The sequence below is a fragment of the Rhizobium redzepovicii genome (assembly GCF_019793435.1).
In the GTDB taxonomy this organism is placed as follows: Bacteria; Pseudomonadota; Alphaproteobacteria; order Rhizobiales; family Rhizobiaceae; genus Rhizobium; species Rhizobium redzepovicii.
The window spans coordinates 57,672-114,256 of record NZ_JAILYH010000018.1 but is presented as its reverse complement, the minus strand read 5'-3'; the positions used below and the strand labels follow the sequence as shown (position 1 = coordinate 114,256).

The 56,585-nt window shown below is 59.5% G+C and carries 50 protein-coding genes and 10 pseudogenes (1 of these 60 only partly in view); 32 read left to right on the top strand and 28 right to left on the bottom strand.

Annotation, left to right across the window (positions count from 1 at the left end):
- Positions 1-174: 174 nt before the first annotated feature.
- The 5 genes from K6N12_RS26140 to K6N12_RS26120 are packed head-to-tail and all read right to left on the bottom strand — an operon-like array spanning position 175 to position 5,594.
- Entirely contained in the window at positions 175-684 is a 510-nt protein-coding gene (locus tag K6N12_RS26140; RefSeq protein ID WP_131711437.1) for a DUF995 domain-containing protein, read from the bottom strand.
- Between the two features lie 18 nt (positions 685-702).
- The gene (locus tag K6N12_RS26135; RefSeq protein WP_131711483.1) at positions 703-1,641 is read right to left on the bottom strand and encodes a glycoside hydrolase family 26 protein; all 939 of its coding nucleotides are present in this window, start codon (positions 1,639-1,641) and stop codon (positions 703-705) included.
- Between the two features lie 19 nt (positions 1,642-1,660).
- Positions 1,661-3,565 (bottom strand): glycosyltransferase family 2 protein, encoded by a 1,905-nt coding sequence (locus tag K6N12_RS26130; RefSeq protein ID WP_097630053.1) that lies wholly within the window; start codon positions 3,563-3,565, stop codon positions 1,661-1,663.
- Complete coding sequence (gene galE, locus K6N12_RS26125) at positions 3,562-4,548, bottom strand: UDP-glucose 4-epimerase GalE (RefSeq protein WP_131711436.1); 987 nt, start codon at positions 4,546-4,548, stop codon at positions 3,562-3,564. Before galE ends, K6N12_RS26130 begins: the two co-directional genes overlap by 4 nt.
- On the bottom strand, positions 4,548-5,594 hold the full coding sequence (locus K6N12_RS26120) for a UDP-glucuronic acid decarboxylase family protein (RefSeq protein ID WP_131711435.1): 1,047 nt from the start codon (positions 5,592-5,594) through the stop codon (positions 4,548-4,550). Before K6N12_RS26120 ends, galE begins: the two co-directional genes overlap by 1 nt.
- Positions 5,595-5,946: 352 nt before the next feature.
- On the opposite strand from K6N12_RS26120, the gene K6N12_RS26115 reads away from it, so the two are divergent.
- From K6N12_RS26115 to K6N12_RS26105, 3 genes and pseudogenes are all read left to right on the top strand, one after another.
- Entirely contained in the window at positions 5,947-7,092 is a 1,146-nt protein-coding gene (locus K6N12_RS26115) for a helix-turn-helix domain-containing protein (protein WP_131711482.1), read from the top strand.
- A gap of 337 nt (positions 7,093-7,429) precedes the next feature.
- Positions 7,430-7,591, top strand: a pseudogene (locus K6N12_RS26110) (IS5/IS1182 family transposase); the annotation flags it as partial.
- Between the two features lie 284 nt (positions 7,592-7,875).
- A complete protein-coding gene (locus K6N12_RS26105; protein ID WP_131711433.1) occupies positions 7,876-8,247 on the top strand; it encodes a COG4315 family predicted lipoprotein in 372 nt (123 codons plus the stop codon).
- A gap of 305 nt (positions 8,248-8,552) precedes the next feature.
- Here K6N12_RS26105 and K6N12_RS26100 read toward each other — a convergent pair.
- Positions 8,553-9,181 (bottom strand): annotated as a pseudogene (locus K6N12_RS26100) (IS6 family transposase).
- Here K6N12_RS26100 and K6N12_RS34825 point away from each other — a divergent pair.
- Positions 9,123-9,419: pseudogene (locus K6N12_RS34825) on the top strand (hypothetical protein); the annotation flags it as partial. The pseudogenes K6N12_RS26100 and K6N12_RS34825 overlap by 59 nt on opposite strands.
- Before the next feature lie 186 nt (positions 9,420-9,605).
- On the opposite strand, the gene K6N12_RS26090 reads toward K6N12_RS34825, so the two are convergent.
- On the bottom strand, positions 9,606-10,667 hold the full coding sequence (locus K6N12_RS26090; protein WP_131711432.1) for an ABC transporter ATP-binding protein: 1,062 nt from the start codon (positions 10,665-10,667) through the stop codon (positions 9,606-9,608).
- Between the two features lie 97 nt (positions 10,668-10,764).
- Between K6N12_RS26090 and K6N12_RS26085 the strand changes: the two genes are divergently transcribed.
- The 8 genes from K6N12_RS26085 to K6N12_RS26050 all read left to right on the top strand — a co-directional run bounded on the left by K6N12_RS26085 (position 10,765) and on the right by K6N12_RS26050 (position 17,801).
- Positions 10,765-11,442 (top strand): GntR family transcriptional regulator, encoded by a 678-nt coding sequence (locus K6N12_RS26085; protein ID WP_131711431.1) that lies wholly within the window; start codon positions 10,765-10,767, stop codon positions 11,440-11,442.
- A 23-nt stretch (positions 11,443-11,465) separates the two neighbouring features.
- Positions 11,466-12,419, top strand: coding sequence for an alpha/beta hydrolase (locus tag K6N12_RS26080; protein ID WP_343228885.1), 954 nt, complete (start codon positions 11,466-11,468; stop codon positions 12,417-12,419).
- Between the two features lie 30 nt (positions 12,420-12,449).
- The gene (locus K6N12_RS26075) at positions 12,450-13,652 is read left to right on the top strand and encodes an ABC transporter substrate-binding protein (RefSeq protein WP_222149009.1); all 1,203 of its coding nucleotides are present in this window, start codon (positions 12,450-12,452) and stop codon (positions 13,650-13,652) included.
- A 137-nt stretch (positions 13,653-13,789) separates the two neighbouring features.
- Entirely contained in the window at positions 13,790-14,647 is an 858-nt protein-coding gene (locus K6N12_RS26070) for a carbohydrate ABC transporter permease (protein ID WP_239620731.1), read from the top strand.
- Complete coding sequence (locus tag K6N12_RS26065) at positions 14,644-15,477, top strand: carbohydrate ABC transporter permease (RefSeq protein WP_131711430.1); 834 nt, start codon at positions 14,644-14,646, stop codon at positions 15,475-15,477. Before K6N12_RS26070 ends, K6N12_RS26065 begins: the two co-directional genes overlap by 4 nt.
- A gap of 52 nt (positions 15,478-15,529) precedes the next feature.
- A complete protein-coding gene (locus tag K6N12_RS26060) occupies positions 15,530-16,411 on the top strand; it encodes a sugar phosphate isomerase/epimerase family protein (RefSeq protein ID WP_131711429.1) in 882 nt (293 codons plus the stop codon).
- Positions 16,408-17,403: a Gfo/Idh/MocA family protein gene (locus K6N12_RS26055; protein WP_131711428.1), complete on the top strand. Its 996-nt coding sequence runs from the start codon at positions 16,408-16,410 to the stop codon at positions 17,401-17,403. The genes K6N12_RS26060 and K6N12_RS26055 overlap by 4 nt, the downstream gene beginning before the upstream one ends.
- Before the next feature lie 98 nt (positions 17,404-17,501).
- Complete coding sequence (locus K6N12_RS26050) at positions 17,502-17,801, top strand: I78 family peptidase inhibitor (RefSeq protein ID WP_082933888.1); 300 nt, start codon at positions 17,502-17,504, stop codon at positions 17,799-17,801.
- Positions 17,802-18,050: 249 nt separating this feature from the next.
- On the opposite strand, the gene K6N12_RS34255 is transcribed toward K6N12_RS26050, so the two are convergent.
- From K6N12_RS34255 to K6N12_RS26025, 6 genes are all read right to left on the bottom strand, one after another.
- Entirely contained in the window at positions 18,051-18,479 is a 429-nt protein-coding gene (locus tag K6N12_RS34255; RefSeq protein WP_239620662.1) for a GGDEF domain-containing protein, read from the bottom strand.
- 61 nt (positions 18,480-18,540) lie between these two features.
- On the bottom strand, positions 18,541-18,786 hold the full coding sequence (locus K6N12_RS34250) for a hypothetical protein (RefSeq protein WP_239620659.1): 246 nt from the start codon (positions 18,784-18,786) through the stop codon (positions 18,541-18,543).
- A 160-nt stretch (positions 18,787-18,946) separates the two neighbouring features.
- Positions 18,947-19,711: a glutamine amidotransferase gene (locus K6N12_RS26040; RefSeq protein ID WP_222135050.1), complete on the bottom strand. Its 765-nt coding sequence runs from the start codon at positions 19,709-19,711 to the stop codon at positions 18,947-18,949.
- Between the two features lie 65 nt (positions 19,712-19,776).
- The gene (locus K6N12_RS26035) at positions 19,777-20,781 is read right to left on the bottom strand and encodes a rhamnose ABC transporter substrate-binding protein (RefSeq protein ID WP_064649948.1); all 1,005 of its coding nucleotides are present in this window, start codon (positions 20,779-20,781) and stop codon (positions 19,777-19,779) included.
- Positions 20,782-20,832: 51 nt separating this feature from the next.
- Positions 20,833-21,843: an ABC transporter permease gene (locus K6N12_RS26030; protein WP_131711426.1), complete on the bottom strand. Its 1,011-nt coding sequence runs from the start codon at positions 21,841-21,843 to the stop codon at positions 20,833-20,835.
- Positions 21,843-24,428, bottom strand: coding sequence for an ATP-binding cassette domain-containing protein (locus tag K6N12_RS26025; protein ID WP_222135049.1), 2,586 nt, complete (start codon positions 24,426-24,428; stop codon positions 21,843-21,845). The genes K6N12_RS26030 and K6N12_RS26025 overlap by 1 nt, the downstream gene beginning before the upstream one ends.
- A gap of 295 nt (positions 24,429-24,723) precedes the next feature.
- Here K6N12_RS26025 and K6N12_RS26020 point away from each other — a divergent pair, with 295 nt between their 5' ends.
- Complete coding sequence (locus tag K6N12_RS26020; protein WP_222135048.1) at positions 24,724-25,956, top strand: ROK family transcriptional regulator; 1,233 nt, start codon at positions 24,724-24,726, stop codon at positions 25,954-25,956.
- Between the two features lie 102 nt (positions 25,957-26,058).
- Here K6N12_RS26020 and K6N12_RS26015 read toward each other — a convergent pair.
- Together K6N12_RS26015 and K6N12_RS26010 are read right to left on the bottom strand one after the other, a co-directional pair.
- A pseudogene (locus K6N12_RS26015) lies at positions 26,059-26,301 on the bottom strand (molecular chaperone HtpG); the annotation flags it as partial.
- Between the two features lie 581 nt (positions 26,302-26,882).
- A pseudogene (locus K6N12_RS26010) lies at positions 26,883-27,207 on the bottom strand (hypothetical protein); the annotation flags it as partial.
- Between the two features lie 523 nt (positions 27,208-27,730).
- On the opposite strand from K6N12_RS26010, the gene K6N12_RS26005 reads away from it, so the two are divergent.
- Positions 27,731-29,722 (top strand): AI-2E family transporter, encoded by a 1,992-nt coding sequence (locus K6N12_RS26005; RefSeq protein ID WP_222135069.1) that lies wholly within the window; start codon positions 27,731-27,733, stop codon positions 29,720-29,722.
- A 461-nt stretch (positions 29,723-30,183) separates the two neighbouring features.
- Here the strand turns inward: K6N12_RS26005 and K6N12_RS26000 are convergent, their stop codons facing one another.
- Positions 30,184-30,669 (bottom strand): LysR substrate-binding domain-containing protein, encoded by a 486-nt coding sequence (locus K6N12_RS26000; RefSeq protein WP_425517725.1) that lies wholly within the window; start codon positions 30,667-30,669, stop codon positions 30,184-30,186.
- A gap of 303 nt (positions 30,670-30,972) precedes the next feature.
- Positions 30,973-31,895: pseudogene (locus tag K6N12_RS25995) on the bottom strand (LysR family transcriptional regulator).
- Between the two features lie 95 nt (positions 31,896-31,990).
- Here K6N12_RS25995 and K6N12_RS25990 point away from each other — a divergent pair.
- On the top strand, positions 31,991-33,406 hold the full coding sequence (locus tag K6N12_RS25990; RefSeq protein ID WP_222149008.1) for an aldehyde dehydrogenase family protein: 1,416 nt from the start codon (positions 31,991-31,993) through the stop codon (positions 33,404-33,406).
- Positions 33,407-33,441: 35 nt separating this feature from the next.
- On the opposite strand, the gene K6N12_RS34245 is transcribed toward K6N12_RS25990, so the two are convergent.
- The gene (locus K6N12_RS34245; protein WP_246645622.1) at positions 33,442-34,044 is read right to left on the bottom strand and encodes a zinc-binding dehydrogenase; all 603 of its coding nucleotides are present in this window, start codon (positions 34,042-34,044) and stop codon (positions 33,442-33,444) included.
- Between the two features lie 28 nt (positions 34,045-34,072).
- Complete coding sequence (locus K6N12_RS34240; RefSeq protein ID WP_246645621.1) at positions 34,073-34,423, bottom strand: alcohol dehydrogenase catalytic domain-containing protein; 351 nt, start codon at positions 34,421-34,423, stop codon at positions 34,073-34,075.
- 106 nt (positions 34,424-34,529) lie between these two features.
- Here K6N12_RS34240 and K6N12_RS25980 point away from each other — a divergent pair, with 106 nt between their 5' ends.
- A complete protein-coding gene (locus tag K6N12_RS25980; protein ID WP_222135066.1) occupies positions 34,530-34,859 on the top strand; it encodes a winged helix-turn-helix transcriptional regulator in 330 nt (109 codons plus the stop codon).
- Between the two features lie 13 nt (positions 34,860-34,872).
- On the opposite strand, the gene K6N12_RS25975 is transcribed toward K6N12_RS25980, so the two are convergent.
- The gene (locus tag K6N12_RS25975; protein ID WP_222135046.1) at positions 34,873-35,757 is read right to left on the bottom strand and encodes a LysR family transcriptional regulator; all 885 of its coding nucleotides are present in this window, start codon (positions 35,755-35,757) and stop codon (positions 34,873-34,875) included.
- A 139-nt stretch (positions 35,758-35,896) separates the two neighbouring features.
- Between K6N12_RS25975 and K6N12_RS25970 the strand changes: the two genes are divergently transcribed.
- The 3 genes from K6N12_RS25970 (at position 35,897) to K6N12_RS25965 (ending at position 37,284) form a co-directional block, all read left to right on the top strand.
- Positions 35,897-36,472 carry an isochorismatase family protein gene (locus tag K6N12_RS25970; RefSeq protein ID WP_222135045.1) on the top strand — a complete coding sequence of 192 codons (576 nt, stop codon included), beginning with the start codon at positions 35,897-35,899 and terminating at the stop codon, positions 36,470-36,472.
- A gap of 63 nt (positions 36,473-36,535) precedes the next feature.
- On the top strand, positions 36,536-36,730 hold the full coding sequence (locus K6N12_RS34235; RefSeq protein WP_246645620.1) for a hypothetical protein: 195 nt from the start codon (positions 36,536-36,538) through the stop codon (positions 36,728-36,730).
- A gap of 20 nt (positions 36,731-36,750) precedes the next feature.
- On the top strand, positions 36,751-37,284 hold the full coding sequence (locus K6N12_RS25965) for a pirin family protein (RefSeq protein ID WP_246645619.1): 534 nt from the start codon (positions 36,751-36,753) through the stop codon (positions 37,282-37,284).
- A gap of 126 nt (positions 37,285-37,410) precedes the next feature.
- On the opposite strand, the gene K6N12_RS34230 is transcribed toward K6N12_RS25965, so the two are convergent.
- The 3 genes from K6N12_RS34230 to K6N12_RS25950 all read right to left on the bottom strand — a co-directional run bounded on the left by K6N12_RS34230 (position 37,411) and on the right by K6N12_RS25950 (position 40,469).
- Positions 37,411-37,578, bottom strand: coding sequence for a type 2 periplasmic-binding domain-containing protein (locus K6N12_RS34230; RefSeq protein WP_246645618.1), 168 nt, complete (start codon positions 37,576-37,578; stop codon positions 37,411-37,413).
- 297 nt (positions 37,579-37,875) lie between these two features.
- Positions 37,876-39,486, bottom strand: a complete 1,611-nt coding sequence (locus K6N12_RS25955) for a GMC family oxidoreductase (RefSeq protein WP_222135044.1) — start codon at positions 39,484-39,486, stop codon at positions 37,876-37,878.
- A gap of 188 nt (positions 39,487-39,674) precedes the next feature.
- Positions 39,675-40,469 (bottom strand): alpha/beta fold hydrolase, encoded by a 795-nt coding sequence (locus K6N12_RS25950; protein ID WP_222135043.1) that lies wholly within the window; start codon positions 40,467-40,469, stop codon positions 39,675-39,677.
- Positions 40,470-40,609: 140 nt separating this feature from the next.
- Between K6N12_RS25950 and K6N12_RS25945 the strand changes: the two genes are divergently transcribed.
- Complete coding sequence (locus K6N12_RS25945) at positions 40,610-41,077, top strand: MarR family winged helix-turn-helix transcriptional regulator (protein WP_222135042.1); 468 nt, start codon at positions 40,610-40,612, stop codon at positions 41,075-41,077.
- 25 nt (positions 41,078-41,102) lie between these two features.
- On the opposite strand, the gene K6N12_RS25940 is transcribed toward K6N12_RS25945, so the two are convergent.
- Positions 41,103-41,882 carry an SDR family oxidoreductase gene (locus tag K6N12_RS25940; protein ID WP_222149007.1) on the bottom strand — a complete coding sequence of 260 codons (780 nt, stop codon included), beginning with the start codon at positions 41,880-41,882 and terminating at the stop codon, positions 41,103-41,105.
- Positions 41,879-42,208: a nuclear transport factor 2 family protein gene (locus tag K6N12_RS25935; protein ID WP_131711419.1), complete on the bottom strand. Its 330-nt coding sequence runs from the start codon at positions 42,206-42,208 to the stop codon at positions 41,879-41,881. The genes K6N12_RS25940 and K6N12_RS25935 overlap by 4 nt, the downstream gene beginning before the upstream one ends.
- 131 nt (positions 42,209-42,339) lie before the next feature.
- Here K6N12_RS25935 and K6N12_RS25930 point away from each other — a divergent pair, with 131 nt between their 5' ends.
- The 7 genes and pseudogenes from K6N12_RS25930 to K6N12_RS34225 all read left to right on the top strand — a co-directional run.
- On the top strand, positions 42,340-43,236 hold the full coding sequence (locus K6N12_RS25930; protein WP_131711418.1) for a LysR family transcriptional regulator: 897 nt from the start codon (positions 42,340-42,342) through the stop codon (positions 43,234-43,236).
- 172 nt (positions 43,237-43,408) lie between these two features.
- Positions 43,409-43,946: pseudogene (locus tag K6N12_RS25925) on the top strand (hypothetical protein).
- Positions 43,947-44,486: 540 nt separating this feature from the next.
- Positions 44,487-44,938: pseudogene (locus K6N12_RS25920) on the top strand (IS66 family transposase); the annotation flags it as partial.
- A gap of 358 nt (positions 44,939-45,296) precedes the next feature.
- Entirely contained in the window at positions 45,297-46,445 is a 1,149-nt protein-coding gene (locus tag K6N12_RS25915) for a site-specific integrase (RefSeq protein WP_222149006.1), read from the top strand.
- Between the two features lie 247 nt (positions 46,446-46,692).
- Positions 46,693-47,859, top strand: coding sequence for an ATP-binding protein (locus tag K6N12_RS25910; RefSeq protein ID WP_222135065.1), 1,167 nt, complete (start codon positions 46,693-46,695; stop codon positions 47,857-47,859).
- Between the two features lie 90 nt (positions 47,860-47,949).
- A pseudogene (locus tag K6N12_RS25905) lies at positions 47,950-48,334 on the top strand (transposase); the annotation flags it as partial.
- 295 nt (positions 48,335-48,629) lie between these two features.
- A pseudogene (locus tag K6N12_RS34225) lies at positions 48,630-48,710 on the top strand (Fic family protein); the annotation flags it as partial.
- A gap of 1,055 nt (positions 48,711-49,765) precedes the next feature.
- Here K6N12_RS34225 and repC read toward each other — a convergent pair.
- The 3 genes from repC to repA form a co-directional block, all read right to left on the bottom strand.
- On the bottom strand, positions 49,766-51,031 hold the full coding sequence (gene repC, locus K6N12_RS25900; protein ID WP_222135039.1) for a plasmid replication protein RepC: 1,266 nt from the start codon (positions 51,029-51,031) through the stop codon (positions 49,766-49,768).
- A 237-nt stretch (positions 51,032-51,268) separates the two neighbouring features.
- The gene (gene repB, locus K6N12_RS25895; protein WP_131711415.1) at positions 51,269-52,309 is read right to left on the bottom strand and encodes a plasmid partitioning protein RepB; all 1,041 of its coding nucleotides are present in this window, start codon (positions 52,307-52,309) and stop codon (positions 51,269-51,271) included.
- Positions 52,294-53,511 carry a plasmid partitioning protein RepA gene (gene repA, locus K6N12_RS25890; RefSeq protein WP_097629540.1) on the bottom strand — a complete coding sequence of 406 codons (1,218 nt, stop codon included), beginning with the start codon at positions 53,509-53,511 and terminating at the stop codon, positions 52,294-52,296. Before repA ends, repB begins: the two co-directional genes overlap by 16 nt.
- Positions 53,512-53,875: 364 nt before the next feature.
- Here repA and traI point away from each other — a divergent pair, with 364 nt between their 5' ends.
- The 5 genes in view from traI to K6N12_RS25865 are tightly spaced (at most 13 nt apart) and all read left to right on the top strand, a layout consistent with a single transcriptional unit that may run on beyond the window.
- Positions 53,876-54,499 (top strand): acyl-homoserine-lactone synthase, encoded by a 624-nt coding sequence (gene traI, locus K6N12_RS25885; RefSeq protein ID WP_064649789.1) that lies wholly within the window; start codon positions 53,876-53,878, stop codon positions 54,497-54,499.
- Between the two features lie 13 nt (positions 54,500-54,512).
- On the top strand, positions 54,513-55,478 hold the full coding sequence (gene trbB / locus K6N12_RS25880; protein WP_222149005.1) for a P-type conjugative transfer ATPase TrbB: 966 nt from the start codon (positions 54,513-54,515) through the stop codon (positions 55,476-55,478).
- On the top strand, positions 55,468-55,848 hold the full coding sequence (locus K6N12_RS25875) for a TrbC/VirB2 family protein (RefSeq protein ID WP_097629539.1): 381 nt from the start codon (positions 55,468-55,470) through the stop codon (positions 55,846-55,848). Before trbB ends, K6N12_RS25875 begins: the two co-directional genes overlap by 11 nt.
- The gene (locus K6N12_RS25870) at positions 55,838-56,137 is read left to right on the top strand and encodes a conjugal transfer protein TrbD (RefSeq protein ID WP_064649791.1); all 300 of its coding nucleotides are present in this window, start codon (positions 55,838-55,840) and stop codon (positions 56,135-56,137) included. Before K6N12_RS25875 ends, K6N12_RS25870 begins: the two co-directional genes overlap by 11 nt.
- A gap of 9 nt (positions 56,138-56,146) precedes the next feature.
- Positions 56,147-56,585, top strand: partial view of a conjugal transfer protein TrbE gene (locus tag K6N12_RS25865; RefSeq protein WP_222149004.1) — the beginning only. Its footprint extends 2,009 nt past the window's final position; only the first 439 of its 2,448 coding nucleotides appear in the window; its start codon is at positions 56,147-56,149; the stop codon falls past the right edge of the window.

The window sequence follows — 56,585 nt, the reverse complement described above, 5'->3', positions numbered from 1 at the left end:
TGAACACTATCGCGATATTAATCGGAACAGTCGACGGGACACCCGAGTGTCCGTTCGCCGCCTCTTTGATTTTGAAGGCGCTTCGCGATCTTTTATGAAAGGGTTGCGCGCAGGCATCGGCTCCTACAAGGACACAGATGGCGCCTCGGCCGCGCGCAACCCCCTGCTTCGCCTTTACTTGGCCCTACTGACGCTCGCCTCAATCCTCCCCAATTGAGAGCTCGCGTAGTCGCCGTGGCGAAGCTTTGCGAATTCGTCGGTGGCTTGTGCCGGTGCGCTCTTGAAAACGTACCATTCACCGTCCGGTTCGCGTTTCTGATAGATCAGGCCGCCCTTCTTGCGGTGGCTGAAGCAGGTGATTGCAGTCGCCGTTCCGGTCTTGGCGTGCCAGTCGGCGTTGAAGCAGAGTTTACCCGTTTCCGTGATGAACCAACGGCCCGTGCCGAAAGACGGCGAGCCGCTTTCCCGCGACCAGGCGGTAAAGCGGCGCGCCTTTGTGGAGAAGTAGCCGGCACCGGCTTTCCACATCCAGGATTTCTGGTTGTAGAGCTGATAGATTTCCGCGCTGCTCATCGGCTTTGCGGTCTCGCTCCCCGCGGGCTCATTGGTTCCGGCAGCGGACGCGGCCGTGGCGATACTGCTGGTCAGGGCCACGGCCAGGAGCATTTTTTGAAGTTTGGACATGTTGAGGTTCCTTGTTGTTCAATTGATGCTTTCGCGGACGACCCGCCAGTCGGGGCGGCCATAGCCGTCCGGCCACGGATAGACTTCGCGGTCGTTGAAGTAGATAACGGCGCTCAGGGCCGGGAACTGGGGATAGCGTTTTGTTACGCTCTCAGCCCAGTTTCGCACGAAGGAATCGCCGCCTTCGTAGCCGAGTTCGGCAACCATGATGGGCTTGCCGTAACCGGCGACACGGGCGTATCCGGGCGCAAGGTGTTCGGCAAACGTCTGGTCACGGCCAGTCTTGTACCTGTCGTATTGTTCCAGACCAAAGACCGAGAGCCCGATGAGATCGACGACATCATTGCCGGGATAAAAGGCTTGAAGCCCCTCATTGCCCTTCGGTGACCACATGTATTTGGCCGTCTTCAGGTGGACCTTGCAGACCTCCACCATCCGCCGATAGGCCTTGACATAATCGGCGCCCTGCCAATGCGACCATGAGAACTGGCTGTCGGTTTCGTCCATTTCCTGTCCCCAGCGAATGATGACCGGGCTTTTCAGCTCGGCAGCAGTCGAGCAGACGGCAGCCATGTTCGCATCGCGCGAACCGTCCAGGATGCTGTGCAGCAGTTCCTGCGAGGTTTGGCGCCAATCGGGTGACCAGGTCCAGGGCTCGACCGAGATCAGCAGCGTGCGGCCACGCGCCTGCGCATAATTGTCGGCGACCGCGAGCGTGCCCAGATCGACATCTTCCCAGGGCAGGAAGAGGTGTTCGATCTTCGAATCGGGCGAGGCGCCTAGATCTCCATGCGGATCATAGGCGCCGAACGTGATCGACTCCTTGGTGACGACCGGCATTTTGGCCGGCGGCGCGATCGACGATGTCGTCACTGTAAGCGGCTGCCCTTCGGCAAAGCTGCCCAGAGCGGTCGGCAGGACCGTGACTCCCGACAGCAACAGGCCGGTTAACGACAACAGGGCTATTTTGGATGGGCTATGCATTGTGTGTTTCCTCCACGCTCGGCCGCACATCCGGGTGAGCGGCATCGGTTCTCAGTTGGATCTCCTCCGGATCGGAAATCCATCGTGGTTTGAAAAAGATCGTGCGCAGGGCGCTCCCGCCCCGGCCTGCACCCGAGACGGCATAGCGCTCTTCGAACAGCTGAAGGCGACCGCTGCCCCAGGCGAGTGCCTCGGTCGCATCCTTGCCGCGCATGGTGGTTGCAACCCCCGGCAGCGCGACGAGCGCAAGAAGCACGGTCGCCATCGCCGGACGGTAGAAACGCGGGGCCGCCGCAACCATATTTTCCTTCGAATGACGCCCGACGATGACCAAGAGCAGCGCGCAGTAGATTGCCGCGTTCAGGATGGTAAAGAAGTAAGCCCCCTTGGAGGCGCCGGCATCGCCGATTGCCAGGGCGGGCAGCACCGCCATGAGCGCCAGCAAAGCGTAGGGCGCCAGGACACGCACCGGCAGCAGATCGACTTCGGACCGCCCTTTCGGAGTGACGCGGAAATCGACGAAGGAGCCCGTTACAAAATCGTGCATCGCAGCCAGCGTGCCGGCGAGCGCCCAGGGCCAGCGCGCGAAGAGAAATAGCATGCATTCCCAGCTCAGGATCTTGGCGTCGTAAGGGCGAAACGAGCTGCTGGCGCGCCAGCGATAAGCCATCACCACGAGAGCGATAGAAAGCGGTGCGAAATGCGCCAGGAAATCTGGGTAGGTCACCGTCACGAACTGGCCGCGCACGAGCGCGATGATCGGCAACGCAAACATGAGCAACATAAAGAACGCAAAAAGCGGATACCAGAGTTGCGAAAAGAGGAACTGGAACTTGAGCCGGGGCGGCAGCCGGCCGACGAGGCTCGGCGAGTACCGCAACAGCACCATGACCAGGCTGCGCGACCACTGGAATTCCTGCGTCACGAGATCGCTGAAGGTTCTGGGGCCGTCACCATGGGCGATGGCATCCAGCGCATGCACACCCCGCCAGCCGCCGGCATTCATCATCAGTGTCGTCGAATGGTCTTCAGCCAACTCCGGACCGAGGCCGCCGATCTGTTTGAGGGCGACGGTACGTACCGCGTAATGCGACCCTATGCACATCGGCGCCAGGCCGCCATTGTAGCCGGCTTGGAGCGAGCCATGCATGCTGGCCTCGGCATAGAGCCTTCCACGTGCCGACCAGCTTTCGGAAGCGTTCTTGTCGCAAATGCTGGGGGCCGAAACATAGCCGACCTTTGGATCGGCGAACGGACGCAACATGTGGAAGAGATAGTCGGGCGCGGGAACATGATCCGCATCGAGTTGCGCCACGAAATCGTAGCGGCTGTAGCCGTAGTGGTCGTAGAAGAAGGCGAGGTTGCCTTCCTTGCACCGCATGCGTCGGGGCCACGACGTCCGATGATAATCGGATCGCCCCTTGCGGGTCGAGACGAGGACCCCGTGCCGGGAGCACCAGTTAAGAGTCTCGGGGGAAGGGTCTTCATCGGCAAGCCAGGTGTCGTGTTCCACCTCCTGGGCCAGCATTGCCAGCAGGGTTTCACTGACGACCGAGAAGGGTTCGGCCGGCGCCTTGGTCACGACCATGGCCACTCGACTGCCCGCCGGCAGGCGCAAGGGACCGTTCGGTCTTGCCGCCCGATAGAAGACGACGATGAAATAGGCCGGCAGAGCGGTAACCCAGGCAAGAACGAGGCTCACTGTAATCGTGCCGAAAGCATCGACGTGATGGCGCGGCTCCAACCACCAGATCCAGAAATAGGCGAAGGCCCAGGCCCATACGGCCGCCGAGAACAGATATTCGGCCCGCCGATGTCCGGTCAGAACCGGGACAAGAAGCGGCTCGTGAGAGGGTTCCGGAGCACGCGTCGCTTGGGTAATCGCAAGTTCGGTCACGCGCGCGCCTCCAGTCCGAAGAACGGAGCTGCCGTTCGCACGATGGTTTCGAGGTCGGAATATCGAGGTTGGAAGCAGAGCGTCTCGCGGGCCAAGCTGGCGTCGGCGTAGAGGCTGGGCGGATCGCCCGGCCGGCGTGGATGAATGACGACCGGGACTTCGCACCCGGTCGTTTCCTGGATCGAGCGCAGGACTTCCCTGATGGAAAAACCCCGCCCGGTGCCGAGGTTGACGGCGAGGTTTGCTCCGCCTTTGGCGAGATGGGTGAAGGCCTGAACATGGGCGCGCGCGAGATCTGCGACGTGAATATAGTCCCTTATGCAGGTGCCGTCAGGGGTGTCGTAATCATCGCCGAATATTTCCAGGTGCGGAATCCGGCCGGCCGCGGCCAGCAGCGCCCGCGGAATGAGATGGGTTTCCGGAACGTGCCATTCGCCAAGCTCGCCGTCCGGATCGGCTCCACAGGCATTGAAGTAACGCAGGGCAACATACCGCAGGCCGTAGGCCGCCGCATAATCGGCGAGCATATGCTCGAAGATCAGCTTGGTCTTGCCGTAGGGATTGATCGGAGCCTTCGGCAACGTCTCATCGATCGGCAGCACGGAGGGGACGCCGTAGACGGCACAGCTCGATGAGAAGATGACGTTCTGAAGCCCCGTCTGCCGGCAGGCATCGATAAGCGACAACGCACCGCAGACATTGTTGTTGTAATATTTCGCCGGGTTTTGCACGGACTCGCCCACGTAGGCAGAGGCAGCAAAGTGGATGACGGCATCGGGAGCATATTTCTCGATGGCCTCGATCAGACATGGCGAGTCGAGGACGTCACCTTCGACGAAAGGGCCCCAGCGCACGGACGAACGGTTTCCGGTCGTAAGATTGTCGTAGACGACAGGCTCAATCCCCTCCGAGCGGAGGAGCTTGGCAGTGTGGCTGCCGATATAGCCGGCACCGCCGGTGACAAGGACCCGGGGCGCATCCATCAGACCGCCTCCAATTCGCGTGCCGGACGGGTGAGAAGACCATCGAAATAGTCGATCGTCTGACGCAGGCCGCTCGACAAGTCGATCTTCGGCCGCCAGTCCAGTTCCTGCATGGCGAGCGAAATGTCTGGGCGACGCTGACGAGGGTCGTCAACCGGCAGAGGGCGATGGATGATTTGCGACCGGGAGCCGGTCAATTTGATCACCTGTTCGGCCAGCTCCCGGATCGTGAATTCGCCCGGATTGCCGAGATTGACGGGCCCCGTCAGCGACGACGGTGAGGCCATCATGCGGACCATGCCGCCGATGAGATCATCGACGAAACAGAACGAGCGGGTCTGCGAACCGTCGCCATATATCGTGATGTCTTGCCCTGTCAGGGCCTGAACGATAAAATTCGAGACGACGCGGCCGTCGTCCGGACGCATCCGCGGGCCGTAGGTGTTGAAGATGCGGATGATCTTGATCTCGACGCCGTGCGTGTTGTGGAAGTCGAAAAACAGGGTCTCGGCGCATCGCTTGCCCTCGTCATAGCAGGAGCGCGGGCCGAACGAATTGACGTTGCCCCAGTAGCTTTCGACTTGCGGGTGGACGTTCGGGTCGCCGTAGACTTCGGAGGTGGATGCCTGGAGGATGCGTGCGCCGGTGCGCGCGGCCAGCTCCAGAAGGTTGAGGGAGCCCAACACGCAGGTCTTCGTGGTATGGACCGGATCGGCCTGATAATGCGGGGGCGATGCCGGGCAGGCGAGATTATAGATCTCGTCGACTTCCAGATCGAGTGGCTGGACGATATCGTGGGCGACGACATTGAAGCGCTCGACGCCCTTCAGATGGGCGATATTGCGCCGCATGCCGGTGGAAAAGTTGTCGAGGCAGATCACCTGGTGTCCGGCGGCCAAAAGCCTCTCGCACAGATGTGATCCGAGGAAACCTGCGCCGCCGGTGACAAGAACTCTCTTGGGCGCACGAGAGTTTTCGGATGAATAACTTTCATCATGAGACGAAGTCTTCGCAGTGCGCGCACGAATCCTACTAAGGTAGTTCATGACTATCCCCCGTGTTTTTCAGATTTTGCTGTGTTCTTTTCGATCTGTACTTCGCCATACCGCGAAGCTAAGTCGTTCGATCATGCGAATATTTTATTCGCCCGGTTTTTCTTTTGGAAAGAACCGATGTTTATTTAGATACAGCTAAGGGAAGCAATTGTCGTTATCCCTAGATCCTGGAAATTATCGCTCCGTACATTTCAGAGCGAAAGGAGTATGATAACAACTTATGGATGAGACTCTTCCGGCACTTCCGCTTTCTCAGACGGGGTTCTGCGGAGATTTCAGCCGGAAAAACAATCGCTTTTCTGAATTTCCATGGCTTGGGTCGGGTTATGCGCTGGAGGAGTTAATGGCTATAGGGTCTGAATCCGACGATGATCCTGTCGGGGAACAGCGGCCGGCGCATATGGAGCGGCGACGCTGGGCGCGTGAACCGGCCATGGGCAAGGAACGACCACCCAATGCCTCCCCTGCACTCGTGCCGCTGCGATTCTCGACGCAGGACCTGCCACCGACAGAACAGTTCCCGGCCTGGCGTGCACATATGGCGCCGCTCGTGGATGTTCATTTGCCGGAGGGAAAATCACCGGATGACGGGTTCATCGCGGAGCAGATCGGCTGGCATCTCGGCGATATCCTCGTCGTACAGCAGCGCGTGCATGCCCACAGATATGTCCGCGATCAGGCCATGCTCCGATCGAGCCCCATCGACCACTGGAATGTCGGCCTGCAGCGCAGCGGCCAGGCCTGGACCGAGGTCAACCGTCGTGTCACCGAGACAGGTGCAGGCGAGATATTGTTCATGTCTCTCGGCAGCCCCTATCGCGGACGGATGACAGATAACGAAGCTTTGCTCGTGTTCCTGCCGTATGAGCTGCTGGCGCGCGATGCGAGCCTTCTCCAGAGCGCCGGCAACGCGGTTCTTTCGGGCAGCCACGCCGAGTTGCTCACGGGCTATCTCACAGGCCTCGAAACGAACCTCGGCAATCTGACGATCGAGGAAGTGCCCCGGATCATCCAAACCATCGGCGATATGGTCGTTGCGGCCGCCGCATCATCCGCAAGGACTGATACCGGTCAAAACCAAACCAACATGGGACTGATGGAGCGGGCGCACCGCTACATTCACGTCAATCTCCATTCGGCGAACTTGACACCGGACATGATGTGCCGCGCGTTAGGGATTTCGCGTACGCGGCTTTACCAGCTGTTTGAGGCGAGCGGAGGTGTGCTCAACTATATTCGCAAGCGACGATTGCTGCAGGCCTATGCGGATCTCAGCAATTCGGCCGACCACAGGCCGATTTCAGAAATCGCAGAAGCTGCCGGTTTCGAGGTCGCTGCCAATTTTACGCGCGCCTTCATCCACGAATTCGGGCTGAGCCCGCGTGAAATCCGAAGGACTGTGACAACCCAACAGCGGCCAGCTCCGGCCATCAGCTCCACGCGGCGCTACGGAAAAACGATCGGAGATTGGCTGGCCCCGAGGGGTTGATCCGGGTCGGGCTGAAATCCAGACTCGAATCACGTTAAGCGGCGGCCGACGCGCTTGCCGAAGGCACCGCGGGCTCACTCCAGACCGATGGCCAATCGCCTGTTGCGGTCTACGATGCCTGCTGCTCATCATCTTCGCAAATGTGCAGCGACTCCCCCTCCTGCCCGGGCCAGTCCGCAGCGGATGGCTCCCGCGCTCGCCACCTCGTCCAGCATGCCTTTGTGTGCCGATTCCAATAAAGCCGCGCCTTCATTCCAAGACGATTGCGCCCCCGGATTCCGGGATGACCTCGCCCCTCGTCGCCCGGGCGATTGGTGCCACGCCAGAATATGAGCAGTCCCGGCATCGTCACAAGAAGGTCGAGATGCTCCTTGCACACTTGAAACGCATTCTACGGATGCCCCGTTTGAGGCTGCGAGGTCCGTGCGGCGCGCCAGATGAATTCCTGCTTGCGGCAACCGCCCCAAACCTCAGGAGACTGGCCAAACGGACATTATAAAGGTCGCTGCACGGCGGCATCGCTGTATAAGAGTGGCATAAATCGATACCTTGCGCACAGGCGCAGGGCAAATAACAACTCCCCGCCCAACAGGCCTAAACGACGGGTTAAGCGACTAATCCATAGAGTTTTTTAACGATATCGGCGCGCCGCGGAGCTATAACCTTTACGGGCCTGTCGTGTTCGTCCCCCGTGGACGGAACTGCTTTCATAGTTGGGCGTTTGTGTCAGTTAGATCGGGTGCTGCTGGCATTCCGCGGGCACTGCCGAATGGGAGAAAAATCATGAGAACGATATTGATCGCCTTAGGTGCGTTAACTGCTTTAACTGGGTCTGCTTTTGCGGCCGAGCCTGCCAAGATGGTGGATACGAAAATGGGCAAGGTCCTGGCTACTGAAAAAGGCATGGTCCTTTACACCTTCGACAAAGATACAAAAGGAAAATCCAATTGCGATGAGGATTGCCTGAAGAAGTGGCCGGCGTTCCACGCTGGAGCCAAGGCCAAGGCAGAAGGCGAATGGACTCTAGTCAAGGCTGCGGATGGCAAGGAGATGTGGGCCTACGAGGGCAAGCCGCTATACACCTATGTCGAGGATAAGAAAGCCGGTGAAGCCAACGGCGATGGCGTTGGGGGAGTTTGGCACGCGGCCAAATAGCTGAACCGACGGCCGTTTGAACGGACAGTCGTTGGATCGCCGTGAACCGAAAGACCGACCTCTGAAACTATATATCCCTTCTCTACGGCTTTCGCCGACAAAACCGGCCTGGCTCGAGCGAGAAAGCTGGCCTTGGCGTCGAGAACGTCTTCAGCGTCGACGTCCTAGATGTGAGCTTTCCGGAGGTTGTCCATTCGGAGCGGATTTAGGAGACTGGAGTTACCACACCTCAGTTTTCCGGGATCACTCTGAATGGTATCGCCAAGTTGTTTGAAGCAAGTTGCGCGCGATCAGCTGGACTAAGCTCAGGCGGTCATTTCCGCGGTATAGTCATGCCAGAGGGCAAACGCATCCGCCCTGGCGTGACGGCAAGACGCGGCGTGATTTTGTGGCGGTGGGGCCGGAAGATCAGATTGACCCGGCGGTGGGCAGCGAGAAACCTCTGTGCTTGCCGCGGTGACTTGAACCTGCCGAATATCTTCTCCCGCTTTCGTGTCGGCCTGTGCGAGACTTCGACCGCACTATTGAGTCCTTTGTGCGCCCGATGCTCGGCCGCGAGGGGTTCGGATCGGCTTGATGTAGCTGCGGAGTTTGTCCGTAACGACAACCCTTGGCATGCCGAACCGAGCAACCAAACCGCGCAGGAAACGCCTTGCGGCCTTCGCATCCCGACGTGGCTGAACCAGAATGTCGAGCACACATTTATCGCGAGGCGCAGGTCGATCTCGCCGGACACAGACTGCAAAATGCCGCCCGAAGCGATTGACCCAAAGCCGGATTGCTTCCCGCTGACAACGACACCGCGTTCGGCAAGCAGGTCTTCCACGTCGGCGGTGCTCAGCGCGAAGCGATGATAAGCCCATACCGCATAGGCGATGATTTCACGGGCAAAGCGAAAGCCTTTCAGGCGCGGCATTTGGCACGGGATATTCATCCGGGCTCGAATAGCCGACGCAGACAAGTCAAACAACTTGGCAATACCGCTCAATGTTCATGGCCAGGTGACGGATGTCATGCAGATCGGCTGGCTCGCAGCTGAACTCGGCATCCCGGTCAGCCTCGGCAACGCTTTCCTGGAAGCCGGCGTCCACATGGCTGTCGCACTTCCGGAGGTCGAGTGGCTCGAATGTTCATTCCAGAATTTCGATCATCTCGTAGAGCAGCCAATAGACGTCCGCGATGGTTTCGCCCATGCGCCGACCCGCCCGGGACATGGCCTCGTTTTGAGCGAGCCAGCCCGGCAAGACTGGGCGCGTCTAAAGCGGTGGATCGATCAGCCCTTGGAAGGTTGGCGGGCGCAGCGATGTCGCCTGCGGCTGCACAAGTGGGTCACATTCGACGAACGTCAGGCATTGCAGCTAGTTCAGACGTCGCCCTGTCGATTTGTCGAAGAGATGGATTGCTCCGGCATAACCCTTCAGATGGATCTTTTCTCCGACGGCGATGTCCGTTTCGCGGGGCAGTTCCACCGTCAGCATGCGAGCGTCTCCGATCTCGACATACGCGTAGGTGTGACTTCCGAGACGTTCTGCAACAGACACCTCTCCCGAAAACCATGCCTCCTCGGGTGAACAACGGGTGAGATCTTCCGGTCGAATGCCAAATACGATCGATGCCGCACGACCACCATGTTCCGCGATCTCGATCTGGTGTCCGAGCACGGTGATCGAATTACCGTCTGCAGGCGCTGCGTCGATTGTGTTCATCGTCGGGCTGCCGATGAAGCGCGCCACGAAAAGACTTGCTGGTTTGCGATAGAGATCCAGGGGCTTGCCGATCTGCTCGACCACGCCAGCGTTCATCACCGCGATCCTGTCAGCCAAGGTCATGGCCTCGACCTGGTCATGGGTGACGTAGACCGTGGTTGCCTTCATGCGATTGTGAAGCTTGGCGATCTCCAGACGCATTTCAACGCGCAGGGAGGCATCGAGATTGGAGAGCGGTTCGTCGAACAGAAACGCCGCCGGCTCTCGAACGATCGCGCGGCCCATGGCGACACGCTGGCGTTGGCCGCCAGACAATTGGGCAGGACGGCGCTTGAGGAAATCCTTGATCTTGAGGACGTTGGCAGCGTTTTCGACCCGCCTGTCGATTTCGTCCGATGCCGCACCACGCATCTTGAGGCCAAACGACATGTTGTCTTCAACCGTCATGTGCGGATAGAGCGCATAGTCCTGAAATACCATGGCGATGTTGCGCTCGGCGGGCGATAACGTGTTGACCGTGGCGCCGCCGATAGCAAGTTCGCCTCCCGTTATATCTTCGAGCCCAGCGATCATCCGCAGCAGAGTGGACTTGCCGCAGCCGGAAGGCCCGACCAGCACGAGAAATTCGCCGCTGGCGATATCGATGTCGATATCGTGGATAACCTGCAGTTCCCCGTAGGATTTGCTGATCTTGTTGAGCGTGATGCCGGTCACGACGTTCCTCCATGTCTTTTCGCCTTGACGGCCATTATCGATATCATTATTGATAACGATAAGACAAGCGAGATGCAATCGGCAACAGGTTCGATCAATGGCATATTTTTCCCCCAGGCCCACGGTCACCAAGCCGCCCAAGGCTTCGCTCGCCTTCAATGCGCTGAAGCGCGACATCATGCTGGGGAACCTTGCGGCCGGAACCGGTCTGACGGAACTCGACCTCGCAGCGCATTTTCAATGCAGCCAGGGAACTGTTCGCGAAGCGCTGCTGCAGCTTCAGGAGGAAGGCCTCGTTCGGCGCCAGGGTCATCGCGGGACCCAGGTTTCCGAATGCACCGCGGATGAGGCGGTGGAGATGTTCCGCTTGCGCACCCACATCGAGTGCAGTGGTCTTCCTCGGACGATGCGGTCGCTCGGCAAGGCGTTGATCGCAGATTTGAACGCAATGCTCGACGATATGGTGGCCGCGGCCGAGGGCGACGATGAACTTCATCTCGCGGCAATCGACCGGGATTTCCATCGGCGCATTCTCGAAGCCGCCAATCTTCCGGCCCTCGATCCGATCTTGCACCGGTGCCTCGTACACAACCACCGCTTCAAGATATCGAGGAGCCGCTCGGCGCGCGACCTTCGCGCGACGGCGTTGCGCCATCGCAGCATCATAGACGCCATCGAAAGCGGCGACATTGCTAATGCCACCGCTGTCATGCGTCACCATATCGCGACGATCGTCGACTTAGGTCCCGATGTTTTTCCGGATGCGAACCAGTGAGTGCGGTCGCGGCAGATCCCGGAGTGCTGTCGGCCGAGATGCAGGCCCTGTGGGCGAGGGTTGCGGCCGACACGGGTCCGCAGACCGATCCGACACTCCTGCCAGCTGCCGAGGGCCGTGCGCAGTCGGCACGCAACAACGAGCGCTGGAACGTCAACCTGCCGCCGATGGCGGTAGACCGGCAGGTGTGGATCGCTGCCGACAGTGGACTTGGTTCTCACCCCTGCCGCATGCGTATCCTATCGCCGGCGGATGCCGAAGGCGGCGTCATATTTTTCGTGCATGGCGGCGGTTTTGCCTTTTGCAGCCCAGAAACACATGAACGTTTAGCACGCGTCTTGGCCGCGGAAGCGCGGATGACCATTGTCATGCCGGATTATCGGTTGGCGCCGGAAAACCCCTTCCCGGCCGGGTTGCTTGATACGGTCGCATGTCTTCGGGCCGTGCTGGACGGCAAAATCGAAGGTGTCGATTGCCGGCCTCTTCTTATCGCGGGCGATTCCGCTGGCGCCAATCTGGCGCTTGCCGCAATCCTGCATGAATTGCGCGACGACCGCGCCCTTCCTGACGGCGGACTGCTATTTTACGGCTGTTATCGGTGCGATCTCTCCGGCGAGTCCTATCAGCGCTTCGAAACCGGACCCGGCCTGACGACGGAGCGGATGCGCCGCTATTGGAATTGGTATGCAGGTGAGCAGGCAATCGCTTCTGATGAACTTGCCTGTCCACTGGTGGCAACGGATGACGCGTTGTCGAGGTTGCCACCGCTCTATCTGATGGCTGCGGGGGTCGATCCGCTCTTTTCAGATACGATGGCGCTTCATGCGCGCCTCAGGGAACTGCATCGCAATGACCCTATCCACATCGTTGCTGGGGTCACGCACGGCTTTCTGCAAAACACCAATGAGCTTGAGGCAGCGCGGGAGGCGTTGCGCTCGGCCGGTGCAGCGGCGAGGGCTTTGAAGAACAGAACGTGAGAATTGCTGAAACTGGAGGAGATAAAGGCAATGAAACTCTTGAGGAAACTGGCCTTGGGCGCGGCGATGGCTGCCTCCCTTGCGCTCAATCCAGCACGGGCCGCAGAGACAGTCCGCTTCTGGTACCACTTCGACAACCCCGCAAACCCGATGTCCGATCTGGTAGCCAAATTCGAAAAAGCCAATCCCGACATCAAGATCGAGGCCGAAAACGTTCCCTGGAACAGTTACTACGACAATCTCTACACGGCCCTTGTCGGCGGCAACGCACCCGATGCGGCCATGGTCAAACTTTTCGCGCAGCCGCGCCTTCTTGAAATGGGCGCGCTGGAGCCGATCGGCGACCGCATCAACGCGTGGCAGGGCAAGGCAGATCTTCTCGACAATCTGCTCGAACTGAACAAGGGCGCCGATGGCCAGCAATATTACCTGCCGATCCAGTATGTGGTGCTCTACCTCTATTACCGCGCCGATCTGTTTGAAGCGGCCGGTCTCAAGCCGCCGACGACTTGCGAGGATTTCCGCGAGGCGGCGATCAAGCTGACCAAGGCGCCCGACACCTACGGCTTCGGCCTGCGTGGGGGCAAGGGTGGCTGGGATCAGTGGGGCGCTTTCGTATTTTCGAAAGGCGCCGAACTGAAGCCCGGCGGCCTGACGACGCCAGAAGCCGTGGCCGCCAATCAATGGCTGATCGACTTGTTCCAGAAAGACAAGGTCATTCCGCCATCGGCGCCGAATGACGGTTTCCAGGAAATCATCGCGGCCTTCAAAACCGGCAAGACGGCGATGACGATCCATCATATCGGCTCGTCCAAGGATCTGGTTGCCGCTCTGGGCGACAAGGTTTCGGCGGTACCGGTGCCGAAATGCGGCGGCAAGCAGTGGACGTCCTATGGCGACGAGTCGCTTGCCGTCTTCTCGTCGTCCTCGGTCAAGGATGCATCCTGGAAATGGATCTCGTTCCTGGCGGAAGGCGAAAACAATTTCGCCTTCAACACCGCGACCGGCCAGATGACCGTGACGAAAAGCGGGGCAGCCGATTGGAAGCTTCACGAACGCCGCTTCGTCGACGCTACTGTCCAGTCCCTGCCCTTCGCCCACGTCCTGCCCCAGAGTTCCGGGACGTCCGAATTCGTGAACACGGCCTGGCAGACGGCGATGCAGCAGGCCCTGACCGGCCAAACCACGTCGCAGCAGATGATGGAGCAGCTCAACACGCTCTTTGCGGAGTAAATGCCCGTGGCTCCGGTGGACCATCCACCGGAGCCACCCCATCGCGTAAATTTGAAAGTCAGGATTTTCGCATGTCGACGATCGTTTCCACGCCCAGGGAACAGAAGGTAAAACCGTTCTGGCAACGCCAGCATTTTATGCCCTATTGGCTGCTGGCACCGGCTGTTTGCGTCACCGCTGTGATCGTCTTCCTGCCGATGATCCAGGCCGTTTTCACAAGCTTCTACGATCTCGTCCTGTTCAAGCCGAATGCAAGCCGCTTCGTCGGATTCGGCAATTACGTCAAATTGTTCAACGACCCTGTGTTCTGGAGCGCCCTGTGGAACACAGTGATCTGGATCGGCCTGACGGTGCCGCTGCAAATGGGCCTTGGCCTCCTCACAGCGCTGCTTCTCAACCGCGAATTTCCCTGGCGCGGGCTGGCGCGCGCCCTTGTCATCATCCCCTGGGCGCTGCCAAGCGTCGTCATCGCACTGATGTGGCGCTGGATCTATGATCCGAACACCGGTGTCCTCAACGATATCCTGCTCTACCTGCACGTCGTCCAGACGGCGGTTCCATGGCTCGCCGATCCGGGCGTCGCGCTTTACGCCATCATCGCAACGCTGACGTGGCAGGGTTTCCCCTTCTTCGCGGTGATGATCCTTGCCGGGCTTCAGGGAATTCCGAAAAGCCAGTATGAAGCCGCCTCGATCGATGGCGCATCCGCCTGGCGGCAATTCGTGCACATCACCTTGCCGGGTATCGGCCCGGTTCTGGCGACGGCCGGCCTGCTGCGGGTAATCTGGGTCGCCAATTCGATGGACGTGATTTTCGTCATGACCGGCGGCGGGCCAGGCTATGCCACCCATACGCTGCCGCTCTACGCCTTCATCAAGGCGCGTCAGAATCTCGACTTCGGCTACGGCACCACCATCGCCGTCACCTTCACCCTTTTGCTCGGCGCTTTTGTCGCCGTCTATCTTGCCCGCACCATGCGCGATGTTGAACGATGAACAAATCCAGCACCTTACGCCGCATCCTGACGACCGACCTGCCGGTTCTCCTAATCGTGATCTTCGCCATGGCACCCTTTGCATGGATGATCTTGACATCGCTGACTCCAACGGCAGTTCTCAGTGCCACAGGCGTTTCCATTTCGCCCTCGGGCTGGAGCTTTGACAATTACGTCCGCCTGATCGAACAGACGTCATTTCTGAAGAACATGCTGGACAGCCTGATCATCGCCGTAGGCACCGTCGTTGTCGGACTGCTGGTTTCCGTCACGGCAGCTTACGCCTTCTCTCGCTTCAGGTTCGCAGGACGCAAAGCGTTCATGCTGCAGTTTCTGTTGATCAACATGTTCCCGATCGTGCTTCTGATCCTGCCGCTTTTCGTGCTGTTTCGAAAGCTCAACATCCTCGACACGCATTTCGCGCTGATCCTCGCCAATGCGACGGCGGCCATTCCCTTTGCCGTCTGGATGCTGACCAGCTATGTCGGCGCAATCCCCAGGAGCCTCGACGAAGCGGCGATGACGGACGGGTGCACGCGGCTGACGGCATTGCGCCGCGTCGTGTTGCCTCTGATGATGCCCGGCATCATCTCCACCGGAATTTACATCTTCATCACCGCCTGGAACGAATATCTCTATGCTCTGACGCTCGGCGGCAAGAACGTTCGCCCCGTGACCGTCGCGATCCAGACGCTGATCGGCGAATACCAGATCGAATGGGGCTTGCTTGCCGCCGGCGCCGTCGTGGGAGCCTTGCCGGCGACGCTGCTTTTCCTTCTCGTGCAACGCCGCCTGATCGGCGGGCTGACCCAGGGTGCCGTAAAAGGTTGACCACCATACCGCTCCGCGAATGCCGGGCCGGTCGATGAAAGAGGATACACACATGAACCCGATCGGGTTGATCTCCATGCAATATGCAAGGCCTTTCACGGCCGAGCATTTCCCGCTCTTTACGCGCATGCGCCAGCACGGCTACGATTTCGTCGAGCTGCTGGTTCCCGAAGTCGGCGAGATCGACATGAAAGAGGCGCGCAAGGCTCTGGACGATGCCGGGCTCGGCGTCGTGCTGGCCGCACGCGTCAATCTGCAGCGCAATCTCTCTTCGGCTGAGGGAGACGCCCATCGCGCCGGCATAGACTACCTGAAATACACGGTCGATTGTGCCAAGGCGCTTGGCGCGCAAATCGTCGGAGGCCCGCTGACGGGCAATCCCCTGGTCTTTGCCGGCCGCCCGCCCCAGCCCGTGGCGGAAGAAGAACGCCTTGCCCGCAAGCGGCGCTGCGTGGCGGGTCTGCGCGAGGTCGGCGACTATGCCAAGGCCGCCGGCATTCTGCTGGCCGTCGAGCCCCTTAACCGTTTCGAGAGCGACGTGCTGTGCACGACGCAGCAGGCCATCGAACTGCTCGATGCCGTTGACCACCCCGCGATCCAACTGATGCTCGATACCTTCCATATGCACATGGAGGAAAGCTCGATAGCCGAGGCCATTCTTCTTGGCGGCACCCGGATCGTGCATTTCCAGGCGAACGAGAACCATCGGGGCTTTCCGGGAACCGGAGCAACGGACTGGGTCTCGGTCTGCCGCGCCCTGCATGCGGTTGGCTATAAAGGGCCGATATCACTTGAGCCCTTCCGCCGCACCGACGATCGGTTCGGTGTTCCCTTCGCGCAATGGCGCCCACCTCATGAGGATGAAAGCGATCGTCTCAGCGCCTCCAGCGCCTTCATCAAGTCTCATCTCACACTGACGGAATATCGCCGATGACATTGAAAATTGGTTGGATCGGGTGCGGCGTCCACGCTACCCAGATGCTTCTTCCGCAACTTGTCCGCCATGACGTCCAGATCGCGGCGCTCTGTGATATAGACGGAAAACGGCTTGCCGATGCGGGCCGGCAGTTCGGCGTCCAGGTATTGGCCAGCGATGTCGAATCGCTGCTTCGCACCCCCGGCCTCGATGCCGTCGGCATGGCCGTCGGTCCAGATCAGCATCTCGCTTTCGGCAAGGCGGCTCTCGAGCGTGGTCTCGGCGTGTTCATGGAGAAACCGCCTTCGGGCTCGGCGGCCGGCGCACGAGAGCTTCTTGCTGCATCCGAAAAGGCCAAAAAGCCGCTCCTTGTCGGCTTTATGAAGCGCTATTCGATCGGCAACAAAATCGCCGCCAATATCGTCAAATCGGGCCGTTTCGGCGACGTTCTAGGCCTGACCGGCTATTACATGACGGCGCCCGGCTACTTCGCAGGCAACGTCGATTATACCGGCTTCTTCCTGCATCATTGCGTGCATTACATGGACCTCGTCTCCTTCCTCGTCTCGCCCGTGCGTTCGATGTCCGCGCGCAAGGTGGAAAAAACGCCGGGCCGCGTTCTCTTCCATATCGGCTTCGAATTCGAGTGCGGCGCCATCGGTAACATCGCCATGGGTACCATTCAGTCTCGGGGCACGCCTGTCGAACGCATCGAACTGATGGGCGACCATCAGCGTATCGAGGTCGAGAATGTCATCGAGGTCCGCTGGCATCGCAACCCGCCCTTCAAGACAGATGATCCGGCCGCGACACTTGCTGACCACGTCGATACCCTGACCTGGAAGCCGAACTTCACGGCTGCCGCGAATGAAGACCCAAAGGGTTATTATTCGCTGCTCGCCGACGTCGTCCCGGCGCTTGGCGGGGCTCAAACCGCGGCACCGACCATTGCCGACGGCGTCATCGCCATGGAGCGGCTGGAGACCATGCGGCGCGAGCTAAGCCTGTGACAGGACTGCCTGGTCAAGATTTCAACATACTCCCCAGCACCAGTAGGTCCGGTCCGCGCACTGCTGGACTAACCGTCGGTAGGAAGAGAGGAAAATCAATGCTGCATGCAGTCCGTGTTCTAACTGGTCTGGTATTCGTGAGCGCAGTTCCGCCTTTGGTGGCGTGTTCAGCTGGTACAACGTCCGAAGTTAAAAGTGGCCGATGCGATGCCGCGGCCGCGCAAACACTCATTGGAAAGCCCAAGCCGACCGACGAGGAGGCCAGGCGGACAACCGGAGCAACCATTGCGCGTCAGATCGCACCCGACCAGCCCGTTACACATGATTACAGAGCTGACCGAATTACCATCGAGACCGATCCCGCCTCCGGCCGGGTGCTGAGAGCCACCTGCGGATGATATTGACGCAAAATGCTGTGAGTGCATTGCACTTGGTCGAAACGGGAATGCGGCTAGCTGTGAGCCTTGGGACCAATAGCCGCGCAATGCTGGCTCACGGTCCGACGTCGCGAGGTGCTGCCAAACTCGCGCGGAATCGCCTGCTGTGGCCAAGTGTCCAGGCGGTGCCTGAATATCCTGCCGTCGCTCTCCAGCACTACCTGCGAGAGTGGAGAAGTCTTTCTAGATCATCGGACACACGCTCGAGAGCTACCCGATGACCATGTTTCTACCCGAGACTTTGGCCTGATAAAGGTTTTCGTCCGCGGCTTTCAAACAAGAGTGGGGATGGAACCCCGGCTGGCAATGAAACACGCCGACACTCGCCGACATTCGCACTTTCGAACCTGACGGAGATCGCAGATCGATACGCGCGATCTCTTCCCGAATTTCCTCGCAACGCATAAGCATCTCGGCAGCCGTCAAATTGCCTTGAAACAGACCGAACTCTTCGCCCCCGAGGCGTCCCGCGAAATCTGACTGTCCTTGGTAGCGGGCGAGGACACGACCGGTGCAGCGAAGAGCTTCATCTCCGGTCGCATGACCATATCGGTCGTTGATCGACTTGAAATAGTCCAGGTCCAGAAACAGCAAGGCGCCGGATATGCCGCGCTGACTGGTCGCGTCTAGATCTTCCATGAAGGCGCTGCGAGTGAGAATCCCCGTCAGGCCATCCCTGCGAGATTGGACGCGAAGGGCGTCATAAGCCTCGGCGATTGTTCAATGCCTCTTTTGTCGCAGCTTCAGCGCGTCGGACTTTTTCCGACTGAGTAAAATGCAGCGCCGAAGCCGGGATCGATATCGCCAGGGGGCAAAAAATCGTCATGAATAGCCCAGCGCCTGCCACTTGCCCGCCCAACAACGGAACAATGATCAACGTAAGAGCCAGGGAGGCGAACACTGAAAGCAGTCCAGTTAAAATAGCCTTTTCGACAATACGACGCATCAATACCACCGTGACGAAGTGAAATCGCTATGGGCTCATGAATTTAAAATGCGTTGAAACACATCGATAAAAATTGATTTATGCGTCCATTTCGTCGAGATTTCGCCGCGAATGGCCAAAATCCTCTCTTGGCTACCACATCGTTGCGACGCAGGGCGTCCTAAATTTCTCGAGCGAGCCAGCGGATCATATTGGCCATCAGCAGATCATAGCCGGGCCATCGCATGAACTCCTGCGACAGCCAGTGCGGGCCGATATCGGTCGTCCAAGCCAGGGTTCGGCCGGCGCCATAATCGCGAACCGATAGGAGCGGCATTTGTCCTGTGCGATGGCGGCAATGGATCAGTGTTTTCGTCTCCGTACCGCCGCGGGCGGCAACGCGGTTCATGCCAAGGAGATAAGGTATAGGCGATGGCACTCCCGCCAGTATCGAATGACCGATTTCATGAATGACCGGGTCCAAGCCCTCTGGCGCCTCTAAGCCATCCGGTCCGGGAAAACACTCGATAGGCAGGCATTCCTCGACAGCGGTGCCACGAAACATGGCAAGACCATCGATGCCTTGAAAGCTGCAATATCCGCCCGCCATCATCAGCGCCCCGCCTTTTTCCACCCAGTCCCTAAGAAGCTCGAGGCGATTGACGGAGCGGCGGCCCGCCCTCGTCTGCGGGGTATAGAGAAGCGACAGCGCACCCACATCGGAGAGCAGGACGACGGAATAGGCCGTAAGGCCTTCCAGTGTCGTCGGGAATTCGCTTTCGCAGCGCTCGCCGCCGATCTGGACGACCGCGATGTCCTGCGCCGCGAGGCCTTGAATATAGCGCTCGGCACCGTTGGAATAGCGTGACGATGCTCCAACCTCATATCCCTTGGCGGCAAAGGACGTGACGTGAAACGTCTCGCCGGCGAGCAACACTGGCTTCATGGTGGCCTCCCGATGTCAATTGGAACGGGTGGAGCCATGCGGCGCCACCCTTCAGCTCGAGGATTTCAGAACTTGAATTCTTCGACGTTTGCCGGCGTCACGATGTCAGCTGGTCCGAGAAGAACTTCGCCTTTTGCGCCAACCTTGTAGGAACCCAGCCTGCCGGCTTCGAAGGTCTCGCCCTCCTTGCCGGTCAATTTGCACTGCGCGACGGCCTGGGCCGCATAGTAGGTGAGATAGCCAAGATCCTTGACGTTCCACCAAATGTCCTGGACCGAGCCGTTCTGGATGTATTTCTTGATGAGGGTGGCTGGAGCAAGACCGGTCAGCTTGATCTTACCGAGAAGACCCGCCTGGTCCATGGCACGGGCAGCCGCGGGCAAGCCGATGCCTGCCGGAATGATGATGCCCTTGAGGTTCGGAAATGCCTGTGCCAGGGCCAGAGCCTGCTGCTGATTGACCTGTTCGCTCTCCTGGCCATAGGCGACTTGAACGAGCTTCATCTTGGCGTATTTCTTGTCGGCCGCCATGGTCTTCTTCATGAAGTCGATCCAGGCATTCTGGTTCGTCGCCGTCGGCGTCGACGACAGGATCGCAAACTCACCGTCGTAGTTGATCATCTGTCCCATCGATTCCAGCATCATTTCGGCCAGGCTGTCGCCGGCCGCCTGGTTGAGGAAGACGGAACGGGCGGCAGTCGACACGTCGGAATCATAGGATACGACTTTCACACCCTGCTTGGCTGCGCGGCGCAAAGCGGGGGCTACGGCATTGGCGTCGTTGGCGGAGATCGCGATGACACCGACTTTTTGCGAAACCAGATTGTTGATGAAATCGATCTGCGCCTCGGCGGTCGCCTGCGACGGAGCCTGCTTGATCGCCTTGCCGCCGATTTCCTTTGCAGCTTCTTCCGCACCTGTTTGCGCGACCTGGAAATAGGGGTCGGTGTCCAGTTTCGGCAGGAAGCCGACCGTGACCGGTTCCTTGGCGCATTCCTGCGCGTTTGCCGCCGCGATGCTTGCGATCACGCTGCCCGCGACCAGCAGGCTTCTAATAAGATGCGATGTCATGACGTTCCTCCTCAAGATATCCGGTTGAATGAAGCAGGCTAGCCCCGGAAACTACTCGCCTGCTTTGACTTTGAAATATCGCGTTCGAACGCTGGCAAAGACGCGCTCCGCCGCATTGCTGGCCAGCAGTGAAACGATGAGCAGAAGGCCGATGACCGTCCCCTGCGCGTCGCCGCCGATCTGCAGCAGACCAAGGACGTTGCGGATGGTGGCGACCAGAAGCAATGCCCACAGCACGCCGGTCAGCCGGCCACGCCCGCCGAAGACGCTGATCCCGCCCAGAAGCGCGATGGTGATGACGTCGAGTTCGATGCCGACCGCATTGTTGGCGCGGGCATTCGCCAGCCGGGCCGCGTAGACCATGCCGGCTGCCGCGCAAATCACACCAGATGTGACGAACAGGCCGAACACGGTGCGAGCCAGGCGAATGCCGGAATAACGCGCGGCGTCAGGGCTCCCTCCGATCGCATAGATGCGCCGGCCGAGCGGCATCTTTTGAAGCGATATGGCGAAAATCGGGGCAAGCAGCAGGAAGGGAAGAATAGTCCGCGGCACCGGCGATGTGCCGACAGTATCGATGCCGAAATCGAGGAAGCTGTCGGGAAAATCGTTGATGGAGTCCGAGCCGAGCAGAATATAGGCAACGCCGCGAAACAGGGCCATCGTTCCGAGCGTCACGACAAGCGAGGGAAGACCGAGCTTGGTCACCAGCACGCCGTTGAAGCCACCGCAAATTCCGCCGGCGACAAGTGTTACCGGAATGGCCAGAAGGAGTGGCGCGCCCTGCTGGATGAGCAAACCGAAGATCACGCTGGTGAGCGCCAATATGCTGCCGACGGACAGGTCGATTTCGCGCGCGATAATCAGCAGCACCATCGGCAACACGATGAGCGCCCTTTCCGAAATGCCGGCAACGGCCTGCGAAATATTGAAGACGGAAGCGAAGTTCGGCACGCCCAGGAGAGCGTAGGCGATAACGGCGATCGTCAGCGCCGCCAGGAAATTATCCCAGTTGGCAAAGCGGGTGACGAAGTCGGAATTGCGCTCGGAATTTGTGTCCATCAATGTGCTCCCTTGCGCTTGCCGGCGGCGCGGCGGGCGACGAGTGCGTCGATGCCGATGGCGGCGAGAATGACGAGGCCATAGACCCCCTGCAGCCAAAGTGGATCGACACGTACGAGTGTCAGCCCGTTGTTGATGATGAGCAGCATCAAGGCGCCGGCGGCGACGCCGAGCACCGTGCCGGAGCCGCCACGCACGGCAATGCCGCCGACGACGACAGCCGCAATCACCGTCAACTCGAAACCGTAGGCAACGCGTGCATCGACTGTGGCATAGCGCGAAGCCCAGAGCGCACCGTCGAACCCGGCCAGAAGCCCGGCTGCCGAAAACGCCATGAGGATGCGCGCCCGCGAGGGAATGCCGATGAGGCTCGCTCCGCCGGGATTGGAACCGATGGCGAACATTTCTCGACCGATCGAGGTATTTCGCAGGATGTAGGCGACGACGAGCAGCGTGGCGATGGCGATCAGGAGGACAGCCGGAACCCCGAGAATATTTGCCGCTGTCATATCCAGCCAGGCTTGCGGCACCTGGTCGGCACTCACTTGCGTTCCGCCGGCCCAGAGGCTGTTGATGCCCCGGAAGATGGACATGGTGCCGAGCGTGACGACGATGGCCGGTACGCGGCCGTAGGTCACGATGAGCCCATTCAGGAAGCCTGCGGCGAGCCCGATCGCACAAGCCAATACGACCCCACCCATCACGCCGATCTCGGGATGCAGATGGATCGTCGAGGCCGCTCCATAGGCTGCAAGGCCTATGATCGCAGCCACGGAAAGATCAATGCTTCGGGTGATGACAACAAGCATTTGGGCGACTGCGACGATCATCAGAAGGCCGGCATCCATTGCCAGGGCGGATAGATTTGCGCCGCTGAGCATACGTATGTTCAATATTGAAATCGGAATGACGACAGCTGCAATGGCCGCAAACAGGCCCAATTCCCGGCGGGCGAGAACCCGCCGCCATGTGCCCTGCGCCGCTCTTTCCGGGAGCTCCAATTTTTCCTCTTGATGCGGGACCGGCTTGGCGACAATCTCGCCGTCCACCTTCTTGACGATCGCGTCTGTCGCAGCACCGATCACCTTTTCTTGCGTGGCCTCGTCGTGGAGGAATTCGGCCGTAACCAAACCTTCTCTCAGCACGATCATCCGGTCGGCCATGCCTAGCAGTTCTGGCAGCTCGGATGAGATCAGGATGATCGCCATGCCTTTGCCGGCGAGATCAGCCATCATCGCATGCACATCGGCCTTGGTCTGAACGTCGATGCCTTGCGTCGGCTCGTCGAGGATAAGGATGCGAGGATTGGTCGCCAGCCATTTTGCCAGAACGACCTTTTGCTGGTTGCCGCCGGACAACGCGCCGACCGGCTGATCGAAGGATTTGAAACGCAGCCGAAGGCGATCGAGAAACGGCTTTGCAAGGTCAAGCTCCCTCTCGCGCGACATCAACCCACCTCGGGTCGCCTTGTCGAGCACGGTCAACGACGCATTGTTCAAAATGGAGAAATCCATCACCAGGCTCTGCCCGATCCGGTCTTCGGAAACATAGGCGACGCCATTGTCCATGGCATCTTTAGGAGAGGCGAAGCGCAGTGCCTTGCCATCGATCCTGATTGTTCCCGCAGTCGGCTGATCGATCCCGAACAACACCCGGGCAATGTCGGTACGGCCACTGCCGACCAATCCGCCGAACCCCAGAATCTCGCCCGCTCTCAACTGAAACGACACATCCTTGAACGAGCCATCGCAGGACAACCCCTTAACATCGAGAACTACCCCGCCCGGGGAGGCGCTGTTGCGAGGATAGAGCCCGTCCAGCGCGCGCCCGACCATCATCTGAACGGCACGTTCCCGAGACAGATCAGCCGCGACTTCCGTTCCGACATGTCGCCCGTCGCGCAGGACGGCGATACGATCGGCGACGCGATAGATCTCGTCCATGCGATGGCCGACGAACATCATCGCCACCCCTTGGGACCGGAGATTGTCCACGACTGTGAACAACCGCTCCACCTCTCTTTGGGACAGGGCCGCGGTCGGTTCGTCCATGATCAGAACGCGCGCGTCGAGCGAAAGCGCACGGGCAATTTCGACCAATTGCTGCTCTGATGTCCGAAGCCCCCCCAAGGGCGCCGTGACATCCACCTCGAGGCCGACGAGCGTAAGGAGGCGCGCCGCTTCGGAGCGCATATACAGGTGGTCAAGTTTCCAACGCAGCCCGGTCTGTCCGATGAAGAGATTTTCAGCAATGCTGAGATCGGGAAAGAGACCCGGATGCTGATGCATAACCGCGACGCCGGCATGCTGGGCTTCCAGCGGGGACGCGAATGTGACGGCTTTCCCCAGAATGGAGACCTGGCCGCCATCTGGGCGATGCACGCCGGCGAGCAGCTTGACGCAGGTACTTTTGCCCGCCCCATTCTCCCCAAGCAGGGCCAGCACTTCGCCTGCGCGCAGTTGGATAGACACATCCGCAACGGCGACGGTGCCGCCAAAAACCTTCGTGACGCCTTCGAGCGACGCGACGACCTGGCCGGCCTCCATCGTTGGCGCCGCGGTTTGACGGCCTGAAATTTCAAGCATTCCGAGCGTCCGACATAACCGGAATCGCTAACCCTGCACAGCACGTCATCTGTTCGATGCCTCCTCATGACCGAGAGCGTATCTCTCGCCCCAACTCCCATCGGGCATTTATTAAAGCAATTTACTATAATAATGGTTGAATGTCGTCAAGCCTCGTCTTAATGATTATCTAGGGAGACGGTTTTTGCTTCCGGCGCAACGAGTTGCGTTCATTCAGCGGTCGCGCTAGGTGTGGCGCACCGGCATGCGCTTAAAGCAAAGTGCTTTTGACTATGGTTTTCAACGGTGGAATCGGATGGCAGGAAAAGGCAGCAATTCCGTCCAGCTCCGTCACTACAACGAGCGCGTTGTCCTGGATGCCGTTCGGCGTTTCGGCCAAGCGTCGAAGGCAGAGATCGCGCGGTTCGCGCATCTTACGCCACCAGCTGTCGCTGCGATCGTCGAGGCTCTCGTCGCCGGCGGCTACCTGGTCGAAAACGGCAAACGCTTCGGCGGCAAGGGCCAGCCATCTGCCATGTACGGACTTGCCAGCAGCGGAGCCTATTCGATCGGCTTTCATATCGGCCGCAGGGCCATGGATGCCATCCTGATCGATTTTGCCGGGCAAACCTGCGCATTCGAGACCCATGACTACGACCATCCGGATCCTGAGAGCATAAGGCGTCTCGGTGACGGGGCGATCGGGCGGTTCAGGACCCAGCTCGGGAGCGACGAAAGTTCGCGCCTGATCGGCATCGGGATATCAGCCCCTTATTTCATCGGCGGGTGGGACGAGGAGCTGGGCTTTCCCGGTGATGTCCAGCTCGCCTGGCGGTCCTTTGACCTGAAAGCCCATTTCTCAGACACGCACAATCTTCCCGTCATGATCGAGAACGACGCGTCAGCAGCCGCCGTCGCCGAACTGGTCTACGGATTGGGCAAGAAGTTTTCCGATTTCCTGCATATTTCGCTCAGCACATTCGTCGGCGGAGGGCTTGTCGTCGACGGAACGTTGCAGACCGGTCCGAACGGCAATACGGCCGCGTTCGGGCCTTTCCCGGTCACACATTCAACTTTAAGCTCCGCTCCAAAGCCGACTGGAAAATTCGAAGTCCTGCTGCATCGGGCGTCGATCTACACGCTCGTCCATCATCTTAAAACAAACGGGATAGACATAAAACGTGTCCGGGATCTCGACCCGATGCCGGCCGCCGCGCGGACCCTGGTCTCGGAATGGCAGGATGACTGCGCGGATGCCCTTGCCCAGGCAATCATCGGAAGCATTTCTGTCATCGATGTCGAAGCCATTGTCATCGATGGGCTTCTCCCCGCCCCACTGCTGATGGAGACCGTTGCCCGCGTCCGGCAATGTTTTTCGGAGATGGTGCCCCCCGGCCTGATCGCACCCACGATCGCCGCCGGCGCTCTGGGAGCCCGGGGTTCTGCGCTCGGAGCAAGCATTCTTCCGCTTTACCTGATGTTCGGGCCAGATACCGGCGTCCTTATGAAAAAGGGCAACGATAAGAAGCCGCTCTTGATTGGCTCGTAGGAAGTTGACCGTGCCCTTGGTTTTCACCAAGGCGATTGAGGTTTCAGCCACAGCCCTGTCCATTAACGGGATATATCCATGTGATTAACCATGTTGCTTAGCCTTTGATTCATCCTCACGGAGCAGTTTGCGGCCGGGATGTATAGAAACCAGCGCGATCGGGAGTCGGGGCTGGGAAATCGAGTCGTAACGTAGCTTTTCGCAGGCATCTGCGGCATTCGAGATCAATTCCCGGAGGAAGACATCTTTGTCGGAGTAAGCCGAGTGCACCATCATGTGGAGCAGCCGACTGACATCCGCTTCGAACGCATGTTGCTCAGGCTGCCGCTCTTCTACTGTCGTCATCGACAATCCCCATTTTGCAGAAGTCACGCGTCAGATGGTTTTCCGCTGACGGATTTCAAGCGCCCCACCTTAGCGGTTGATAGCTCGGCTCCGAATGTCCGGGAACGTTAAGTGGCTTTTAGAGAGCGAGAAGTTTTGCGCAACGTTGCAGACGAGTTGCCCTGCACTTACCGGTCGAAAGATCCCATTGATTGCTCAAGTCGATCCTCCCTTGTCGAGACGTGGTGTTTCAGGCGTCGCGGCGATCAACATGTACCGCGGCTAGCCGGTCGCATACTTGCGCCGCCGTGACTGCCATCGCAGGCGCGCCTCCTTCAAACAATGAGCATATCAAGGCAAAGGCGCTTCCGCGCCGGCGCCAGTTCGCGCACGGCTTGACCGGTTCAAAGGTCAGCCGCAGGAGGGTTAGCAAAGCGCCGCTCGCAACGAGCGGAACCCGGGTCCGAAGCTTTGCGGGAGGAGTGCATTGCTTCGCTGACTTAAGATATCAGAGGGTGCCCCGACCGCCAGCGCTCAGGTCGCAGTGCAGCCATGCGCTTGCTGCAATGCAACAGAAATCTCCGCTTATTTTTCCACCATTGTGGTCGGGAGGCAGCGTTCTCAGGTACTGGGCTCGAAACCGACAACGAACTCGATCACCTTGGCAGTGGACATTTCGCACGGCTTTAGGATCGACCCCGGTCCAGCCAATCGATAGAGGTTGAAGCTGACGATATTTGTTCCGCTAAGCTCCTCTCCGTATAGCCAGATCCGTTTGCCATCCTGCGACCGCTTGACGGTCACGCCCCATGATCGCTGATCAAAATGTCCGTCGAGATAACCGTCGGGCAATTTCGCAAGCGCGTCTTCGAACGTCGCCAGAAGAGGTGAAGGTGTTTCTCTGCAAGCCGTCATGGTGTCAGGCATTCGTCGCAGATTCCGCAGCTATCGTCATTCATGATCGATGCCGGTCGTATCTTTCGACAGCAGGGACATGTCGTTGAGTCCGCCGTAAACGTTTCGCGCTCCGGCGGAAAAATTTCGATCCAAACTTTCGCTGCCAGCATATTGGGTGCTCATCGATCCATGGCGATGCTCCGGGTTTGGGCTTACACCAGAGATAGTATGCCTCGACGGCTGCACAAGCCGGCAGATCGCTGTCAGGCCGATCCCACTTCACCAGGGCCACAATCAGGTGCCATTTGACAATTTTCTCCCGTGATAATCAGACCTTCCGCGATTGCGGCCGCCACCGCAGGCTTGCTGGGAAGTGATGGTAGATATCGGCGGCCGACATTTGTTGCGGATTTTTGCTGGCTGTCTCTCTGCCCATGCGGTCACCTCCGCACACGATGCCCTAAAGGCCGTCAAGGGAGGTGGGGTCCCAACCATTGCCGTGGCCACACAGCGCCCTAATTGCAAGGACTTGGCGAGAGCGACCGACATGTCGATGTCTTCGAGCAACGCCAAGTTCACGGAGGCGGAATTGGAAAAAGACCTCGTCCCCCGACGTGTATATTCGACCTCGCCATCCTCCCCATCACGAATGCCTGCCTTCGCGAGTGTACTCGCTGTTATTGCTATTCTGTATTTCGGCAAGGAAGTACTTCTACCTCTAGCAATCGCAGTCCTGTTGACGTTCGCCTTGGCTCCCATTTCCTCCCGTCTTCGAAAGCTTGGCCTGCCTCGTATTCCGGCGGTCATTATCACTGTCGTGCTCGCTTTTCTTGTCCTTGTCCTGTTCGGGCTTGTCGTAGCGGGACACATTGCCGAAGTTGCGCAGAACCTTCCGGCCTACCAGGGCAATATCATAGCGAAAATCCGCTCTCTGCAGGAAAGTGGAACGGATAGTGGCATTGTGCGGCGCCTGACGTCAGTCGTTGAAAGCGTCGGTCGTGAGCTCAGCAATGCGGAGGAGCGCCCAGTTGCTCCCGGTACCGCATCGAGACCAAGGGAGCCTGTGCTCGTCGAGATATTCGCGCCGAGTAGACCAATTGAAACGCTCACTAGCCTGATTGGTCCTCTGCTTGGTCCCATCGCCTCATTGGGTTTGATCATCGTCGTGGTAATATTCATGCTGTTGGAACGGGAAGAGCTTCGCGATCGCTTTATCCGGCTCGTTGGCTATGGCGATCTGCATCGCACAACAGAAGCCATCCAGGAGGCGGGAAGCCGCGTCGCACGGTATCTTCTTATGCAGTTGGTGGTGAACTGCGCTTATGGCGTTCCATTGGCTCTTGGACTGTGGGCGGTTGGCATTCCAAATCCAGCGCTCTGGGGGATGCTGGCCATCGTCCTTCGATTTGTCCCCTATATCGGGCCTGTCATCGCTACAGTTCTGCCGCTGTTCCTGGCCTTTGCAGTAGACCCTGGCTGGAGCCTTGTTCTCTGGGTTTCGGCCATTTTCGTCGTGCTGGAACTGACCAGCAATAACGTCATCGAGCCCTGGCTCTATGGTTCTCGTACCGGCCTCTCTCCGCTGGCAATCATCGTCGCGGCGATTTTTTGGGCATGGCTGTGGGGACCAGTCGGTCTTGTGCTGTCCACGCCCCTGACCGTGTGTCTTGCAGTGTTGGGCCGGTATGTCCCGCAGTTCGAGTTCCTTGAGGTCGTTTTTGGTAGTGACCCGGTGCTCGATCCCAAGGAGCGGCTGTACCAGCGGCTTCTTGCCGGCGATCCCGATGAGGCGACCGACTACGCTGAGGAGTTCCTCGAGGAGGATTATCTGGAGGATTACTATGGCAAGGTTGCCATTCCCGCCCTTCTACTCGCGGAGAAGGACAGGCGTCGAGGCGTCTTGACCGCGGAGCAGATGGAACAGGTGTTCGGGACCGCCATCACACTGGTCTCGAACCTCGGGGAAATCGCGGAGGAAGAAGAGCAGGAAGAGGAAGACGAACAGAAGGAGACGGAAGCGGCAGGTCGGCCCACCACCCCCCTCAAGGAAGGAAATGGGGATGAAAGCGAACTACCTGATGGACGGGGCAAGACCGTCTTTTGCGTCGGAGGCAGGGGCCCGCTCGACGACGCGTCGGCTGCGATGCTTGCCCAGATTCTTCAGGTACAGGGAGCCGAGGTGGTCGCAGCGAGGCATTCTGACATCCCCAATCGCCGTGCCATGAGCCTCGTTCCGAAACAATCGAACGCCGTCGTGGTTTGCTTCCTCAACGAGGACTCCGCAAGGCACGCCACCATACTTGTTCGTCGGTTCAAGCGCATATACCCGGCCATTCGGGTCGGCGCGGTCCTTTGGGTGGAAAATCAGGAGGAAGAGCAACCGCCTGCGCTTCGGGAGGCGGATTTCGTTGCCACCACCTTGACCTCAGCTGCCCGCGAGGCACTCGCCGATGCACCAGCATCATTGGTGACGCCCGCGCGCAAAATTCGAACGAGGCGATCCTCGAAAAAGACAGGCATACCCCCCGCACAGTCCAGAATTTAGCGGCAAGTCTTGCCCGGATATGCCGGAACTAGATGTGATGGGACCAGAAGTCCTACGTCGTATTCGTCAACGCTCCAATGCGTCTCGGAGCGGCCGAACGCCAGGAGCTGCGCGTCATTCGTCCGTTCTCGGCCGACATTGATTCCACGAGGTAATGACACGGTGCTCGACCAATTAGGGTTAGGCCGATGTGCCCGTAATCCAAGAGGATGTTCTGCCCTTGCGTTCCACCGCGGGCTCCTGCTGGTCGGCGACCGTTCCCAGGACGCTCGATTTCACCGCCTCATTCACGACAATTTCCCCATCGGCTGGCGGGTTGGCTGCGGCCCCCCCGACTGACGGATGCCGCTGAACGGCTGATCAAATGACATCGATCTCCCGCCGTTGACATGAGCCTCCGGCCCCGCCGGAGTATCCGGCGCACATTGGGTCGATTACGAGGTTTACGGTGCGTATTTTCGTTAAGTGGAAGCGGCGCCGAGAATCCAATCTCTAAGGGCAGAAACTTTCAGATTGCTGTGCTTCTCTTCGGGATAGACCAGGTAATAGGCGAACGTCTCCATATGGGTCGGTTTCGCGAGCTTGACGAGGCGCCCTTCGTTCACATCGAGCGCCACCATCGCGGCCGGGAGCAGGCCTGCACCTTGGCCGGCGATCACAGCGCTGAGGAGTAGGCTGGAGTCGTTAAAGGAGGGGCCGCGAGGGACCTCGATCTCGTCGATGCCTTGCGCTTGAAACCAGAGGCTCCAGCCCTTCCGGTCGGCGTCGTGAACTTGCGGCCACCGCGTCAGTTCGTCAGACAGTTCCGGCATACCCAAGTGCTCAACAAGTGACGGCGCCGCAACTGGCACCATCTCGACGGAAACGACGCGATAGCTCCGCAAGCCAGGATAGCGACCGACGCCGTGGCGCACGGCAAGATCAACGCCGTCACGCGAAAAATCCACCAGTGCGCCGTTGGTAAGTATCTGAAGGTCGGAGCCGGGCGCGATGGGCGTGGCCCGACAGCGGATGGTGATAAAGTTTCATGTGATCGCTCCTGATTGAAGGCCGGGTCCGTTCCCGATCCATGCGAACAGGATGCAACGGGCGATCAGCGGCCTGAATACTCATGTTTGACAGTGCACCGTTACGCTGTACGCAATAGTGCTTGGAACCGCCCCGCGCGGTGAGCTCATTCCGCAAAGCAACGCATAGTCGGATGGGCCTGCTGAAGTCTCCGGGTTACCGGAGCCCTGGCGAGAAATTCTTCAGTCCTGAGGCGGGCTCTCAATGTGGCTGCTATGCCGAACGTCCTTGATGAGATCGACGAACCGCCGCAGTTTGGCGGGGATATTCCGTCTTCCGGGATAATAGAGGCAGAGCCCCGGATAGGGCGGGTCCAGTCGGCAAGAACCTGCTCCAGCCTTCCAGCGGCGACGTCGTCTGATACCTGCCGTTCGTTGAGATAGGCAAGTCCGGCTCCTTCTCGGGCCGCCCGGAGCATCAGGTCGCTGTCGTCGAGCGTGAGCTTGCCGGGAACGTCAAGCGTGAAGCTCTCTCCTCGCTTTTCGAACTCCCAGCGATAGAGCGTACCGCTCGCCATCCGGGCGCGGATGCACATGTGGTTCTGAAGGTCGGCCGGAACATGAGGCCTGCCATGGCGGCGAAGATAGTCGACCGAACCGACTATGGCCGGACCGACAGTGTCGCCGATCGGAACGACGACCATGTCATGGGGAACAGCCTCTCGGATTCTGATCCCGGCGTCAAAGCCCTTGGCATTGACGTCGACCAGCGCGCCCTCCGTGACAATCTCCACCGCCATCTGCGGGTTTCTGCGCATGTATTCCAGGATCAGTGGCGTCAGAATCATGCGGGTCGCACCCACCGACGTGTTGATGCGCAAGATACCCGTGGCTTCCGCACGATGCTCGTCGACATGCTCGACGGCGCTGCGAATTGCCTCCAGCGCCGGACCGACGCTCGCCACGAACTGTTCGCCCGCGGCTGACAGGACCACGCTCCGCGTCGAGCGGTTGAACAGTCTAACGCCCATACGCGCCTCCAGCGCGGCGATCTGCTGGCTCAGCGAGGACGACGGGATTCCAAGCTCGCGCGCTGCGGCCCGAAAACCACCTTGGGAAGACACAGCGAGAACTGCTTCGAGTTCGGCGAGCGAGCCACGCATCATTGTCCGTAATTCCCTATCAGGCTGAGCAATTTTAGCCAGCTTATCAGGACAATGGAGAAATGCCAGATAGGCCTGACAGTCGAAAGGAGTTAGACATGCGCAACCTCGACAACATCTATATCGACGGTGAGTTCGTCACGCCAAAGGGCACCGAAACGGGCGATCTTCATAATCCGTCCACGGAAGAGAAGATCGGAACGGTCCGGCTTGCCGGCGTCGAAGACGCGCGGGACGCCGTCGCCGCGGCGAAGCGCGCCTTCCCCGCATTCTCACGCACGTCGAAGGCCGAGCGCATCGACATGCTGAACCGATTGAACGCCGCCGCCGCCGGGCGCGTTACCGATCTTACCCAAGCAATGGCGCTCGAATATGGCGCTCCGCAAAACTTCACACGGTTCGCCATCCCCCATGCTGCTTCGAGTTTTCTGACCATGGCATCCGTTCTGGAGGACTATGAATTCGAACGCTATAGGGGCCGCGCGCGGGTGGTCATGCAGCCGTCTGGCGTCGCCGCGGCCATCACTCCCTGGAACAGCAACATCGGTTTCATCACCTCGAAGCTCGCAACCGCCATCGCCGCCGGTTCGACGATCGTCATCAAGCCAAGCGAGATGAGCGCGACCCAGACGCAGATCCTGACCGAGTGCCTGCATGAAGCGGGCCTGCCGAAGGGCGTATTCAACATTGTCAACGGGTATGGCAATGTCGTCGGCGCGGAACTCAGCCGGCATCCTGATATCGCGAAGGTGACCTTCACCGGCTCCACCGCGGTCGGACGGGAGATCCTCCGCAACGCGGCCGACACCTTCAAGCGCGTCACGTTGGAGCTTGGCGGCAAGGGTCCAAACATCATTCTCGACGACGCAGATCTCGATCTGGTCATCCCCGCCGCATTGCGGATGGGCTTCATCAACAGCGGCCAGGCCTGCATTGCCGGCACCCGTGTTCTGGTTCCGAACCATCGTCTTGACGAAGTCCTGGCCAGGCTGAAGCAGGAGATCGAGACGTTCAAGGTCGGCGCCCCCAACGATCCCGACGCGATGATCGGGCCGATGGTGAGCCGCAAGCATTATGATCGCGTCCAGTCCTATATCGAACTGGGAACGAAGGAAGGCGCCCGCCTCCTGACGGGCGGCCCGGGGCGGCCCACCGGTCTGGATCGCGGCTGGTTTACGAAGCCGACGATCTTTTTCGGGGGGGACAACCAGATGCGCATCGCGCGCGAAGAGATCTTCGGGCCGGTCCTGTCGGTCATCGCCTACCGCGACGAGGAGGAAGCGGTCTCCATCGCAAACGACACCCCGTACGGCCTTCAGGCCTATCTGCATGGCACCGACGCCGCACGCATGCAGGCGCTCGCGGATCGACTTGACAGCGGGCGGGTGGTCATCAACGGAGCGCCGCATGAACCGCTCGCTCCATTTGGCGGGTTCAAGCAGTCGGGGATTGGTCGCGAATACGGCGTGTGCGGCCTCGAAGCATTTCTTGAGCCGAAAGCCGTCATCACTTAACGACGATGCTCCGAGCGGCGATCGAACCGATCGGCTCAGGAATTCTGCAGCTCGATCAGGACCTTTCCGACGGCCTTGCCGCTCTTCTGAAACTCATGCGCTTCGGCAATTGCGTTGAGGGGATATGTCTTTACAATCTGCGGAACGTATGACCCTGACGTGGCGCAGGCCGAAATCTCTTCGGCCGCCTGCCGCATCGCCGCTTCCGGCATGGTGTAGACATAGACGAAACGGAATGAGAAGCCTCCTAGCAGCGCCGGGAAGAACGGTATTGTAAGCTTGGCCTGCGGTGATTCCGTCGAGTAGGCCGAGACGACGCCGTCGCGGGCGAGACAGACGATCGCCACGTCGATATTGGCGGCGATGTCGACGTCCACGATACGATCGACGCCGCGGCCTTCGGTTGCCAATTTGACTGCCGACCCGATGTCCTCCTCGTGCCTGTTGATGGCGAGATCGGCCCCGGCCGCTCGCGCCACCTCCGCCTGCTCCTTGCGGCTCACCGTCGCCGCCACCCATGCCCCGGCCCATTTCGCAAGAAGGATCGCCGCATTGCCGACCGCGCCGGCACCACCCTGCACCAGAACCCGCTTGCCGCGCAGGTCTCCATTGGCGAACAGGCAGCGATGTGCGGTCATTGCCGGAACGCCGAGCGACGCCCCGATCTCAAAGGCCACGTTGTGGGGCCTGCAGGGAGGGCACGACGACGAATTCCGCTGCCGTGCCGAAAGCGTTGCCCCATTGTGCCATGTAGATCCACACCCTCTCGCCGAGACGCGTCTCAGGCACGCCGGGGCCGACGGCGTCGATGACGCCCGACCCGTCCTGATGCGGAACGATCCGTGGAAATGGCATCGCTTTGCCGCCGAATCCGGTTCTCGTCTTGATGTCGGAAGGATTGAGGCCGGCGACCACCTTCACCCGGACCTCTCCGGCTCCCGGGTGCGGGTCGGGCAGGTCACCGACAACCAGCACTTCCCTCGCAGATCCTTGTTTGTCGTAGAACGCAGCTCGCATGGCGCACCTCCAATCAACTGGTTCCAACTAGGCGGGTTACAGGCGATCTTGCAAGTAGGCAACAGTTCTGCCTATAGGGATAGAAAGTACACCATTGGAGACCATGATGGGCCTCGGCCAGAAGTGTCCCGTCGAGACCACCGTCGACGTCACCGGCGGCAAGTGGAAGCCGATGATCATCTACCGGCTGCTGGACGGCCCGCGCCGGTTTGGCGAGCTGCGCCGCCTGGTCGGCGACCCGAGCCAGCGATCCCTGACGATGCAGCTCCGAGAGCTTGAAGCCGACGGGATCATCGCCCGCGAAGTCTTTGCCGAGGTTCCGCCGCGCGTGGAGTACTCGCTCACCCCGTTCGGGCAGACGCTCGCACCCGTGCTCATGGCCATGCGCGACTGGGGCGTTGCGTTTCAGGAGCGGCGTGCGGCGACACGGTCCTAAATTCTCTTCTGCGCTACCCAGCCGCAGCGTTCGCGGAGAACCTCTCGACAAAGAAGTCGATCAGAACCCGGACCTTCCGGGACACGTGCGATCCCGGCGGCCGCACGATGTAGACGCCGATCTCCGGCAGGGTGTATTCGGACATGATCGGCGCGAGCGTGCCCGCCGTCACGTAGCTTTGCGCGATTACGACAGGGAGGGCCGCGACGCCCAGCCCGGCCGCCGTCCCTTCGGCGATACCCACAGCGCTATCGGCCTTGAACCGTCCCTGCCCATTGATGACGACCGTTCGGCTGCCGTCCGACACCTTCCAGCTTTCTGTCCCTTGTAGGATGGCCTGGTGCTCGAGCAGGTCCGAGGGCTTCTTCGGCACGCCGTGGGCACTCAAATAGTCCGGATTGGCAAACAGCCCGGCCGCGAAAGCGCCGATCTTGCGCGCCGTCAGGTTCGAGTCCTGCAGGTAGCCGACGCGTATCCCGCAGTCGAAGCCTTCTGACACCAGATCAACGTAACGGTCGCTGTAGTGCGCATGGAGCTGCAGGAGCGGATGGAGACGAGCGAGCTCAGCCAGCGCCGGCGCGAAATGTCCGGGACCGAAGGACGATGGAACCGCGACGCGCAGGCGCCCCCGCAGCTCACCGGTCGGCAGCATTTCCTCGCGCGCCACGTCCATTTCCAGGCACATGCGGGCAGCGTGCTCGCGGAAGGAGGCGCCAGCTTCCGTGAGTGATGCCCCTCTGGTCGTGCGCGCCAGAAGCTGGACGCCAAGTTCGGTCTCGAGGCGGACGAGACGACGGCTGACGATCGATTTCGGCAGTCCGAGACGACGGGCGGCAACCGTGATGCCGCCGCCGTTTGCAACCTCAACGAAGGTCTGCATGTCCTCGAAGCAGATCATTTTTGTGTTCCATTTTCCGTTCCACAGAGTGGCAAATCATTGAGCTACCGTGCCATCAATCGCAACGCTAAATTCAAGTCATCGAGCGGATAAAAACGAATTTCACCAACCTCCGCCGACAAGGAAAAGGAACACGACAATGCACAAGCAAGTATTCACCCCCGAAAATTCCGCAATGCTGCTGATCGATCATCAGATCGGCACGATGGCGTGGACGCACTCGCACGATATCAACCTGGTCAAGCAGAACGCGCTGAAGCTCGCCCGCATCGCCAAGGCCGCCAACATCCCGACCATCCTGACATCCAGCATGGAAGACCAGATCCAGGGACCGCTACTCCCGGAACTCGAGGAAATCCTGCCCGAAGCCTTCGAAGCCCGCATCAAGCGCCCCGGCATCGTCAACGCCATGCACCACGATGGCTTCAACCAGGCGGTCGAAGCGACCGGCCGGAAAAAGCTGTTCGTCGCAGGCGTCACGACGGAGATCTGCGTCACCTTCCCGGTCCTGCAGATGCTGGATGAAGGCTACGAAGTCCAGGTCTCAGCCGACGCTTCCGCCTCCTATACCAAGTACGGCGACGACATCGCGCTACGCCGCATGGAAAAGGCCGGAGCGATCATCACCACCGTCGACCAGATCATCTCCGAACTCGCCGTCGACTGGACGAGTCCGCTGGGTCAGAAACTGGTCGGCATCCTGAACTATCATTGAGCGCGCAATGGTCGCGCTTGGCGCGGGCCAAAGAGCCCGCCCCCGGATCGAAGGAAGACAATCATGACCATCACCAAGATTCCAGCCGGCCGGATGCGCGGGAACATCAGTCAGGGCTTCGGCGTCGAAATCCTATATCCGGGTCTCTCCCCAACGCCCGATGATAGCGGGATCGGTCCGATCGGCAGGATCGACCGTGCCCAGGTCCAGCCGGGTCACCTTATCGCCATGCACCACACAAAGACGACGAGATCCTGACCTATATCCGCCGCGGCGAGATGCTCCACAGGGACACGGTCGGCAACGAGGTGAAGCTCGACAAGAAGCGTTTCATCATGATGAATGCCGGCCACACCTTCCAGCACGAAGAGCTGATGCTCGGGGACAGCCCGGTTCGAGCGCTGCAGATTTTCCTGCGGCCCAACGCTCCCGATCTTGAACCGATGGTGCAGTTTCATGATTTCGTTGACGAGAGCAGCGAGAACAATTGGCGTTTGATTGCCGGGCCGCAGGGGGCGCCGCTAACCGTGCGATCGAACGTCCTTGTGTTCGACGCCCGCATTACGAAGGACACCCGGCTAACCCTGCGCGCTGCGGGCGATTCCCGGACGGGTGTTGTGCTCTATGTCTTCGACGGGGCGATAGATTTTGGCGACGTCACGCTCACAACCGGCGAAAGCGCGTTCACGCGCTCGTTTAATCGCCAGCTCACAGCCAGGGCCGATTCAGATGTCGTCCTGTTCGCGTTCGACGTTGAGGTACACGTGTTTCGTGGCGGCATGTTCAGCGGGAACCAGAAACGCGTCGGTTAAACTAGAGATGCCACATCTATTGATGGCGGCGTGGAGATATCACCGTTCTGCTCCGCCTCGCCATGGTAAAGCTGGGGTCGGCCTCCTCGCCTTGAAGGGAATCGAGCCGTCTGTTCATCACCCCATTCAGACGCGCAGCGCCTCGATAAACGGCGCGCAAACCGGCCCACAGGTATTTTCGCGTCGGTAGTAGAGATAAAGCCAGTCCTCTGGCGCATTCCAGGATGTCAGGCATTCGATCAGGCTGCCATTCTGGACATACGGACGCGCCCGTTCCTCCCAGACATAAGTCACCCCACGCCCGAAAGCGTGGTCTCGACTATCAGTTCATGGTCATCGAGCGAAAGAGATTCGGTCGGCTCGAACTCGATGATCTGCCTGAGCGGCTTAACTCCCGGGCATAGGGTTTGCCGCTTGGATAGATATTGCGGATGCAGAGATGAATGGCGCACCGTCTCGGTCTTGACCGACTTCGCTGTTGACGAGTGACTGGCAAGCCATTGGAGCTCGCCTGACGGGAACCCGTTTCCAATTGAAGCTCGGCGGCCAATGGTGACCGCCGAGCACAAACTGAATCTTTCTTGGAATGGCCTAAGTGAGGCCTTTTCTCAGGCCAGCGAGACTATGCTTTTTCCGCATGAGATCTGCTGCCCGCTCTCCGATAACCACGCACGGCGCCATCGTATTGCCAGTGGTGATGCGCGGCAAGATCGAGGAGTCAGCGATGCGAAGTCCATCTATGCCGTAGACCTTGAGCTCGTTGTCGACCACAGACATGCTGTCGCGTCCCATCTTGGCTGTGCAAGATTGATGCCAATAGGTCACGGCCGAGCGCCGTATGAAGTCGATCATTGCTGATCTGTCGCGCGCACCCGGCGCTGTCTCGCCGGTTACGAGGGGCTTGAAGGCGTCGCTGTTTCCGAGGTCGCGGCACAACTCCACGGCGACCAAGGCCGCAGCCATGTCTTCCGGTTCACTGAGAGAATTTGGTTCGATCAGGATAGGGTCATCTGCGTTTGGGCCGGAGAGCCGCAACCGACCACGGCTTTTGGGTTGGGCAAGACCATTAAACATCGTCCAGCCATGTTCAGGCGTCTCGAGACCTGTCTCGATCGGCGACGGCACGGCAAATTCCAACTGGCACTGAAGTATGTCGGGCTGGGAAAGACGCGAGTCACTTTTCCAGTAGAGCTTTGCTTCGCAGCCGCTACCACCGATAGCTTCCGCTTTTTGATAGGCCCAGGTGCAGCCGAAAGCGAGGTGATCCTGATGATTGCGACCGACACCCGGCAGGTGCTGAACGGCAGGAATGCCGTGGGCGTGCAACTCTTCTTTCGGACCAATTCCGGACTGCATCAACACCTTTGGCGTGTTGATGGCGCCAAGTGACAGGACCGTCTCGGCACGCGCCGTGAACTGTCGTCTCTGGCCATCGACAAGAACCTCAACTCCCGAGACGCGCTTGCCAACAAAGATGAGGCGCGAGACCATCGCACCGGTGAGCACTGTCAGGTTTGGACGCGATAGGAGTGGACGGACATAAGATCCGAAAACGGATTCCCGTTTGCCATCCCGGATCCGCAGCTCCGCAATCGATGCGCCGCCTGGACCTTCCATCATTTCACCGTTCGGCGTGTCGTAGACCGGAATGCCGATCGTGGATGCCGCACGCAACAAAGCCTCGGCGACTGGCTGGGGAGCCTCCGGCTGCGCAACATACGCCGGCCCTCCCACACCGCGACGCATTGGGTCCGGAGCGCCGCGCCAGTCTTCGATCCGACGATAATACCCAAGGATCGACTGATAGCCCCAGGCGTCATCGCCCGCTTCGGCAGCAAAGTGGTCCCAATCCGCCTTGTGCCCTCTCGCCCACACCATGACATTGATGCTCGAGCCTCCGCCAAGTCCCTTGCCCATGCTGAGAGGCAGACGTCGGCCATGCAAGCCAGGTGCCGGTTGCCCAACAAAACCCCAATCACGGCTCGAACCGAGATTGAGCGGCCACTGCGCAGGATTCGAAACAGACTCGGCCGCATCGTCTCCGCCTGCCTCAAGCAGGAGAACGCTGGCATTCCCATCCTCTGCCAGTCGCGCTGCGACCACGGAACCGCTCGACCCGGCGCCGCAGACGATGAAGTCGAAAACATGATCGGCCTCGCGCTGAGGAGCGGGCGGACTTTGGTCATACGTATTGAGCTTCACGTGGTTACCTCCGTGAATGTGTTTGGGAAAATTTCGAAAATGCCGGGGAGAGGCCGACACGCAATGGATTTCTGCCGGAGTTCTTGCGGCGTTTTACGTGGCTGCATCGTCGCCGACACACCTTGCTGTAACGGGCTGTGCTCACCGTCATCGGGACAGTGCAGTCTGTCCCGATGAGGGTGTCTAGGTTATTGCTTCTTTGCCGAGACAGACTTGGCAGCCTCATCGATTGTATCTGCGACCACCTTCGGCTGCGTCATGAACAGGGCGTGGCTTGCTGACACCTTGGTGATCTTGGCATTGATGCGCTCTGCCATGTGGATCAGCATGGCCTGATCAAAAGCCTTGTCCTCGGTGGCGATGACGGCCCAGCTCGGCTTGGTCCGCCAGGCGGCATTTTCAAGCTTCGTGCCGAACGCGGACATGTTGATCGGCACTTGAGACGAACTCATGAACGCGGCATCGGCGTCGCTGACGTCGTGGGCAAAGCCCGACTTGAACTTGGCCGGGCTGACGTAGCCGAAACCATCCTTCGTGGTCTCGATAACGAACTCGGACGCAGGCGCAAATCCCTCGTACTGCTGCGCCGTCGTCTCGCCAGCATCCGGGGAGAGCGCAGAGACATAGACAAGACCTTTCACCTTCTCATCGATCCCGGCTTGCGTGATGACGGAGCCGCCCCAGGAGTGTCCAACGAGAATGACCGGACCGTCTTGCAGCTCCAGGGCACGCTTGGTGGCGGCAACATCGTCCGCAAGCGACGTCAGCGGGTTTTGCACGATGGTGACGCGATAGCCTCGTCTTGTGAGATTGTCGTAGACACCCTTCCAGCCGGAGCCGTCCACGAATGCACCGTGAACCAGAACGACGTTTCTAACCGATTGATCTTGCGGAAGCGATTCAGCGGCCTTGGCCGGCAAGGCGACCGAAAGGGAGGCTGCAAATGCGATTGCAGCAATCGTGGTGATGGTCCCGCGTGTCATGACTTTCTCCTCATCATTTGCGATAATTGTTATCGCGATATGCAAGCTGACAGAGTTGAAACCCTACGTCAACTTGATTCTTATCGCGATATTGGTTTTCGTGATATTTACGATTATATGTGTCAGCACAGGAGTTCAAAATGACGCAACGCCACAACGATCCCCCGCCCCTGCGCGACCAACTCTGCTATGCGATCTATACCGCCGGCATCGCAATTCAGCGCGCCTACAAGCCGCTGCTCGACGAGCTTGGGCTGACATATCCGCAATATCTCGTCCTGAACGTTCTATGGGGGCGCGACGAGCAGACCGTGGTTTCCATTGCCGACCAGCTTGCTCTGGAATCCAGCACGTTGACACCTCTTCTGAAACGCCTGGAAGCTGCCGGGCATGTGAGCCGGACACGAAATCTCAGCAATGAACGCCAGGTTCTGGTGGCGCTGACTGACCAGGGGCGCGCATTGCAGCACAGGGCCGGCTGCCTCAGCGACACCTTGCTTGCAGCCTCGACCCAGACACCGCCGCAGCTCGCGGCCTTGAACCGAGACGTGCGGTTTCTGCGCGATGCGATCTACTCCCAGATCGGCGGGTGGGATGCACCCGCCTGACCGGGCGGTAGATTGGCCTGGATATTCAAGCTGTGGGAACAGTCCCACCGTCGATCACATGCTCGGTCCCGGTGATAGACGAAGCTCGGTCCGAGGCAAGGAAGGCGATCAGGTCGGCGACTTCTCCCGGCTTGGCCGGCCGGCCCAGCGGTATGCCACCAAGGGAATCCATGATCGTCTGCACAGCTTCGTCGTAACTGATGCCGGTTTCCTCCGCGATACGAAGCGCGAGACCATTGGAGCCCGGATCGGCGATCCAGCCGGGAGAAACCCGCACCACCCGCACACCCTTCGGAGAAACCTCCTTGGAGATGCCTTTGCTGTAAGTGTTGAGCGCACCCTTCGCTGATGCGTAGCCGGTCGTCGCCTGATGCAGCGGAAGGACCCGCTGGATCGAGGTCACGTGAATAACGACCCCGCTTCCCTGGGCGATCATCCCGGGAATGAGCGCGCGATCTAACCTAACAGCCGGGAAAAAGTTGAGGTTTAATTCCTTTTCCCATTCGTCTTCGGTGAGCGCAGCGAATCCGCCGGAAGGTGCCGAGGAGCCACCCAGCATATTCACGAGGATATCCACTCCGCCGAGCTCCTGGTGAACGGCGTCAACAACGGTCTGGACGCCATCCAAAGTGGCCAGGTCGGCTTCGACGAAGGCCGCGCCGGAAACGTCCGCCGGCTTCTTGCGAGCTGTGGTGAGCACACCGGCGCCGAGTTCCTTGAACAGCGCCACGGTTGCCGCGCCTGCACCCGCAGTGCCGCCAGTGATGAGAGCCCGACGGCCCTCAAGGGTAAGAAAAGCGCTCATATCGTGATCTCCAGTTCAGCTACCTTTTCGCCCGACAGGGCGAAGACAAAACGCAGGTCGATCGGGCTGCCAGGGAAGTCGCCAGCTGTGTGTGCCGTTACCTGCGTCTTGCCGTTCTCGATGGTGATCAAAAAGGGTTCCACGGTGTAGCTGTATTGCTGAGCCTCATCGGCCATCCATGCGCGGATAGCATCGCGTCCCATATGGGTCTTGCCCTTATCCTTCACGATGCCGTTTTCGGTGAAGGTGCCAGCGATGGCATCCGGACTGCCTGTCCGGTCTGCCTCGAAATAGGCTTCGATGGCCTTTGGTAATTTGATCGTCATTCGGTCCTCCAGTCATTCTCTCTGTATCGACGTGGTTCGACTCTTTGACGTCGACTGACAGAAAGGTAGACCACCCTTATTGACGGGATAAGCCGGATAAACGAGGATGAAACGTTGCGAAAAGAGGGACAATGACCCGATCCGTTCTCGCTGAACTCGATGCCGTTCTGGCGATCGCCCGCATCGGGTCCTTCCGAGCCGCCGCCCTTGATCTGGGCATATCCACCACTGCCTTGAGCAATTCCATCGGGAAGCTTGAGCAGCGACTGGGCATCCGCCTGTTCAACCGGACGACAAGAAGCGTGTCGCTGACCGATGCGGGGCGAACCTTTGTCGAGCGGGTTGGGCCGGCTGTGACCGATATCCGTGACGCGATGCAGGCGGCCCAGTCGCTACAGGAGGTTCCGACCGGCACACTGCGCATCAATGCGTTTGCCACCGCCGCCCGAGAGGTGATGGAACCGCTAATCCTCTCGTTCCTCCAGCGCTATCCGCAGGTGCATGTCGACCTGGTCACTGAAGGCCGGATCGTCGACATCGTCGCAGCGGGCTTCGACCTTGGCCTGAGGCCAGCGGATCTCGTCCCCGCTGACATGATCGCCGTACCACTCGGCCTCAAACGCAGCAACGCCGTTGTCGCGTCGCCGGAATTCCTGCGTACGCATGGCACGCCAAACGTCCCAGCCGACCTCTACCGGTTTCGCTGCATCCGCGCCCGTCTTCCCAACAACGCGCTGTTCCGATGGAAATTCGAGAGGGACGGGGAAGCGCTACAGATCGACGTGCAGGGTTCGATCACCTTGGACGAGTCAAGTCTTGTCAGGATCGCGGCGCGGAATGGCATCGGTCTCGGCTACGTTATGGAGGCGGACGTGCGGGATGACATCGTTGCCGGTCGGCTTGTACGTGTGTTGGAAGACTGGACACCGTCTCTGGCGCCACTAGCTCTGTACTACCCCGGCAGGAAGAACCCCCCGGCCGCTTTCACCGCGTTCATTCAGGCTGCCCGCGAGTTCGCGAGAGGTTGAGCGCCCGAGGTTGCATCCTGCGACTGCTGCTTGGTCTCGATGTTGCCGGTTTCCAACATTGATCGAGACCGTGATTGCGTCTCCGCCGGTCGCCGGACACCGCCACACATTCATCACGATGTTGCGGACCGGATGCATTGACCGACCATGCGGTTCACACCATCTAGGCCGCATGGCGAAACACGAGAAGAGCGACATCGAGCTGATTAGGACGTGGACCTTGTCGACAGCGGTCACCATGGGGTCGTTAGTGAGGGCAAAGGGGCTTCTCCAGGAGATCCAGGCGCGACTCCCACCTATGTTCCAAGAAAGCGATCTCCCTCGAAGGAGTTGATCTTATCTTGGCAATGCCAGCCGATGCTAAGGCTGCTTTCAATGCCGTGGCTTCGGTCGTCTCCAAAGCGTTAGAAGAAGCGCCATCCCTGCCCGTCATCCCGCGCGAGATCCAGGATATCCTCGGCATGAAGACGAGCGAGCGGCATCGCTGGCTTGCAGACGGCCGGCTTCCGAGCGCTGGAACGAGAACCGTGAGGCTTGCGGGACGCGCCCGCCAGAGTCTTTGATCCGAAGGTGGTTGAGGATCGTCTTGACCGTGGTGCCGTCGATGGTGGCGCGTTGAGGATGCGAAGGCGAAGGCCGAGAAGAGAGCGAGGGCTGCGTCGAGCCTCCGGGGCTGGGAAGACTTCGATCTCGATGGCCTAATTCGTTGATCGACAGAGTATGAAGACGCCGAGACATGATGATGAGTTCGGGTGAAACACCACATTGAATATGCGCCAGTGCGAGGATGGCTTTGCTACGCAAGCTTTGGCCCTGATAGTCGCGGGTAAACCGCTCACTCCGTTTTACGGAGCCCCAGTGGCGAGCTGGTTGATATCACACCCGTTGAGGACCGTAACTTTGCTAACCGGCGTTTTGTCGAGCACTTAGGAGATGATGCCGCAATTTTGGAGATGAGAACCGGGATCTTTATCACCCTTAGTTGTCAGGGCCATTTGCCCCCGCCATCACTCGATCCCATGTTGGCCTTGCAGGGCTATCAGCTGGAGGACGCTGAAGGCCTATTCTGAGATTTGTCCGCGCCTAAAAAGCTAGGCTGGAGCCGGCGTTTGGAATGATCGTGCCGGTGCGACAGCGCATAATAGTGGGCGTTGCCACCGAATCTGACCCAGCCACCGAGCATCGTAACTGGAGCAGATCTGGTGGCAGAAGGGATTCCTGTTATTTGTGAATCATGATTCACTTGCTTTATGACGAAGCGCCGCCTCCCCCTGGCCGCGCATGCCGACACGCTGTCGCTGAAGGCGCTGCGGGAGTTGGTGACTGGTCTGGTGGAGCGGGCTGATCGGGCAGAAATCCGGATCGAGAAGCTTGAGGCTGACAACCGAAAGCTTCGTGAAGACAACGACCTGCTCAGGGTAGAGAACACGCGGCTGAAGGTCGACAACCAGCTTCTGCGCGACGAGATTGCGCGGCTTAAAAACCTGCCGCCGCGCCCACCCTTCAGGCCGTCGGGCATAGAACAGGCAACAAGTGACAAAACGGTTGCCGGCAGCCGAAAGCCTGCGCGGCGTCGCGGGCCGAAAGGCGACAAGGGCAGCGTCACGCGCGAAGAGGTGCTGCCTGCCAACGCACCACCCGGATCGCGCTTAAGGGCTACAAGGATTGCGTGGTGCGGGATCTGGTCGTGCGGGCCGAGGTGACCCCTGGCCTCCCTGGTTGCAGCTCGCGCCTGAACGCTCTCGGCCCTTCGAGCACCCTGCTCGGCGTCAGACATGCTGATTGTGTCGGCACGGCCATCAAATCAGCCCCGCTTACGAGCATCAGCCATGAATCCATTAGTTTGGAAGATTGTAACATTATGAAATCATGGTAACTAAATCACCAAGTGGAATTCATTGGCCAATTTGCTTCCGTTAGAGAAGCGGAAGAACAGTTGGCATTGTAACCATCGATAAGTACCTCTTATCGATGGTAGATTGATTTCGACCCGCAAATCAGAAAGAATCGCAGCAAATCACGGCCATGGAGGCCGCCGAGACCGTGCTTTTGGAGCGCCTGTGGCCAAACCCAAGAAATCATTGTCCGCGGTTGAGCGGCGCGCCGAAGAACTCGACACGATCGCCGCCGTCCTGCCGATCGAACGCCGTAACGAGCTCGCCGAGCTACTGAGCGACCACGATGTCGAGACGCTGCGCCATCTCGTCAACCAAGGCATGGGCGACAATACGCTGCGGGCGCTGACTTCGGATCTCACTTACCTTGAAGCCTGGGGACTGGCGGCGACCGGAAACCCCCTGCCCTGGCCGGCGCCCGAGGCGCTGCTGCTGAAATTCGTCGCCCACCACCTTTGGGACCCGCAGCGCCGCGAGACGGATGCGGATCACGGCATGCCCGCAGACGTCGACGAAAAGCTTCGGCAACAGGGGTTTCTCAAATCCGTTGGCCCGCACGCGCCATCGACGGTGCGCCGGCGACTGGCCAACTGGTCGACATTGAGCAAATGGCGTGGCCTCAATGGTGCCTTCGCCTCCCCTGCCCTCAAGTCGGCCATTCGTCTCGCCGTGCGCGCCGTCCCCCGGACGCGGGGTCGCAAGAGCGCCAAGGCGGTCACCGGCGACGTGCTGGCCAAATTGCTGGCGACCTGCGCGACCGATAGCCTGCGTGATCTGCGCGACCGGGCGATCCTGATGGTGGCCTTTGCCTCCGGCGGGAGAAGGCGGAGCGAAATCGCCGGGCTGCGCAAGGAGCAGTTGACAATCGAACCGCCGATCCCGGTCGAGAATGGTACCCCCCTCCCCTCCCTCGCCATCCATCTCGGTCGCACCAAAACCAGCAGCGGCGAACAGGACGACGTCGTCTATCTGACGGGCCGGCCGGTAGAGGCACTCAATGCCTGGATGGCGGCGTCGAAGATCGACAGCGGGAGCGTGTTTCGGGCGATCGGGCGGTGGGGGACAGTGTCGCGGCGGGCGATCGATCCGCAGTCGATCAATGCCATCCTCAAGCAGCGAGCGGAGATGGCTGGGTTGGATCCTGGGGAGTTTTCCGCGCACGGGCTACGATCTGGATATCTGACCGAGGCGGCAAACCGTGGCATCCCTCTGCCGGAGGCGATGGAGCAGTCCCGCCACCGCTCGATTCAACAAGCGTCAAGTTACTACAACAGCGCGACACGTCGAAGCGGGCGGGCGGCTCAGATGGTGTGATATATGATGTTCGTATGCGACGCGCGGATGCAGCGCTCTTCTGTCACCGAGGAGAGGCCATTGATCGCCGAGCATCCCATGCCGAGGCGGGGAATTTCGCGGCCGTCCCAGACAGTCGCCAGCGCGACCGGCGCGGCGAGCCGTTAGGCACACACCAATGTGTACGCCGCGCGACGCGCCAACTGATACAGCCCAAACTCAACATATTGTCCTTGCAATTACGGAATTACCCTCCATAAATGCAAGGATGATTGAACGTCGAATATCTACAAAACTGATTGAGTTGATCGATTCGAGCCCCGCCGTTGCGCTCATTGGCCCGCGTCAGGTCGGCAAGACGACGCTGGCGCTTGCCATAGCCGAACAGCGCCCATCAATCTATCTCGACCTGGAATCGGATGCCGACCGCGCCAAACTCACCGAGCCGGAACTATATCTCAGCCAGCACAGCGACAAGCTCGTTATCCTGGATGAGGTTCACCGGCTACCAAATCTTTTTCAGAACTTGCGTGGGCTTATCGACCGGGGCCGGCGAAATGGAAGAAAGGCTGGCCATTTCCTGCTGCTCGGGTCCGCATCTATCGATCTATTGAAACAGTCGGGTGAGACGCTGGCCGGTCGCATCGCCTACCTTGAAATGGGTCCGATCGACGGCCTGGAAGTGCCAGTTGACGATCTGAATACGCTATGGGTGCGGGGCGGCTTCCCAGATAGTTTCCTAGCAGCGAGTGATCGTGAAAGCCAGCGCTGGCGGCAAGACTTTATTCTAACCTATCTGGAACGAGACATTTCCTTGCTTGGTCCTCGCATTCCAGCCGAGACATTGCGGCGCTTCTGGACCATGCTTGCGCATCACCAATCAGGACTGCTAAATGCCGCGGAATTTGCGCGTTCGCTCGGCGTCGATGGCAAGACGGTCGCCTCCTATCTCGATCTCCTGGTTGATCTACTCCTCGTACGACGCCTAGAGCCCTGGCACGCGAACATTGGCAAACGCCTGGTCAAATCACCGCGGGTCTATGTTCGCGATAGCGGCATCACCCACACCCTTTTGGGACTGACCACTCAGGAGGACCTTCTCGGGCACCCGGTCGCCGGAGCAAGCTGGGAAGGATTCGTGATCGAGACCTTGATTGCAGCAGCGCCGCCCGGAACTCAGTGCAATTTTTATCGGACGTCGGCTGGTGCCGAGATCGACGTTCTTCTAACGCCCCCGGGCGAACGACCTTGGGCTATCGAAATCAAGCGGAGCCTGACACCGAAACTCGAGAAAGGCTTCTATCTTGCATGTGAAGATCTCGACCCGGCACGACGCATCGTCGTTTACCCTGGGCAGGAAACTTTCCCCCTAAAGCACGATGTGGAAGCAATGCCGCTAGCCTCGATAGGCAAAGCTCTGATTAGTCTTACTTAGGGCGTATCCGGATTTAGTTGAATCGGCAGGGATTCCGTTTTTGGGTGTTTTGTGATTCAAGATGCTGGCTGGAGTGGAGGCCAGCATCGAATGACGCGACCTCTTTCCAATGATCTTCGTGAGCGTATTGTTGCTGCAATCGAAGCCCGTGAGAGCTGCCGGTCGGTTGCGGCGCAGTACGGTATTGCCGTGTCTTCAGCGGTAAAGTGGTGGCAGCGTTATCGTTCGAGCGGTTCTGTCGCGCCTGGGAAGATGGGCGGCCACCGCGCTGCGATCGGCTCACCGCACCCTGTGTCTTCGATGGACCGATCAACGGTGAGTGCTTCGCGCCTATGTCGAGCAGCAAATCGTACCAGCGCTCAAACCCGGCGACATCGTCGTGATGGATAATCTCGGCTCCCACAAGTCGACCGCCATCCGTCAGATGATCCGCAACGCTGGTGCTCGGCTCTGGTACTTGCGGCCACACTCACCCTCCGAAAAACGTCCACATCCGATCCTTTGCTGACGCATGCTCATACGCTTTGAGTGCTGGTTGTAACGCAGCCGAACGCGGCGCGTTTGATTGCCGACACATGGGTTTGCTGTCCTTTGGATGACGTCGATTCGAACCTTTCAAGGTGCTCTCTGGGTCTCCGCGACCACCTTTGATCCATTACATGAGCGATAGAGTTCATTTCTATCACTCATCGCAATAAATTATCGTGAGTTATAGAGGCCGCCTATAACTCATGAAGTGGAACTGGACGTAGGAAGGTTGGCCGCATTTCATCTATGTTCATGCGCCGCTTGAACCACTCGAAAGCCGATTCCTTCTGTCCTCGGGGGAAGTGATCGGCGCAATTCGTCACACTTTGAACGTCAGACCGCTCGGCACCTACCGGTAACGTCCGAAGTTCCCCGAAGCTGTGTCGCTTTTAGTGAGTGAGCTTTTTGAGGTAAGAGAAGGGTCACATCCTTGTATGCACTCAAAAGGTAACAGCTGTTACCTTTTGAGTCCCTCTTATTGAGATCGCGTGGTTCGCCCAACGCGACCAATAAAAAAATTCAGTTGATGTCCCGGCCAAACGGGTGTGTCGACCGGACCCTGCCCGGCCCTCTCCGTCCGTGGATAAGCAGCTTATGTCGGATAGAGGAGGGAAAACGAGGCGACGATCGGCACCCCCACCCGTCCATCTCTCCCGGGCGAGACGGCCCCCAGAACTCACACCCGAAAGCGCCATTGCCGTCATACCTGGGACTCTTCTGCTTGGCGGGTGCCGCACACCCCGACTACAAGTTCGGGACCTCTAGGCATCAATGCACAATTATCTCCAGCGGGGCACAAGCGCGACGAAACAGGTGGCATAGCTTCCTTAATGAACATTCGAAGACCTCCTTCGCCTATGCCCTCCAACACCCATGTTCTTCTGCGAGCCGAGTAACTCCAAGGGCGCGCAAAGCTTTTCACCGCCGAAAAGCATGAAGCACGCAGGCAGGGAGCGAGATCGCAACCGCCAGAACCGTCGACGCTGATCTCCGTGATCGATACTGAACAATCAACGGCGACACATTCACATCGGAGGGTGTTCAAGATCGGCAGCCAGGCAGGGTCTTTCAGTGGACACGAGGAATGACGCTAGTCGGCCACGGCTTTGAGGGCAGATACTTCAGTGCAGTTGCCAGCCCTCGCCGTCTTGCTGTGAAATCCAGATGCAATATGGCTGCATTGACGTTCGGCGCAAACGGATACCCGTCGAAACGACCACTCTTCCTGTATGCACCGCTCCATTGCCGCCCATCCGAGCCAGATACCAAGGCCACCCCCTTGAACTCGATCACTTCCCGTAGCGCCTATAACGCAAACTCGGCGCGATGGACCCGTTCCTCAAGCCCAAGGGCGGGGTAACAGCTGTTACTTTTTCGCCTATCTATTCCGCTTGTTCATCTCGCTACCGGCAAGACCGTGAAGGCTTTTTGAGAGGTGAAGACTTCCATCGACCGCCCGGTCGACCATTGCACGGAAATAGCCCCCGGGCTTTGCAATCAGCTCCGGATCACGCAAGGATTTTTCGAGCACGGTCGCTAAGATGGCGGAGGCTGCATAACGGCCGACCCGCCCTACGCCGTCTACCCATGCAGCCTCCGACAGGCCGATCATGCGCCGCATCATTTCGGCCGCCCCGACAACATCGGACCATCCGTCAAACTCCACGCTGACACATTCCTGCGCCGCCCGGCACCCGACCTGCAGCAAGCCAACCGGCACCGTAGCTAGAACGGCACCTTGGATATCACCAACTGTCGTTTCCACCAGCGGCAACCGGGATTGCATGTCACCCGCCGCTGCTTGAGGCTTATTTTCATAAGCCATTTCGACGGCGGAGCCGTCGTCAGTTGAAATTATGTCTCGCTCGTGAGAGCGGGTCCGTTGATTACTATCAGAAAGGTTTTTAGGGGTTGTATTAATAATAGAGGTGACGCTGATGTCACCCGCGCATGACATACTATGCTCATGGAAACGTTGTTCAGCGTACTCAAGAACCTCTGCGTGGATTGATTCGAGACCGCTTGCCTGTTCGGCCCTGTCGGCAACGCCGTCGATGATTGCTTGCGCAGCGCTCCTCCAGATATCTGCCTTTTCCGGGAACGCCTCGCAGGCATCGATGATTGCCCTGGAAACCCTCGTGACCGCGCGACGTGCATCCTGGCTGGCCTTGAGTTCCCTTTGATAGTTCTCGACGCTCTCCCTGATCTCGGCGAGCCGTACGCGCGCTGGCGTGAAATCAAGCCCGAAGCCGCTGGCAACTATCCCGTCACTGTCGCGGTACACGAAACGCCGGCCCGTCGGACTGTCACGGTAGGCGGCGATCCCAGCCTCGACGATCCTGCGCAGGCAACGTGTCACTGTGCGCTCGGAGCGCAGCGTATATTCGGCAAGCTTGGCATTCGAGATGGCAACGATCGGTCGCCCGCCGCCTTTCCAGTCATCAGCGCGCGAGAGGCCAAGGAGAATGTCCAAAACATGATAGGTCGTGCCGTCGATCCCAAGGATCGGCGCTGCCTTTTTCAGCAGGAGAGAGATCTCCGACTTCGAGGTGTCCGGTATGTCGTTGGCCATCGCCATACGCGCGCTTGCGAGAATGGCCGGACTGACGCGCCTGAACGATGCGATTGCCGTTGCTTCTGTCATGGGCTAGCTGCCCGCAACGCCTTGGCGTGCGGCTCCATCGAGATTCTTGTTGATGAAAGCCGGCAGACGGGCACAGTTTTTCATTCCCGGCTGTTACGCAGGGGTTGATTGTGCCAGCGGTCCGTCATAGAATCAGTTTGTAAGAGCTGATGTCGATGGGACGTTTTCGTACTGTCGGCTAGGATTCAAGGGTTCGCCGATTGCCGTCGGTGAGCCCTTTCCTATTTCTGAATTAGCCTACCCCATCGGCGCCTCTCCCGTTTGCTTTCGGTACTCCTCCACCAGCGCCGGAAGCCTTTCGACGAGCCAAGCCGAGAGGCCCGGCACCTTGCTTTCCGGAATCGTGATAAGCGTTGAAGAACGCGAGGATTTCGCAGTGATTACGGCGCCGCCACCGACGTCGACCTCTTCGCCCTGACTTCCTCGCGCCGCCTTGTGTTCGAGCGCGCTCATCAGCGCGGCGAAGCGGTGATCGCTCGTGGCAGCGGCCCATACAGCCGTCGAGGTCACCTTATCGATGATCGCCTGGGCCGCGGCCGGAGCCTTGCCATCCTTGAAATGGGCGGCGAGCTTTTCCCACTTGGGGCGGCCGATCGATGGAGCCGGACCAATTCTGCCGATCAGTTCCGCGGGGACCTGTTCTGCGATTCCAATCAGCATCGAAACGTAGGTCAGCTTGCCATCCGCCCTGCCGAGCGCGGCGGCGATCGTCTCCCGCCGGAAGCCGCGCGCCTTGAGGGTCGCGGCAAAGAACGCCTGCTCGATGAAGGAGAGATTGGCGCGTTCGGTATTCTCGATACCTTGAGCGACCACCAGTTCATCGTCGGAGAGATCGCGCACGATCGCTCTCACCGGCCGTTCAAGGATCTGACAGGCGCGCAAGCGCCTGTGCCCGTACGCGACCTGAAAGTAGCCCTGCCTGTCGGGGGAGGGGCGAACGAGGATGGGAAGTCTCTGGCCGTTTTCCCGAATGCCCTCGACGAAACCCTGGAACTGCGGATCTCCCTCAATATCAAGGCGGTCCCTGACAAAGGAAGGAACGACAAGAGCGGAGTCAATTTCGACGATGGCCTCAGAACTGCTCAATTGCAGGCGGAGGCGTTCATTCTCCTCTTCGACGGCAACGAAGGCCCGGTCCATCGACTTGACGGCTCCAGATCCGACTTTGACCGCGGGCCCAGCTGAAATTTGCTTGGCAAGCTCCGCGGAATCGACATTCGCAAAAAGACTTTTCATCCGACTGGAGCGTTCTTTGGCATTCGTCATGACCGTCCCCATACCGATTTGAGGTGGTTGAAGATCTCGAGATTGACCGCGTCGACGGAATCCAGGGCACGCGTGAGCGTATCTCGACCAACCGAACCACGCGCCATTTCGTAAAGGCTCTTCTTCTCAAGGCCGGCACTGGCGATTGCGGTCGTGTCCACCACCGCTGGCGCCAGCACGTCCTCGCCGAACAGGGAGCGCAGGAGCGCGACGACGTTCACCTGCGGCACGTCGTTCGGATTGTGCCTGGTGATGACATATCGAATGAAATCGTGTTCCAGAACACCGCCACGCTCCTCGATGACGTGCATGACATCGCTCATCATCGCCAGGAACTGGTTCATGCTGGCAACGTCGATCATCGCCGGATGAACGGTAATCAGCAGTGAGGTCGCAGCACAAAGCGCGCCCAGGGTCAGATAACCCAGTTGCGGCGGCGCATCGATCACGACGACATCATAGTCTTCCTCGACGCTGTTTATGACGGCGCCGAGACGTCGAAAGAAGATCCCGTCGCCGCGCCCGCCGCCGCTTGCGATCGCCTGCGGCGTCTCATGCTCGTATTCCATGAGCTCCAGGTTGCCGGGTATGAGATCAATTCCGTCAAAATAGGTATTACGGATGACGTCGCGCAGCGGCCGGCGGTTGTCGTCGTCATAGCGAATGGCCGCATATATCGTCTCATTGTCGCTGACATCGAACTCCGGCTGGTAGCCGAACATGGCCGACAAGGATGCCTGCGGATCAAGATCGATCGCGAGCACCCGCAAACCCGTCAGAGCGAGATAATGGGCGAGATGAACGGTCGTCGTCGTTTTGGCCGATCCGCCCTTGAAGTTCGCAACCGCGATAACCTGCAGCTTCTCACCGGGACGCCGGCGCGGCAAGAAATCCAAAGCTTCCATGGGCCGCTTCACCGCCAGGTATCGACGGATCTCATTGACCTGGGCGAGCGTGTAGCTCCTGCGGCCATTCTCCAGCCGCTCGGGCATTGCACCTTCACCGTCCAACGACATCTGTCGGAGGGTCGATTCGGCGATCCCAAGCATGGTGGCCACGTCACGCGAGGTAAACGTGCGCAACGATTTCATCGCCTCCGGCGGATACATATGGGTGCGAAGAGACTGCAACTGCGCTGACAACATCTGCGATTGGCGTGTAATCTTCACAGCGGAGGATTCGCTCGTTGGCTTGCGTGTCGTCATCTGATCCATTTTCACCTCGCGACGGTTTTTCACCGATCATCGCGCATTTTCCGTCGCAAAGGTTGCAGTTATCGCGTGAGTCGTCAAACGTTCTTTGGTTAACGAAAACTTAACGAATGACCTGTTGCCTGCAATGTGTTGCAGGCCTTCACCATATTTTTCATATGCTTAAGATGATCAAGTGGCCTTCAGCCCCTGTCGCTTTACCCGCAGTTTTGCGAGTGGGACCCAGTGTCGGCCGGTCGCCCCGGCGCGCAACGCAGCGTCGCCATCGGCCCTGAACCATGCGCGACTCACAGATTTGCGACTGGAACCAACCCGCCGCTTTCCGCAAACCAGGATCCGCAGACCAGCCTAATTGCGGAGCGGGATCATGAAGCTGATAGCACTCAAGACGACGAAATCGCGCAAGGACGCGGCCCTTCTCGATCAAATGTACAGGCTGCGGTCGCGGGTTTTCGCTGACCGGCTCGCCTGGAACGTTTCCAGGTCCAACGGGCGGGAGCGCGATCAGTTCGACGAATTCGAACCGACCTATGTTCTAGCCTTATCGGATGGCGTGGTGATCGGCTGCGCACGGCTGCTGCCAGCCATCGGTCCGACCATGCTGCAGCAAGTCTTCCCGCAGCTTCTTTCGGCAGGACGGCTCGACGCCGATCCGTCCATGATCGAAAGCTCTCGTTTCTGCGTCGATACCGCGCGGTCCCGTGGGGCCGGGGAAGGGGGCCTGAGCGACGTCACGTTCGGCATGTTCGCAGGCATCCTCGAATGGTGCCTAAATCAGGGTTACCGCGAAATCGCAACAGCCACGGATGTTCGCTTCGAGCGAATCCTGCGGCGCGCCGGCTGGCCGATGCTGCGCCTTGGTCAGCCGATCATGATCAATGAGACGCTGAGCGTGGCCGGCATCCTGCCGGTCAGCTGGGAGAACTTCGAACGGGTCAGACCGCACGCCTATCGTTCCGCATTCGGTGCGCGGCGCCAGCATGCGGCATAAGCAGGCAGCCGCGATGTCGATACCGACCCTGGCGCTGCCGCGCCTCATCCGCAAACTCGAGGACGCTCTTGGCGAGGAGCTTTGCCTTGCCCTCAACGATCCGAGCGTCGTCGAAATCATGCTGAACCCCGACGGAAATCTGTTTGTGGAGCGTTTTGGACGCGGGATCGCCCATGCCGGCCAGATGGAAAAGCGCGCAGCCGAGGTCGCCATCGGCTGCGTTGCCCACGTGTTGAATACCGAGGTGGGCGACCGAAAGCCGATCGTCTCTGGTGAATTGCCCCTTGGCGGCCATCGTTTCGAGGGCCTGCTGCCCCCGATCGTCCCCGCGCCGTGTTTTTCGATCCGCCGGCGAGCGTCGCAGCGCATCCGGCTCGAAGACTATCTGACAAGCAGCGTTATGACGGCCGGCCAAGCCCTCATAATCCGCCAGGCGATAGATAGGAGGTGGAACATGGTCATCTGCGGGGGGACAGGATCGGGCAAGACGACCCTGACCAATGCGGTTGTCGCTGCGATCGCCGAGCAGACTCCGAACGACCGATTGGTCATTCTCGAGGACACGGTCGAGATCCAATGCGTCGCCAGCAACGCGGTCGCATTGCGCACGAGCGATCGTGTCGACATGGCGCAGCTGCTGAAGAGCACCATGAGGTTGCGGCCGGACAGAATCATCGTCGGCGAGGTTCGCGACGGCGCGGCGCTCACACTCCTTAAGGCCTGGAACACGGGCCACCCGGGCGGAGTGGCGACCATTCACTCAAACACCGCGCAATCGGCGCTTCGACGGCTGGAACAACTGACCGCAGAGGTCAGCAGACAACCGATTCAAGCAGTCATAGGCGAGGCAGTTGACCTGATCATCTCGATCGATCGAACCCCAAAAGGCCGCCGCGTCAGCGATATCCTGCGCGTTCACGGATTTATAGGTGGCGAGTATCAGCTCGAGACTTATGGAGACATGCAGCATGCGGCTTGAACGCTCGATAGACCTCGCCGCCGTCGCGCTTGCGTTGGCCTTCATCCTAATTGATCCGGCTTGGGCAAGTTCGGGCGGCGGCCTGCCTTGGGAAGATCCTCTTCAACAAATCCAAGAGTCGATCACCGGTCCGGTTGCCGGGTTCATCGCACTTGCTGCTGTCGCAATCGCAGGCGGCATGTTGATCTTCGGCGGAGAACTCAACGACTTCGCCCGCCGGCTTATGTATGTGGTGCTCGTTGCCGGCATTCTGCTCGGCGCAACCCAGATCGTCGGCCTGTTCGGCGCGACGGGCGCCTCTATCGGCATTGCCGATCACAACCTGAAGACCCGTAATGGCGAAGAGGGGAGGGCAGGTAATGGCGGTTGAGGCGACCACCTTGCAGCGCAATTCCATACATCGCGCGCTTTCTCGCCCCAACCTCCTGATGGGCGCGGACCGGGAACTGGTACTGATCACGGGACTTGCGGCGATCATCCTGATCTTTGTCGTCCTGACGATCTATTCCGCGCTGTTCGGAGCGACGCTGTGGATCGTCATCGTCGCGGCGTTGAGGATGATGGCAAAAGCCGATCCACTGATGAGACGCGTGTATATCCGTCACATGGCCTACAGACCCTCGTACCGGGCCACGTCCTCCCCTTGGCGACGCTACTGAGAGGCAAAGATGGTATCCCTTCGCGCTTTCCGTCACACGGCGCCGTCCTTCGCGGATCTCGTCCCCTACGCAGGTCTTGTCGACAACGGCGTCCTTCTGCTCAAGGATGGCTCACTGATGGCCGGCTGGTATTTTGCCGGACCTGACTCCGAAAGCTCCACCGATTTCGAGCGGAACGAGGTGTCGCGCCAGATCAATGCCATATTGTCCCGTCTCGGTTCCGGTTGGATGATCCAGGTAGAGGCGGTCCGGCTCGCGACGGTCGACTATGCCTCGGCTCGAAAATCACATTTCCCCGATCCGGTGACTCTGGCGATCGACGAGGAACGACGAGCCCACTTCGAACGCGAGCAGGGGCATTTCGAAAGCCGCCACGCCATCATTGCGACCTATCGGCCGACCGAGCAGCGTCGATCGAGGCTCAGCAAGTACATCTATTCCGACGAAG

Excerpts from the sequence above, each read along its gene's own strand:
- K6N12_RS26140 (WP_131711437.1), bottom strand. The coding sequence starts at position 684 with ATGTCCAAACTTCAAAAAATGCTCCTGGCCGTGGCCCTGACCAGCAGT.
- galE (WP_131711436.1), bottom strand. The coding sequence starts at position 4,548 with ATGGATGCGCCCCGGGTCCTTGTCACCGGCGGTGCCGGCTATATCGGC.
- K6N12_RS26120 (WP_131711435.1), bottom strand. The coding sequence starts at position 5,594 with ATGAACTACCTTAGTAGGATTCGTGCGCGCACTGCGAAGACTTCGTCT.
- K6N12_RS26115 (WP_131711482.1), top strand. The coding sequence starts at position 5,947 with ATGGCTATAGGGTCTGAATCCGACGATGATCCTGTCGGGGAACAGCGG.
- K6N12_RS26105 (WP_131711433.1), top strand. The coding sequence starts at position 7,876 with ATGAGAACGATATTGATCGCCTTAGGTGCGTTAACTGCTTTAACTGGG.
- K6N12_RS26085 (WP_131711431.1), top strand. The coding sequence starts at position 10,765 with ATGGCATATTTTTCCCCCAGGCCCACGGTCACCAAGCCGCCCAAGGCT.
- K6N12_RS26075 (WP_222149009.1), top strand. The coding sequence starts at position 12,450 with ATGAAACTCTTGAGGAAACTGGCCTTGGGCGCGGCGATGGCTGCCTCC.
- K6N12_RS26070 (WP_239620731.1), top strand. The coding sequence starts at position 13,790 with ATGCCCTATTGGCTGCTGGCACCGGCTGTTTGCGTCACCGCTGTGATC.
- K6N12_RS26065 (WP_131711430.1), top strand. The coding sequence starts at position 14,644 with ATGAACAAATCCAGCACCTTACGCCGCATCCTGACGACCGACCTGCCG.
- K6N12_RS26060 (WP_131711429.1), top strand. The coding sequence starts at position 15,530 with ATGAACCCGATCGGGTTGATCTCCATGCAATATGCAAGGCCTTTCACG.
- K6N12_RS26055 (WP_131711428.1), top strand. The coding sequence starts at position 16,408 with ATGACATTGAAAATTGGTTGGATCGGGTGCGGCGTCCACGCTACCCAG.
- K6N12_RS26050 (WP_082933888.1), top strand. The coding sequence starts at position 17,502 with ATGCTGCATGCAGTCCGTGTTCTAACTGGTCTGGTATTCGTGAGCGCA.
- K6N12_RS34255 (WP_239620662.1), bottom strand. The coding sequence starts at position 18,479 with ATGGAAGATCTAGACGCGACCAGTCAGCGCGGCATATCCGGCGCCTTG.
- K6N12_RS34250 (WP_239620659.1), bottom strand. The coding sequence starts at position 18,786 with ATGCGTCGTATTGTCGAAAAGGCTATTTTAACTGGACTGCTTTCAGTG.
- K6N12_RS26040 (WP_222135050.1), bottom strand. The coding sequence starts at position 19,711 with ATGAAGCCAGTGTTGCTCGCCGGCGAGACGTTTCACGTCACGTCCTTT.
- K6N12_RS26035 (WP_064649948.1), bottom strand. The coding sequence starts at position 20,781 with ATGACATCGCATCTTATTAGAAGCCTGCTGGTCGCGGGCAGCGTGATC.
- K6N12_RS26030 (WP_131711426.1), bottom strand. The coding sequence starts at position 21,843 with ATGGACACAAATTCCGAGCGCAATTCCGACTTCGTCACCCGCTTTGCC.
- K6N12_RS26025 (WP_222135049.1), bottom strand. The coding sequence starts at position 24,428 with ATGCTTGAAATTTCAGGCCGTCAAACCGCGGCGCCAACGATGGAGGCC.
- K6N12_RS26020 (WP_222135048.1), top strand. The coding sequence starts at position 24,724 with ATGGCAGGAAAAGGCAGCAATTCCGTCCAGCTCCGTCACTACAACGAG.
- K6N12_RS26005 (WP_222135069.1), top strand. The coding sequence starts at position 27,731 with ATGTCTTCGAGCAACGCCAAGTTCACGGAGGCGGAATTGGAAAAAGAC.
- K6N12_RS25990 (WP_222149008.1), top strand. The coding sequence starts at position 31,991 with ATGCGCAACCTCGACAACATCTATATCGACGGTGAGTTCGTCACGCCA.
- K6N12_RS34245 (WP_246645622.1), bottom strand. The coding sequence starts at position 34,044 with ATGACCGCACATCGCTGCCTGTTCGCCAATGGAGACCTGCGCGGCAAG.
- K6N12_RS34240 (WP_246645621.1), bottom strand. The coding sequence starts at position 34,423 with ATGCGAGCTGCGTTCTACGACAAACAAGGATCTGCGAGGGAAGTGCTG.
- K6N12_RS25980 (WP_222135066.1), top strand. The coding sequence starts at position 34,530 with ATGGGCCTCGGCCAGAAGTGTCCCGTCGAGACCACCGTCGACGTCACC.
- K6N12_RS25975 (WP_222135046.1), bottom strand. The coding sequence starts at position 35,757 with ATGATCTGCTTCGAGGACATGCAGACCTTCGTTGAGGTTGCAAACGGC.
- K6N12_RS25970 (WP_222135045.1), top strand. The coding sequence starts at position 35,897 with ATGCACAAGCAAGTATTCACCCCCGAAAATTCCGCAATGCTGCTGATC.
- K6N12_RS34235 (WP_246645620.1), top strand. The coding sequence starts at position 36,536 with ATGACCATCACCAAGATTCCAGCCGGCCGGATGCGCGGGAACATCAGT.
- K6N12_RS25965 (WP_246645619.1), top strand. The coding sequence starts at position 36,751 with ATGCTCCACAGGGACACGGTCGGCAACGAGGTGAAGCTCGACAAGAAG.
- K6N12_RS25950 (WP_222135043.1), bottom strand. The coding sequence starts at position 40,469 with ATGACACGCGGGACCATCACCACGATTGCTGCAATCGCATTTGCAGCC.
- K6N12_RS25945 (WP_222135042.1), top strand. The coding sequence starts at position 40,610 with ATGACGCAACGCCACAACGATCCCCCGCCCCTGCGCGACCAACTCTGC.
- K6N12_RS25940 (WP_222149007.1), bottom strand. The coding sequence starts at position 41,882 with ATGAGCGCTTTTCTTACCCTTGAGGGCCGTCGGGCTCTCATCACTGGC.
- K6N12_RS25935 (WP_131711419.1), bottom strand. The coding sequence starts at position 42,208 with ATGACGATCAAATTACCAAAGGCCATCGAAGCCTATTTCGAGGCAGAC.
- K6N12_RS25930 (WP_131711418.1), top strand. The coding sequence starts at position 42,340 with ATGACCCGATCCGTTCTCGCTGAACTCGATGCCGTTCTGGCGATCGCC.
- K6N12_RS25910 (WP_222135065.1), top strand. The coding sequence starts at position 46,693 with ATGATTGAACGTCGAATATCTACAAAACTGATTGAGTTGATCGATTCG.
- repC (WP_222135039.1), bottom strand. The coding sequence starts at position 51,031 with ATGACAGAAGCAACGGCAATCGCATCGTTCAGGCGCGTCAGTCCGGCC.
- repB (WP_131711415.1), bottom strand. The coding sequence starts at position 52,309 with ATGGGGACGGTCATGACGAATGCCAAAGAACGCTCCAGTCGGATGAAA.
- repA (WP_097629540.1), bottom strand. The coding sequence starts at position 53,511 with ATGGATCAGATGACGACACGCAAGCCAACGAGCGAATCCTCCGCTGTG.
- traI (WP_064649789.1), top strand. The coding sequence starts at position 53,876 with ATGAAGCTGATAGCACTCAAGACGACGAAATCGCGCAAGGACGCGGCC.
- trbB (WP_222149005.1), top strand. The coding sequence starts at position 54,513 with ATGTCGATACCGACCCTGGCGCTGCCGCGCCTCATCCGCAAACTCGAG.
- K6N12_RS25875 (WP_097629539.1), top strand. The coding sequence starts at position 55,468 with ATGCGGCTTGAACGCTCGATAGACCTCGCCGCCGTCGCGCTTGCGTTG.
- K6N12_RS25870 (WP_064649791.1), top strand. The coding sequence starts at position 55,838 with ATGGCGGTTGAGGCGACCACCTTGCAGCGCAATTCCATACATCGCGCG.